Source organism: Streptomyces sp. NPDC094147, from assembly GCF_044764265.1.
In the GTDB taxonomy this organism is placed as follows: Bacteria; Actinomycetota; Actinomycetes; order Streptomycetales; family Streptomycetaceae; genus Streptomyces.
Window position 1 is genome coordinate 56,918 of sequence record NZ_JBIWHT010000016.1, and the last position, 55,127, is coordinate 112,044.

General features: G+C 72.3%; 50 protein-coding genes and 1 riboswitch (2 of these 51 running past the window's edge). Of the genes, 23 read left to right on the forward strand and 27 right to left on the reverse strand.

The features are described 5' to 3' along the window. Positions 1-1,450, reverse strand: the 5' portion of a protein-coding gene (gene metG / locus ACIQ8J_RS22870; protein WP_403272614.1) for a methionine--tRNA ligase. Its footprint begins 131 nt before the window's first position; the window shows 1,450 of its 1,581 coding nt (coding positions 1-1,450); the start codon lies at positions 1,448-1,450; the stop codon falls past the left edge of the window. Between the two features lie 147 nt (positions 1,451-1,597). Here metG and ACIQ8J_RS22875 point away from each other — a divergent pair, with 147 nt between their 5' ends. Then, on the forward strand, positions 1,598-2,251 hold the full coding sequence (locus ACIQ8J_RS22875; RefSeq protein ID WP_403272819.1) for a response regulator transcription factor: 654 nt from the start codon (positions 1,598-1,600) through the stop codon (positions 2,249-2,251). Between the two features lie 19 nt (positions 2,252-2,270). Next, complete coding sequence (locus ACIQ8J_RS22880; RefSeq protein WP_403272615.1) at positions 2,271-3,395, forward strand: sensor histidine kinase; 1,125 nt, start codon at positions 2,271-2,273, stop codon at positions 3,393-3,395. On the opposite strand, the gene ACIQ8J_RS22885 is transcribed toward ACIQ8J_RS22880, so the two are convergent. The 4 genes from ACIQ8J_RS22885 to ACIQ8J_RS22900 all read right to left on the reverse strand — a co-directional run bounded on the left by ACIQ8J_RS22885 (position 3,376) and on the right by ACIQ8J_RS22900 (position 8,454). After that, entirely contained in the window at positions 3,376-4,737 is a 1,362-nt protein-coding gene (locus ACIQ8J_RS22885; protein ID WP_403272616.1) for a VWA domain-containing protein, read from the reverse strand. The two genes, ACIQ8J_RS22880 and ACIQ8J_RS22885, sit on opposite strands and share 20 nt — an antisense overlap. A 168-nt stretch (positions 4,738-4,905) precedes the next feature. Beyond that, on the reverse strand, positions 4,906-5,874 hold the full coding sequence (locus ACIQ8J_RS22890; protein WP_403272617.1) for a hypothetical protein: 969 nt from the start codon (positions 5,872-5,874) through the stop codon (positions 4,906-4,908). 14 nt (positions 5,875-5,888) lie between these two features. Continuing rightward, positions 5,889-7,376 (reverse strand): APC family permease, encoded by a 1,488-nt coding sequence (locus ACIQ8J_RS22895; RefSeq protein WP_403272618.1) that lies wholly within the window; start codon positions 7,374-7,376, stop codon positions 5,889-5,891. A 133-nt stretch (positions 7,377-7,509) separates the two neighbouring features. After that, positions 7,510-8,454, reverse strand: a complete 945-nt coding sequence (locus ACIQ8J_RS22900) for a LysR family transcriptional regulator (RefSeq protein WP_403272619.1) — start codon at positions 8,452-8,454, stop codon at positions 7,510-7,512. A 204-nt stretch (positions 8,455-8,658) separates the two neighbouring features. On the opposite strand from ACIQ8J_RS22900, the gene snpA reads away from it, so the two are divergent. Next, positions 8,659-9,312: a snapalysin gene (snpA, locus tag ACIQ8J_RS22905; RefSeq protein WP_403272620.1), complete on the forward strand. Its 654-nt coding sequence runs from the start codon at positions 8,659-8,661 to the stop codon at positions 9,310-9,312. Positions 9,313-9,619: 307 nt separating this feature from the next. Here snpA and ACIQ8J_RS22910 read toward each other — a convergent pair whose 3' ends face one another. From ACIQ8J_RS22910 to ACIQ8J_RS22935, 6 genes are all read right to left on the reverse strand, one after another. Further along, a complete protein-coding gene (locus tag ACIQ8J_RS22910; protein WP_403272622.1) occupies positions 9,620-10,582 on the reverse strand; it encodes a hypothetical protein in 963 nt (320 codons plus the stop codon). 183 nt (positions 10,583-10,765) lie between these two features. Then, positions 10,766-11,128 (reverse strand): hypothetical protein, encoded by a 363-nt coding sequence (locus ACIQ8J_RS22915; RefSeq protein ID WP_403272623.1) that lies wholly within the window; start codon positions 11,126-11,128, stop codon positions 10,766-10,768. 81 nt (positions 11,129-11,209) lie between these two features. Beyond that, positions 11,210-13,168, reverse strand: a complete 1,959-nt coding sequence (locus tag ACIQ8J_RS22920; RefSeq protein ID WP_403272625.1) for an FUSC family protein — start codon at positions 13,166-13,168, stop codon at positions 11,210-11,212. Between the two features lie 200 nt (positions 13,169-13,368). Next, positions 13,369-14,316 (reverse strand): NADP-dependent oxidoreductase, encoded by a 948-nt coding sequence (locus ACIQ8J_RS22925; RefSeq protein ID WP_403272626.1) that lies wholly within the window; start codon positions 14,314-14,316, stop codon positions 13,369-13,371. 73 nt (positions 14,317-14,389) lie between these two features. Beyond that, positions 14,390-15,397 (reverse strand): endonuclease/exonuclease/phosphatase family protein, encoded by a 1,008-nt coding sequence (locus ACIQ8J_RS22930; protein WP_403272627.1) that lies wholly within the window; start codon positions 15,395-15,397, stop codon positions 14,390-14,392. A gap of 89 nt (positions 15,398-15,486) precedes the next feature. Next, the gene (locus ACIQ8J_RS22935; protein WP_403272629.1) at positions 15,487-16,266 is read right to left on the reverse strand and encodes an alpha/beta fold hydrolase; all 780 of its coding nucleotides are present in this window, start codon (positions 16,264-16,266) and stop codon (positions 15,487-15,489) included. Positions 16,267-16,325: 59 nt separating this feature from the next. Here ACIQ8J_RS22935 and ACIQ8J_RS22940 point away from each other — a divergent pair, with 59 nt between their 5' ends. After that, entirely contained in the window at positions 16,326-17,729 is a 1,404-nt protein-coding gene (locus ACIQ8J_RS22940; protein ID WP_403272630.1) for a PLP-dependent aminotransferase family protein, read from the forward strand. On the opposite strand, the gene ACIQ8J_RS22945 is transcribed toward ACIQ8J_RS22940, so the two are convergent. After that, positions 17,656-18,531 (reverse strand): hypothetical protein, encoded by an 876-nt coding sequence (locus ACIQ8J_RS22945; RefSeq protein WP_403272631.1) that lies wholly within the window; start codon positions 18,529-18,531, stop codon positions 17,656-17,658. The two genes, ACIQ8J_RS22940 and ACIQ8J_RS22945, sit on opposite strands and share 74 nt — an antisense overlap. A gap of 152 nt (positions 18,532-18,683) precedes the next feature. On the opposite strand from ACIQ8J_RS22945, the gene ACIQ8J_RS22950 reads away from it, so the two are divergent. Continuing rightward, entirely contained in the window at positions 18,684-19,040 is a 357-nt protein-coding gene (locus tag ACIQ8J_RS22950; protein ID WP_403272632.1) for a hypothetical protein, read from the forward strand. A 148-nt stretch (positions 19,041-19,188) separates the two neighbouring features. On the opposite strand, the gene ACIQ8J_RS22955 is transcribed toward ACIQ8J_RS22950, so the two are convergent. Further along, a complete protein-coding gene (locus tag ACIQ8J_RS22955; RefSeq protein ID WP_403272633.1) occupies positions 19,189-19,347 on the reverse strand; it encodes a hypothetical protein in 159 nt (52 codons plus the stop codon). After that, positions 19,347-19,580, reverse strand: a complete 234-nt coding sequence (locus tag ACIQ8J_RS22960; RefSeq protein WP_403272634.1) for a hypothetical protein — start codon at positions 19,578-19,580, stop codon at positions 19,347-19,349. The genes ACIQ8J_RS22955 and ACIQ8J_RS22960 overlap by 1 nt, the downstream gene beginning before the upstream one ends. Positions 19,581-19,652: 72 nt before the next feature. Between ACIQ8J_RS22960 and ACIQ8J_RS22965 the strand changes: the two genes are divergently transcribed. From ACIQ8J_RS22965 to trpS, 3 genes are all read left to right on the forward strand, one after another. After that, the gene (locus tag ACIQ8J_RS22965) at positions 19,653-20,297 is read left to right on the forward strand and encodes a TetR/AcrR family transcriptional regulator (protein ID WP_403272635.1); all 645 of its coding nucleotides are present in this window, start codon (positions 19,653-19,655) and stop codon (positions 20,295-20,297) included. Between the two features lie 112 nt (positions 20,298-20,409). Continuing rightward, the gene (locus ACIQ8J_RS22970) at positions 20,410-20,538 is read left to right on the forward strand and encodes a DUF6126 family protein (protein ID WP_399049052.1); all 129 of its coding nucleotides are present in this window, start codon (positions 20,410-20,412) and stop codon (positions 20,536-20,538) included. Positions 20,539-20,773: 235 nt separating this feature from the next. Continuing rightward, entirely contained in the window at positions 20,774-21,796 is a 1,023-nt protein-coding gene (gene trpS / locus ACIQ8J_RS22975) for a tryptophan--tRNA ligase (RefSeq protein WP_403272637.1), read from the forward strand. A gap of 37 nt (positions 21,797-21,833) precedes the next feature. On the opposite strand, the gene ACIQ8J_RS22980 is transcribed toward trpS, so the two are convergent. Further along, entirely contained in the window at positions 21,834-22,742 is a 909-nt protein-coding gene (locus ACIQ8J_RS22980) for a LysR family transcriptional regulator (protein ID WP_403272638.1), read from the reverse strand. 210 nt (positions 22,743-22,952) lie between these two features. On the opposite strand from ACIQ8J_RS22980, the gene ACIQ8J_RS22985 reads away from it, so the two are divergent. The 3 genes from ACIQ8J_RS22985 (at position 22,953) to ACIQ8J_RS22995 (ending at position 25,284) form a co-directional block, all read left to right on the forward strand. Continuing rightward, a complete protein-coding gene (locus ACIQ8J_RS22985; protein ID WP_403272640.1) occupies positions 22,953-23,390 on the forward strand; it encodes a nuclear transport factor 2 family protein in 438 nt (145 codons plus the stop codon). Between the two features lie 47 nt (positions 23,391-23,437). Beyond that, positions 23,438-24,376, forward strand: a complete 939-nt coding sequence (locus tag ACIQ8J_RS22990) for a zinc-binding dehydrogenase (RefSeq protein WP_403272642.1) — start codon at positions 23,438-23,440, stop codon at positions 24,374-24,376. A gap of 245 nt (positions 24,377-24,621) precedes the next feature. Then, positions 24,622-25,284, forward strand: a complete 663-nt coding sequence (locus ACIQ8J_RS22995) for a transglycosylase SLT domain-containing protein (protein ID WP_403272643.1) — start codon at positions 24,622-24,624, stop codon at positions 25,282-25,284. On the opposite strand, the gene ACIQ8J_RS23000 is transcribed toward ACIQ8J_RS22995, so the two are convergent. Both ACIQ8J_RS23000 and ACIQ8J_RS23005 read right to left on the reverse strand, forming a co-directional pair. Next, positions 25,281-26,024 (reverse strand): DUF2690 domain-containing protein, encoded by a 744-nt coding sequence (locus tag ACIQ8J_RS23000; RefSeq protein ID WP_403272644.1) that lies wholly within the window; start codon positions 26,022-26,024, stop codon positions 25,281-25,283. The genes ACIQ8J_RS22995 and ACIQ8J_RS23000 overlap by 4 nt on opposite strands. 131 nt (positions 26,025-26,155) lie before the next feature. Beyond that, complete coding sequence (locus tag ACIQ8J_RS23005; RefSeq protein ID WP_403272645.1) at positions 26,156-26,542, reverse strand: SH3 domain-containing protein; 387 nt, start codon at positions 26,540-26,542, stop codon at positions 26,156-26,158. Positions 26,543-26,796: 254 nt separating this feature from the next. On the opposite strand from ACIQ8J_RS23005, the gene ACIQ8J_RS23010 reads away from it, so the two are divergent. Further along, positions 26,797-28,413 (forward strand): MFS transporter, encoded by a 1,617-nt coding sequence (locus ACIQ8J_RS23010; protein WP_403272647.1) that lies wholly within the window; start codon positions 26,797-26,799, stop codon positions 28,411-28,413. A gap of 132 nt (positions 28,414-28,545) precedes the next feature. Then, positions 28,546-29,001 (forward strand): hypothetical protein, encoded by a 456-nt coding sequence (locus ACIQ8J_RS23015; protein WP_403272649.1) that lies wholly within the window; start codon positions 28,546-28,548, stop codon positions 28,999-29,001. On the opposite strand, the gene ACIQ8J_RS23020 is transcribed toward ACIQ8J_RS23015, so the two are convergent. Both ACIQ8J_RS23020 and ACIQ8J_RS23025 read right to left on the reverse strand, forming a co-directional pair. Further along, entirely contained in the window at positions 28,991-29,317 is a 327-nt protein-coding gene (locus ACIQ8J_RS23020; protein ID WP_403272651.1) for a DUF397 domain-containing protein, read from the reverse strand. The genes ACIQ8J_RS23015 and ACIQ8J_RS23020 overlap by 11 nt on opposite strands. After that, complete coding sequence (locus ACIQ8J_RS23025) at positions 29,314-30,144, reverse strand: Scr1 family TA system antitoxin-like transcriptional regulator (protein ID WP_403272652.1); 831 nt, start codon at positions 30,142-30,144, stop codon at positions 29,314-29,316. The genes ACIQ8J_RS23020 and ACIQ8J_RS23025 overlap by 4 nt, the downstream gene beginning before the upstream one ends. Positions 30,145-30,311: 167 nt before the next feature. On the opposite strand from ACIQ8J_RS23025, the gene ACIQ8J_RS23030 reads away from it, so the two are divergent. The 5 genes from ACIQ8J_RS23030 to ACIQ8J_RS23050 all read left to right on the forward strand — a co-directional run bounded on the left by ACIQ8J_RS23030 (position 30,312) and on the right by ACIQ8J_RS23050 (position 36,689). After that, entirely contained in the window at positions 30,312-32,252 is a 1,941-nt protein-coding gene (locus ACIQ8J_RS23030) for an APC family permease (RefSeq protein ID WP_403272653.1), read from the forward strand. Between the two features lie 242 nt (positions 32,253-32,494). Further along, positions 32,495-33,484 carry an alpha/beta hydrolase gene (locus tag ACIQ8J_RS23035; RefSeq protein WP_403272821.1) on the forward strand — a complete coding sequence of 330 codons (990 nt, stop codon included), beginning with the start codon at positions 32,495-32,497 and terminating at the stop codon, positions 33,482-33,484. Beyond that, positions 33,477-34,673, forward strand: coding sequence for an acyltransferase (locus ACIQ8J_RS23040; RefSeq protein ID WP_403272655.1), 1,197 nt, complete (start codon positions 33,477-33,479; stop codon positions 34,671-34,673). Before ACIQ8J_RS23035 ends, ACIQ8J_RS23040 begins: the two co-directional genes overlap by 8 nt. A gap of 10 nt (positions 34,674-34,683) precedes the next feature. After that, complete coding sequence (locus ACIQ8J_RS23045) at positions 34,684-36,018, forward strand: sensor histidine kinase (RefSeq protein ID WP_403272657.1); 1,335 nt, start codon at positions 34,684-34,686, stop codon at positions 36,016-36,018. Then, positions 36,015-36,689 carry a response regulator gene (locus ACIQ8J_RS23050; protein WP_403272659.1) on the forward strand — a complete coding sequence of 225 codons (675 nt, stop codon included), beginning with the start codon at positions 36,015-36,017 and terminating at the stop codon, positions 36,687-36,689. Before ACIQ8J_RS23045 ends, ACIQ8J_RS23050 begins: the two co-directional genes overlap by 4 nt. Before the next feature lie 479 nt (positions 36,690-37,168). Here the strand turns inward: ACIQ8J_RS23050 and mgtA are convergent, their stop codons facing one another. Then, positions 37,169-39,895: a magnesium-translocating P-type ATPase gene (mgtA, locus tag ACIQ8J_RS23055; protein WP_403272660.1), complete on the reverse strand. Its 2,727-nt coding sequence runs from the start codon at positions 39,893-39,895 to the stop codon at positions 37,169-37,171. 470 nt (positions 39,896-40,365) lie between these two features. On the opposite strand from mgtA, the gene ACIQ8J_RS23060 reads away from it, so the two are divergent. Beyond that, positions 40,366-41,010 (forward strand): trimeric intracellular cation channel family protein, encoded by a 645-nt coding sequence (locus tag ACIQ8J_RS23060; RefSeq protein ID WP_403272661.1) that lies wholly within the window; start codon positions 40,366-40,368, stop codon positions 41,008-41,010. A gap of 18 nt (positions 41,011-41,028) precedes the next feature. On the opposite strand, the gene ACIQ8J_RS23065 is transcribed toward ACIQ8J_RS23060, so the two are convergent. Both ACIQ8J_RS23065 and ACIQ8J_RS23070 read right to left on the reverse strand, forming a co-directional pair. Beyond that, the gene (locus ACIQ8J_RS23065) at positions 41,029-41,727 is read right to left on the reverse strand and encodes a sensor domain-containing protein (RefSeq protein WP_403272662.1); all 699 of its coding nucleotides are present in this window, start codon (positions 41,725-41,727) and stop codon (positions 41,029-41,031) included. A 99-nt stretch (positions 41,728-41,826) separates the two neighbouring features. After that, on the reverse strand, positions 41,827-42,690 hold the full coding sequence (locus ACIQ8J_RS23070) for a lytic polysaccharide monooxygenase (RefSeq protein WP_403272663.1): 864 nt from the start codon (positions 42,688-42,690) through the stop codon (positions 41,827-41,829). A 362-nt stretch (positions 42,691-43,052) separates the two neighbouring features. On the opposite strand from ACIQ8J_RS23070, the gene cbiE reads away from it, so the two are divergent. Both cbiE and cobM read left to right on the forward strand, forming a co-directional pair. Further along, positions 43,053-44,336, forward strand: a complete 1,284-nt coding sequence (gene cbiE / locus ACIQ8J_RS23075; RefSeq protein ID WP_403272665.1) for a precorrin-6y C5,15-methyltransferase (decarboxylating) subunit CbiE — start codon at positions 43,053-43,055, stop codon at positions 44,334-44,336. Beyond that, complete coding sequence (gene cobM, locus ACIQ8J_RS23080; RefSeq protein ID WP_403272666.1) at positions 44,333-45,076, forward strand: precorrin-4 C(11)-methyltransferase; 744 nt, start codon at positions 44,333-44,335, stop codon at positions 45,074-45,076. The genes cbiE and cobM overlap by 4 nt, the downstream gene beginning before the upstream one ends. A gap of 85 nt (positions 45,077-45,161) precedes the next feature. On the opposite strand, the gene ACIQ8J_RS23085 is transcribed toward cobM, so the two are convergent. Then, positions 45,162-46,277 (reverse strand): cobalt-precorrin-5B (C(1))-methyltransferase, encoded by a 1,116-nt coding sequence (locus ACIQ8J_RS23085; protein WP_403272668.1) that lies wholly within the window; start codon positions 46,275-46,277, stop codon positions 45,162-45,164. Positions 46,278-46,313: 36 nt separating this feature from the next. On the opposite strand from ACIQ8J_RS23085, the gene ACIQ8J_RS23090 reads away from it, so the two are divergent. Further along, complete coding sequence (locus tag ACIQ8J_RS23090) at positions 46,314-47,069, forward strand: cobalt-precorrin-6A reductase (protein WP_403272670.1); 756 nt, start codon at positions 46,314-46,316, stop codon at positions 47,067-47,069. On the opposite strand, the gene ACIQ8J_RS23095 is transcribed toward ACIQ8J_RS23090, so the two are convergent. The 3 genes from ACIQ8J_RS23095 to ACIQ8J_RS23105 form a co-directional block, all read right to left on the reverse strand. Further along, positions 47,045-48,559: a precorrin-2 C(20)-methyltransferase gene (locus tag ACIQ8J_RS23095; protein WP_403272671.1), complete on the reverse strand. Its 1,515-nt coding sequence runs from the start codon at positions 48,557-48,559 to the stop codon at positions 47,045-47,047. The two genes, ACIQ8J_RS23090 and ACIQ8J_RS23095, sit on opposite strands and share 25 nt — an antisense overlap. Next, positions 48,556-49,197, reverse strand: coding sequence for a precorrin-8X methylmutase (locus tag ACIQ8J_RS23100; protein WP_403272672.1), 642 nt, complete (start codon positions 49,195-49,197; stop codon positions 48,556-48,558). Before ACIQ8J_RS23100 ends, ACIQ8J_RS23095 begins: the two co-directional genes overlap by 4 nt. A gap of 178 nt (positions 49,198-49,375) precedes the next feature. Beyond that, positions 49,376-50,803, reverse strand: coding sequence for a cobalamin biosynthesis protein CobG (locus tag ACIQ8J_RS23105; protein ID WP_403272822.1), 1,428 nt, complete (start codon positions 50,801-50,803; stop codon positions 49,376-49,378). 117 nt (positions 50,804-50,920) lie between these two features. Then, positions 50,921-51,009, forward strand: a riboswitch (cobalamin riboswitch). A gap of 91 nt (positions 51,010-51,100) precedes the next feature. Here ACIQ8J_RS23105 and cobN point away from each other — a divergent pair. Next, positions 51,101-54,736 carry a cobaltochelatase subunit CobN gene (gene cobN, locus ACIQ8J_RS23110; RefSeq protein WP_403272674.1) on the forward strand — a complete coding sequence of 1,212 codons (3,636 nt, stop codon included), beginning with the start codon at positions 51,101-51,103 and terminating at the stop codon, positions 54,734-54,736. Between the two features lie 74 nt (positions 54,737-54,810). On the opposite strand, the gene ACIQ8J_RS23115 is transcribed toward cobN, so the two are convergent. After that, positions 54,811-55,127, reverse strand: the end of a protein-coding gene (locus ACIQ8J_RS23115) for a sigma-70 family RNA polymerase sigma factor (RefSeq protein WP_403272675.1). The gene runs 1,330 nt beyond the window's last position; the window shows 317 of its 1,647 coding nt (coding positions 1,331-1,647); its start codon lies beyond the right edge, outside the window; the stop codon is at positions 54,811-54,813.

The following is a 55,127-nucleotide window of genomic DNA, read 5'->3' on the forward strand; positions in this document are numbered from 1 at the left end:
CGCCCAGCGAGTCCCACAGCTGGTGCGAGGTGTCCGGCATCACCGCGTTGAGCAGCACCGCGACCCCGCGCAGCGACTCGGCCGCCGTGTACAGGATCGTCGCCAGCCGGGCCCGGCCCTCGGCGGATTCGTCCTTGGCGACCTTCCACGGCTCCTGCTCCGTCAGATAGCCGTTGACCTGCTTCACGAACTCGAAGACCGCCAGGATGCCGCCCTGGAAGTCGAGTTCGTCACCGATGCGCCGGTCGGCCTCGGCGGCCGCCTTCGCCAGACCGTCCTGAACGGCCTTCTCGGCGTCGCCGTCGTCCGTCGCGGCGGGCAGCTCGCCGCCGAAGTACTTGCCGACCATCGCCGCGAGGCGGGACGCCAAGTTGCCGTAGTCGTTGGCGAGTTCGGAGGTGTACCGGGCGGTGAAGTCCTCCCAGGAGAACGAGCCGTCCTGGCCGAAGGCGATCGCGCGCAGGAAGTACCAGCGGTAGGCGTCCACGCCGAAGTGCGAGGTGAGGTCCTGCGGCTTGATGCCGGTCAGATTGGACTTCGACATCTTCTCGCCGCCGACCATCAGCCAGCCGTTGGCGGCCACCTTCCCCGGCACCGGCAGCCCGTTGGCCATCAGCATCGCGGGCCAGATGATCGCGTGGAAGCGCAGGATGTCCTTGCCGACGAGGTGCACATCGGCGGGGAAGACCTCGTCGAACCGGGCCTGGTCGGCGCCGTACCCGACGGCCGTCGCGTAGTTGAGCAGCGCGTCCACCCACACGTAGATGACGTGCTGGGGGTCCCACGGCACCGGCACGCCCCAGTCGAACGTCGACCGCGAGATCGACAGGTCCTGAAGCCCCTGCCGCACGAAGTTCAGCACCTCGTTGCGGGCCGACTCGGGCTGGATGAACCCGGGGTTCGCCTCGTAGAACTCAAGGAGCCTCGGACCGTACTCGCTCAGCTTGAAGAAGTAGTTCTCCTCCTTGAGGAGTTCCACCGGCTTCTTGTGGATGGCGCACAGCTCGGTGCCGTCCTCGGCCCTGATGAGGTCGCCGGGGAGCTTGTACTCCTCGCAGCCCACGCAGTACGGGCCCTCGTAGCCGCCCTTGTAGATCTCGCCCTTGTCGTACAGGTCCTGCACGAACTCCTGCACCCGGTCGGTGTGCCGCTTCTCGGTGGTGCGGATGAAGTCGTCGTTGGCGATGCCCAGGTGCTCCCAGAGCGGCTGCCACGCCTCGCCCACCAGCTTGTCGCACCACTCCTGCGGGGTGACGCCGTTCGCCTCGGCCGTACGCATGATCTTCTGGCCGTGCTCGTCGGTGCCCGTGAGGTACCACACCTTCTCGCCGCGCTGCCGGTGCCAGCGCGTGAGCACATCACCGGCGACGGTGGTGTAGGCGTGGCCCAGGTGCGGGGCGTCGTTGACGTAGTAGATGGGCGTCGAAACGTAGTACGTCGGCGAAGGCATGCGCGGAATCCTATCGGCCGACGGGGGCCCGGCCGCCCGGGATGTCCGGATGGTGGGCGGCGGCGGAGAGGTTTGCGAAACACCCGTTGCCGTAGCAAGGACGCATCCTGGGAGAGAAGGGGGCACGTGCACACGAAGGACGAAACGATGCGGGTACTGGTCGCCGAGGACGAGGAGGTCCTCGCGGAGCTGGTCGCCACCGGCCTGCGCCGGGCCGGCTTCGCCGTGGACACCGTCTACAGCGGGGACGCCGCCCTCGCCTACCTGGGGCTGCACGACTACGACGTGGTGGTGCTCGACCGCGACCTGCCCCGCGTGCACGGCGACGAGGTGGCCCGCCGCCTGGTCGCCGACGCCTCCCGCACCCGCATCCTCATGCTGACCGCCTCCGCGTCCATGGAGGACCGCGTCCAGGGCCTCGACCTGGGCGCCGACGACTACCTGGGCAAGCCCTTCGAGTTCCCCGAACTGGTCTCGCGGGTCCGCGCCCTGCGCCGCCGCAGCGCCCGCCCGGTGCCGCCGGTCCTGGAACGGCACGGGCTGCGCCTGGACACCGTGCGGCGCACCGCGCACCGCGACCACCAGGAGCTCGACCTCTCGCCGAAGGAGTTCGCGGTGCTCCAGATCCTCCTGGAGGCCGACGGCGCGACCGTCTCGGCCGAGGAGCTCCTGGAGCGCGCCTGGGACGCCAACGCCGACCCCTTCACGGGTGCCGTACGCGTCGCCATGAGCAAGCTGCGCGCCAAACTCGGCGAGCCCGCGCTGATCCGCACCGTCCAGGGCGTGGGGTACGCGCTGTGAACCCGAAGGGGCACGGCAGGTGATCCGGACCCGCATCGCGCTGGTCTTCGGCGGCGTCTTCCTGGTGCTCGGCGCGGTGCTGCTCGCCGTGGTGAACCTGCTGTCCCGCGCGGGCACCCAGGAGCAGGCCACCGCGATCGCGACCCGCGCGACGACCCTGCGGGAGGTCTCCGGCGTCCCGGCGCTCAAGGGCCAGACCGTGACGATGGAACCGCTCACCGTCTACCGGCTCAGCGAGGACGTCAGCAGGGCCGCGTCCAGCCAGACCGCCCTGTGGTCCTGGCTGGCGCTGCTCACGATCGCGCTGCTCGCGGTGGTGGTCGGCTGGTGGACGGCGGGCCGGATGCTCCGCCCGGTCCACGTCATGACGGCCCGCGCCCGCAAACTGACCGCGAGCAGCCTGCACGAGAGGATCGGTGCCGAGGGGCCCGACGACGAACTCAAAGAGCTCGGCGACACCATCGACGACCTGCTCGCCCGCCTGGAGGCCGCCTTCGACAGCCAGCGCCGCTTCATCGCCAACGCCTCGCACGAGCTGCGCACCCCGCTCGCCACCCAGCGCGCCGCGATCCAGGTGGGCCTGGACGACGATCCGAGCCCGGCCGATCTGGAGCGCACCCGCAGGACGCTGCTCGCCAACAACCGGCGCAGCGAGCAGCTCATCGAGGGCCTGCTGACGCTGGCCCGCAGCGAGCGGGGCCTGGAGCAGCGCGAGGACGTGGACCTCGCGGAGGTCGTACGGGAGGAGGCGGCCCGCTACGACACGGTGAAAATCGACGCGGCGCCCGCCGTGGTGCGGGGCAACCGGACGCTGCTCGCCCGGCTCACCGCGAACCTCCTCGCCAACGCGGTGACGTACAACGAACCCGGCGGGGCGGTGGAGGTGACGGTGTACGGCGGCCGGCTCGTGGTCGTCAACAACGCCGGGCCGGTGATCGCCGAGGACGACATCCCGGCCCTGTTCGAACCGTTCCGGCGGGGCGAGGGCCGTGACCGGATGGGTTCGGGGGCGGGCCTGGGCCTGTCCATCGTGCGCTCCATCGCCCTCGCGCACGGCGGTACGGTCACGGCGTCGCCCGGCGCGGAAGGCGGGCTCGCCGTGACCGTCTCACTTCCGAAGGCCCCTAGGGGCGGAACGAGTTGAGCAGCCCGGCGTAGACCTCGGCGTCGCTCAGTTCGCGCGGCGCGGGGCCCGCGTGGAAGAACCCGATGTGCCCGGCGTCGGCCTCCGCGGTGCGCAGGAAGTCGAAGGCCTTCGAGTCGTCCTCGCCGAACGCCACGAACTGCCAGTACAGCGGCTTGTCGGCGACATCGGCGAGCGCCTGGCGGGCGGGCAGCTTGGCGTCGGGGGCGCCGTCGGTCTGGAACACGACGAGCACCGGCCCCTCGTGCCCCGCCTTCTCGACGTGCTCGACGACCTCCTCGACGGCCCGGTGGTAGCTGGTCCGCCCGAGGCGCCCGAGCCCGGCGTGCGTCTCGTCCACGACACCGTCGTACGCGTCGAGGGTGAGGTCCACCGTCCCGTCGATGTCGGTCGAGAAGAACACGGTGTGCACGGTGGCCTCCTCGTCCAGGTGCGCCGCCAGCGCGAGCACCTGCTCGGCGAGACCCTGCGCGCTGCCGTCCTTGTAGTACGGCCGCATCGACCCGGACCGGTCGAGCACGAGGTACACCTTGGCCCGTGCCCCGCCGAGCCCCGCCTTCTTGAGCGCGACCCCGGCGGCCTTGTACGCCCCGACGAGCCCGGACGCCCGCGACTTCACCCGCGCGGGCGAGAGGGCGGGCTTGGGCTTGTCGGCCACGAGGGGCTCGGGCTCGGGCTCGCCTTCCACGACGGGCTCGGACTCGCGGTCCGCTTGCGCCGGTACGGGGGTGGGCTCGACCACGGGCGCGGGCTCGGCCTCTGCCTGGACCGGCGCGGGCTCGGCCTCCGCCTGAGCGGGCTCGGGCTCGGGCTCTGCTTCGGCCTCCGCCGCGACGGGCTCCGGGTCCGGGGCCGGAGCCACGGGTTCGGGCTCGGCGACGGGCTCGGGGGCCGCAGCCTCCGGCTCCTCAACCGGCTCCGGCTCAGCCACGGCCACCGGCTCGGCGACCTGCACCGGCTCGGCCACCGGTTCCGGCTCGGCCTCCGACCGGGGCTGGGGCACGTCCGCGATCGGTTCCGCGGCCGGTTCCGGGGTCGGTTCGGCGGACGCCGGTTCCGGCTCAGCCGCGGCCTCCTCCGGGGCGGACGGTTCCGCCGGGGGGGACGGGGACGGGACCGGCGCGCGCGGTCCGTCGAACGCGGCGGCGACGAGTTCCTCCGCCGGGGACAGGTCGCGCCGGCCCGGCGCCGGAATCGTGGGCGCCGACGCCTCGGCGGCGGCCGGTGCCGAGGAAGGCTCGGCCGTGCGTTCCGTCTGGGGCGGTACGGAAGCCGCCGCCGTCTCGGCACGCTCCGCGCGATCGCGTCCGAACACCTTGCGCAGCAAGCTCCGAATGCCCATGGGCGAGGCCTTTCGCATGAGTTGGGTGCGATACGTACCGCACTGCGCCACAGCTCCGGGATTCGAGCCCCGGGATCCCTGGCCAGCGCGGACACGTAAGGTTAGCGACCCTCCCGGGCGATTCCGGGAAGGGGCCGGGTCCCGCCCCGGGTGCGTCTCGGCGGGGCGCTACTTCCCGCCCTGTTCGCGCCAGCGGGCAATCTGCTGGGCCGGGTCGCCGGTGTACGCCCAGGGCACCTTGGCGACCCGCTCCCCGAGCAGGGCGACCAGGGCCGCGCCCTCGCGGGTGAGGCCCGCACAACAGGCCGCGTGCGCGAGGTAGTTGAGCTCGGCGGCCTCCTCGGGGCGGACCGGGCCGGGGGGCCGGCCGCCGAGCCAGCGGTCGTAGGTTCGGCGGAGCTCGGTCACCGCGAGCTCGTGGTTCCAGTGCTGGCCGAAGCCCCGGACCGGCGCGCCCTTGGCGGCGTCCGCCACATAGCGGTACTCCTCCACCCGGGCGACCTGCGCCAGGACGGGCAGCGGCGACCCGGCCGGGGCGGCGCCCGCCGCGTCGCGCGCGAAGTCGTACATCGAGCCGTGCGTGCCGTGCCAGCGCGCGGAGAAGTAGCGCAGCATCTGGACGTGGCCTTCGAGGTGGTAAGGGTCGCGGCGGCGCAATTCGTCCCACCAGGAGCGCAGTTCACGCCGGGCCACCCCGCCGTCGTACAGCCGCACCACGGTGAGCAGCGAGGCCCAGGGCATCGGGTCGGCGGGGTGGGCGTCGGCCGCGCCGAGGCAGGCCATCACGGCCACGTCGATGCGGTCGCGGTCGTTTCCGGCGCCGCGCCCGGCCGCGATGGCGCCGTTGAACGCCCGGGTGACCTCGGTCGCGGCCCGCAGCACCGCCGCGTCCGGGCTGTCCGGTTCGGCGGCCCGCCACGCCTCGACGACGGACGAGCCGGCGGCGGCGTTCGCGAGCAGCCGGATCCGGTGGGTGCGCAGCGGCCAGTCGTCGCCGGTGGCCCGCAGCAGATCGCGTACGCCCTGCCAGCGGCCGATGACGATGTCGTGCCGGGCCTCGGTGAGCGGCCGGTCGCCCAGGTCGGGGTCGAAGCGCACGGCCGCTTTCCGGTCGGAGCGGCGGCGCAGTGCGGCCATCCGCGTACCGCCTCTCAGAAGTCGGTGGGCAGGCCCGCGCCCGCGTAACCCGGCGTCGGCGTACGGGAGTCGGGGTATCGGCCGTCGGCGGTGACGGCCCGGGTCGCGTCGAGGAGGGCGGGACGGTAGTACGCGCTGCCCCGGCGCCAGTACCAGAGCATCGGGACGAGTCCGACGAGCAGGCTGCCGAGGCCGATCGTGACGGCCGCGCCGCCGAGCCGGGTCAGCGAGGCGCCGAACACGCAGAACATGAAGACCGAGCCGAGCAGCGGCCAGGCCCCGCCGAGCAGGAAGGAGCTGATGGATTCGGTGAGGGTGCGGCGGTAGGCGACGACGGCGGCGAGGCCCGCGAGGCCGTAGTACAGGGTGGTCTGGAGGCCGATCGCGGCGAGCGCGTCCTCCATGATGTCCTCGACGGAGCCGAGCGCGTTGGCGGCGACGAACAGCACGAGCGCGACCGCGCCGACGACGACGATCGCCACCCAGGGGGTGTTCCACCGGCGGTGCACGGTGCCGAGCGCGCCCGGCATCGTACGGTCGCGGCCCATCGCGAACAGGGAGCGGGTCACCTGGATGAGGGTGGTCTCCAGGGTGGCGATGGTGGAGAGGACCACGGCGAGCACCATGAGCCTGCCGCCGGCGCCGGGCCAGATCCGCTCGCCGAGCACGGCGAGCACGTTGGACTCGTGGGCCCGGATCTCGCCGCCGGTGAGCAGGACGTTCACGGCGACGGTGAAGGCGACGAACAGGGCGAAGACGAGTCCGACGCCGATCAGCGCGGCGAACCCCGCGGTGCGGCGGCTGTCGCGGGTCTCCTCGCTGAGGTTGCTGGTGACGTCCCAGCCCCAGTAGTAGAACGCGGCGATGAGGGTGCCGGCGGCGAAGCCGGAGACGCCGTCGAAGTGGCCGAACCCGAGCCAGCCCCAGTCGAAGGCGACCACACCGCCGCCCTCCCCGATGCGGATCAGTGCCCCGGCGCCGAACCCGACCAGAATCACCAACTCGACTCCGGATACGAGGAGTTGGGCCCGTGCCGAGAGCCGGGCGCCGCCGAGCACCACCCCCAGCATGAGCAGGAACCAGCCCGCTCCGGTGGCGGTGGCCAGGGCGGTGTTCTGGGCGAGCGCGGGGTCGAACAGGCCCAGCGTCATCTGCCCGGCGGGCAGCGATCCGGCCACCATGAAGATGGTCGCGGCGACGACGAGCGCCCAGCCGCTGAGGAAGCCGAGGCAGGGGTGCAGGGTGCGGCCGACCCAGGAGTAGGCGGCCCCCGCGTTGACGTCGATCCGGCCGAGCCGTCCGAAGGCGAGCACGATGCCGAGCATGGGTATCACGCAGTACAGCAGCGCGGCGGGACTGGCGAGCCCCACGGCGCCCACGAGCACGGCGCTGGTGGCGGCCATCGAATAGGCGGGCGCGCTGCCCGCCACCGCCATGACAACGGTGTCGAACGGGGAGAGAACGTTGGGCCGAAGCCCTCTGCCGCTGGTGCTGCTGCTCATGGCCCGAACATCCTTTGACGGCTAGACATATGGCGGTATGTCAGAAACCAGGATTCCGCTGTGCTCGGCACACCGAAAGCCGACCGCATCGTAGTCGGCCGGGGCGCCTCGCACCCCGCCGTCCGGACACGCCCTAGGACCGCCCCCGCTCCTCCAGCCACTCCCGGTAGGCGGGCGCGGCCGACGCCGCCTCCCAGTACGCCGACTCCAAGTCGGCGCCGACCCCGGCCAGTTCACCCCCGTACGCCCCGCTCCGCACCGCGAGCAGCAGCCGCACGCCCAGCGGGTCGCCCCGCAGCGGGCGGATGGCGAGGTCGGGGCGGGGGCGGGAGGTGGGCTGGCAGAAGGTGACGATCTCGCCGGTGGCGACCAGGCCCGCCGCCGTCAGGTAATCGCCGTGCAGGACACGGGGGTTGAGGCCCGCAGCGGCGAGGACCCGGCGCAGCCCCTCCCACTCGCCGTCCACGCTGGGGTCGATCATCCACTGGTCGGCGGCGAGGTCGGCCAGGTCCACGACGGGCCGGTGGGCCGCCGGATGGTCGACGGCCAGGCACACGAACTGCGGCTCGCGTTCCACCAGGGTGTGGATGTCCAGACCCGGCGGCACCGGCAGCGGGCAGCCCTCCACCTCGTGGACGAAGGCCACGTCGAGCTCGCCCGCCGCCACCTGCCGCAGCAGCGCGGTGGCCGAAACCGCCACCTGGAGTTCCGTCCCGGTGCGCGGCAGCCGTTCGCGCAGCCGGCGCAGCCAGCCGGGGATGGCGCGGCTCGCGGTGGAGCCGATGCGCAGCCGGTTGCCGTCGGCGGCGCGGGCCGCGGCGGCCCGGGTGTCGGTGACCAGCGCGGTCAGCCCGGCGAGCAGCGGCCGGGCCCGGCCGACCACGCCCCGGCCGAGCGCGGTGGGCACACAGCCGGTCCGCTCGCGCGAGAACAGTCGCCCGCCCAACGTGGTCTCGATGCGCCGCAGTTGGGTGGTCAGGGCGGGCTGGCTCGTGCCGAGCGTCCGCGCCGCGGCGTGCAGACTGCCGGCGTCGGCGATGGCGCACAGCACCCGCAGATGTCTCACCTCCAGCTCCATGGGGCTGAGGTTAGGGCACGCTAAGTCGTCGCACCAGATGTCCAAAACACCTCTGATACGCGGGAGTTATCGCAGATCGGCATCATTCCCGTGCGTCGCTGTGGCCTCCACAATCACCGGAACGACGACGCACCGGTCGTCGCACCCCACCCGTGCCCGGCCCACCCAGCCGTGCGCGGATCCCCGAACGATTGGCAACCCCCCATGAGACACCCCCGCACCCTCGTCGTGACCGCCGCGCTGGGCATGGCCCTCGCGGGTCTCGGCGCGATCCCCGCCACCGCCGCCACCCCGGCCGCCGCCCCCACCGCGGCGGCCGCGCACTACACCGCCGCGGGCAAGCACACCGCGGCGGGCGACCGGGCGTTCTACGACGCCGTCATGAAGTCGGTCGCCAAGAGGAGCGCCGCCAACCCGCTGTCGGCCTCCGTGACCGTCACCTACAGCACCGCCAACGCCCCCAGCTTCCGCTCGCAGATAGCGCAGGCGGCGCAGATCTGGAACTCCTCCGTCCAGAACGTCCGCCTCGCGGAGAGCAGTTCGGGCGCCGACTTCGACTACTACGAGGGCAACGACCCGCAGAACGGTTCGTACGCCTCCACCGACGGGCACGGCAGCGGCTACATCTTCCTCGACTACGGCCAGAACCAGCAGTACTACTCGGTCCGCGTGGTCGCCCACGAGACCGGGCACGTGCTCGGCCTTCCCGACCACTACTCGGGTCCGTGCAGTGAGCTCATGTCGGGCGGCGGGCCGGGCACGTCGTGCCGCAACGCGTACCCGAACGGCGCGGAGAAGTCCCGGGTGAACAGCCTGTGGCAGAACGGTCTGGCCTCGGCCTTCAAGCCGGCCGCCTGACATAGGACACCCCCTGCCCCTCTGGCAGCATGGGGGGATGCCGAGCGTCTCTCCCCGCCGTCCCTGCCCGTCCTGCGGCCGTGCTGTTGCCGTGGTGGCGGGCAGGTACGTGCGCCACGATCCCCGTACCCGGGAGGGTGGTGAGCTGACGCTCTGTCCCGGGTCCAAGCGCCGGGCCCCCGCGGACGCCTCCCAGCGGACCCTGGACGGCTTCGAACTCCCTCCGTTTCCCGGCCAGTTGCCGCTTTTCTGACGCTGAGGCGGCGTCGTCGTCAGCGGCGCACCGGCCCGGCGGAGCGGTCAGCGGTCAGTGGTGTTGGCCGCGGCGGCTCTTGAGCATCAGGGCATCGGAGAACGTCTCGACGCTCGTGGTGCGGTTCGAAGGCAGGGCCTCGGCCAGCAGGGCGGGGTAGGCGTCGGGCCGGAACTCGGCGAGGGGGAGGTAGCCGCCGCGGACGTAGCTGGTGGCGGCGCCGTGTCCCTTGCCGTCCGTTCCGTCGACGCGGCCCGCGTACTGGTGCGGGCCCTTGGTCATCACCTCGGTGAACGTGTTCGCGAGCGGGGTCATCATGGCCGGGGTGATGCCGTACCGGCCGGTCAGGTACAGCTGGTGGAGGCCCGCGCAGTCCAGGCTGCCGTGGTTTGAGTCCTCGCCGCCCGCCTGCGAGGGGGAGTAGCCCCAGTTGTAGGCAGGATTGCCCTGGGGGTCGGTGTACTTGTGGGCGGCGGAGAAGAACCAGTCCACGCTGGTCCTGACCAGCCGGTCGTAGCGGGCGACGCGCTGGGCGTCGTCGCCCAGGATCTGGTGCGCGGTCGCCAGGTTCGAGAAGCCGTAGTCGAACATCATCTGCTGGTTCCACGGCACCGGCTTGCCGCCCATGTAGGGCGAATCCTTCGCGAAGTACTGGCGATCGCCCTGGGAGACGTCAAGCAGTCGCGCCAGGATGTGCCGGTCGACTGCGGCGTCCGCCTCCGCGACGAACTTCTTCGCCCGGTCGAGGTAGGTGGCGCCGTATCCGTGCGGGTCGCCGATCGCCACCCGGTTGTGCCAGATCGCGGGTGTCTGGAGGATCTCCCGGGCGCAGTTGCCGAGGTGGCCGACCGGGTCGCCCTGCTCGCCGCCGGTGCCGACGGGCTGAGCGGTGACGTTGTTCGGCCAGGCGGGGTCGGTCCTGCCGGTCCAGAGCGGGTGTCCGCCGACCGGGCCGGGGGCGAGGTCGTCGCGCTCGGAGAGCACCGCGTCGCAGAAGCCGGTCATCCGGTCGAGCACCGCCGTGTCGTGGGAGACCTAGGGGGTGTCCGGTGGGTCATGGCCGGGGTCGCGGCGGCTGGCACGGCACCTCGCCGCGTTGCCGAAACGTCCCGATAGCTCCGCTATCGAAACGCTCCGACGCCTTGCGATGCACCGCACCAGCCGCCGCGCCCTATCCGACCCTGACCCACCGGACACCCCCTAGTAGACCCTCCCCATGGCCTTGACCGCCTGCCCGCTGCCGCCCTGGGCCCAGTTGTTGCCGATGTTGTCCTTGGCCGGGGCGAGGCTCTGGACGTACGCCTTGAGCGACGTGATCTCGTTCGGGGTCACCGGGCCGTCCGGGCCGTCGATGCGCAGCACCGGGCCTTTGGCGGACGGCTTGTCGGACGAGGGGTCGTCGTTCGGCTGCCCCTCGGCCGGACCGCTGTCCGCCGACGCGTGCGCGGCGGGCTTCGTGCCGTCGTCCGATCCCGTCAGCAGACTGCCGAGTGCGATCGCGGTGCCGAGTACGCAGACGAGCGCCACACACCCCAGGACTATCTTGACCGGATTGGTTCTCACGCTTCGGTTGAGGGCGTCCGGGCGCCGCCGGTTCCCCGGGGCAGGGGAACTCGTGTCAGGGGGCCGTGAATTCGCCCGCGCTCAGGCGCCCGGCGAAGCGATCGCGCGGGCCGCCCGCACCTCCTGCCGCAACGGCGCGAGCACCCCCTCCTCGTCTCCCACCAGGTCCGCCCGCACCTCCACCAGCGTCACGCTCTCCCGCAGCCCCTGGGCCAGTTCGCGCAGTTCCACCGCGATCTCCGCGACCTCGCCCGGCGCGGGCGGCGGGGCGCCGTGGTTGACGCGGACCCGCGCCGCCGTGGTCGCGTCGACGATCCGCTTGACCGCCACGACGAGCGGCCACCAGGCCGCGGCCCTCGGCCCGGTGGGCGGCGGCTCCGTCAACGCCCGCTGGAATTCGCTGCGTACGGTCGACAGATCGCGGTACAGGCGGCGCCGGTGGCGCACCCGCTCCGCCCGGTCGTCCTCGGAGCCGAAGGCGTACTCCACGTAGTCCGCGGTCGCCGCCACCGCGTCCGCGAGCCGTGTGCCGATCCGGGTGTGCCAGCTCTCGGGCCACAGCAGATAGCCCGCGACGAGTGCGATCGCGCAGCCGATGAGGCTGTCCCACAGGCGGGGCAGGACCAGGTTGAAGCCCTGGTGGTTCAGTACGTCCGAGAGCAGCAGGATCACCGGGGTGATCGCCGCGGTCTGGAAGGCGTAGCCCTTCGCCGAGAACGCCGGGATCAGCGCCGCGAGCACCATCATCACCGGCACGTCCCACCAGCCGCGCGGCACCTCGGCGAGCACGGCGGCGGCGATGACGAGGCCGCCCGCGGTGCCGATCGCCCGCGTCAGGGCGCGCGCGAAGACCGAACCGAAGTCGGGCTTGAGGACGAAGACGATGGTCAGCGCGACCCAGTACGAGCGCTCGACCGGGACCACGGACACCAGCGCCTGCGCGAGGCCCATGCACAGGGCGAGCCGGAGCCCGTAGCGCCAGGACGCGCCGGACAGCAGCACGTTGCGGGCCGCGCGGCGCACCCGGATGCGCAGCGCCGCGGGCCGGCCGAGGCGGTCGTCGACGTTGGACTGGTCGGGGTCGGGCTTGTGCACCACGGCCGAGGCGTGCCGCAGCGCGGTGTCCATGGCCCGCTCGGCGGGGGTCGCGGGTACGGGCAGATCCAGCGCGGGGGCGTCGGTCCGGCCCTGGTCCACCGAGTCCGCCAACTGCCGTACGGCCGCCGGGATCGCGGCGTCCACGCCCCAGCCGCGCAGGTGCACGGCGGGGGCGGCCTCCACGAGCGGGATCACCACGTTGAGCTGGGCGAGCAGCCGCACCAGTTCCCCGCGCCGGCCGTGTTCGCGGGCGCGGCGGCCGAGGATCAGGTCGTAGGTGGTGTTCAGGGACTGGGTGACGGCCTGGCGTTTGGTGTCGTACGCGTCGCTCGCGGCGGCTTCGATGGCTTCGGCGACCGCGCGGTAGGTCCCGGCGACGGCGGCCCGTTCGGGTTCCGTGCGCCGCAGCGGCCAGCCGAGCAGGCTCAGGAGCAGCACGAACAGCCCGCCGAGGCTGAGCAGCAGCGGCGCCTTCCACCAGGGGCCGGGCATCGGCAGGCCCGCGCCGACCACGGCGTTCAGGAGGAGCAGCAGTCCGGAGACGGAGGCGACCGCCCCGATCGAGGAGATCATCCCGGAGACCAGCGCGACCAGGGTCAGCGCGCCGACCGCGAGCCAGCCGTGCCCGAACACGAGGCTGCCGACGGTCACGCCGAGCGCGCCGAAGAGCTGCGGCACGGCGATGTTGAAGATCCGCATCCGGTACGCGTCGGCGGTGTCGCCGATGACCGCGCTGAGCGCGCCCATGGAGGCGAGCGCCCCGTACGCGCTCTGCCCGGTCGCCATCCCCACGGCCAGCGGCGCGGCCAGGGCGACCGCGGCCCGTGCGACGGCGGGCCAGGGAATGGGGGTGGGGGCTGGGCGCAGCCCGCCGATGAGCCATTCCGGCGGCGCGAGCCGCCCTTGCCGTGCGCCGTCCCCCGCCCGTTTCTGATCAGCCATGACCACACGACACCGTAAAAAGATCACTTGGTGCAAACGGGGCGCCCAACGGAACCGTAAATGTTGTCCACAGCCTGTGGATAATTTTTACGGTTCCGCGCACGGGGTCTGCGTTCGCGCCCGCCGGCCTCGCGCGGCCACCCATCCGTTCAACGGCTCCGCGGGGTCCGCGGCACCGCCGTTTTTGGATCATTTCCGAATCACACGGCGAAGACCGTCTTGCCGCGCGCGCCGCCCGAGCGGTTCTGCGCGAGGGCCTGCGGGGCTTTCTCCAGGGGGAGTTCGGCGTCGACCGGCACTTTCAGATCGCCCGTGGCGGCCGCCGCGGCGAGCGTGTCGAGCAGCGCCGCCGTGGCCTTGAGCCCGAAGTTCACCGCGTCGACCCCCACCGGGACGAGCGCCGGGTCGGCGACGTAGCGGGTGGTCAGGGCGGTCCCGCCGGGGCGGACGAGGCGGGCGTGCGCGGCGAAGGCGTCCGGGGTGTCCGACACCAGGTCGACCACGGCATCGACCCCATCCGGGCACTCCTCGCGCACCCGGGACTCCAGCGGCTCCTCCGTCGTGTCCACGGTGAACGCGGCGCCGAGCGCGGCCATCCGCTCCCGCTCGGCCCCCCGCACCGCCGCGATCACCCGCACCCCGCGGGCACGCGCGAGCTGGGTCAGTACGCTGCCGACGCCGCCCGCCGCGCCCACCACCAGCAGGGTCTCGCCGGGCCGCAGCACCGCCCCGCTCTGCAGGATCTGGGCGGCGGTCATGCCCGAGGTGGGCAGCGTGGCCGCGGTCCGCAGATCCAGGGTCTCGGGCACCTCGGTCAGCGCGGAGTCCTGCGGCACGGTCACGTACTCCGCGTACGTCCCGGCGCCCACCGGCGGCCGCGAGACCTGCCCGAACACCCGGTCGCCCACCACGAAGCGGTGCTCGCCGGGTCCGACCACGTGGACCCGCCCCGAGAAGTCCACGCCCATGACCAGCGGGAACACATGCGGGGCCTGCCCGTCGAGCAGGCCGTCGGCGACCTGCCAGTCGTACGGGTTGAGCGCGGCGAACTCGACCTTCACCAGGATCTCGCCCGCGCCCGGCTCGGGCTTGGGCACGTGGACGAGCGCGGGCTCGGCCTTGAAGGCCGCGACGGCGACAGCGCGCATACGGGTACGCCTCCTGCTCGCCCCCCTGGGTCCTACGATCCTGACCCGCCGGGCCCGGCCCCGCACGTCGGCGCTATCCGTACAGGCCCAGCCGCACGAGCAGCGCGCGGTGGTCGGTGCCGCGCAGTTTCAGGAAGCGCGCGGAGGTCGCCTTGAAGTCGCCGCTCACCAGGACGTGGTCGATCTGGGTGCGCAGCGGGGTGGTGCGGTCGGCGGGCCAGGAGTAGGCGCGCGACTGACCGGTGAGCCGCGCGCTGTCGTGCAGGGCGCCCGCGTCGAGCACGGACCGGAACAGGGCGTGGTCCTGGGTGGCGTTGAAGTCCCCGGCGAGGATGACGGTCTGCCCCTTCGCCGATTTCGCGAACTCCCGTACTCTGCCCAGCTCTTGATGCCATTTTCCCTCGTCGCCGGGCAGCGGCGGCGAGGGGTGCGCGAGCTGGAGCCGCACGTCCCGCCCGCCGATGGTGGCCACCGCGCCCGGCATGGCCATCACGGACGGGATGGGCTCGGTGGCCCGCAGCGGAAACCGGCTGAGGACGGCCGACCCCGAGGACCCGTCCTCGCGTACGACATCGCGGTACGGATAGTCGGTCTTCGGCAGTTCGGCGGCGAGCGCGTCGGAGCACCGGAAGCTGCACTCCTCCACGAACACGAGGTCGGGCTTCTCGCGCCTGACGGTGGCGATCAGATCGTCCGTCGCCCACCCGAACTCGGTGTTGGACGTGAGGACTTTGAGCTCCGCGAGGATGGCGCCCTTGGGCTTGGTGGTCTCGGCACCGTACGGCTGGGTGTACCACCCGGTGACCGCGAGCACCGCGACGCCCCACACCATGCCGGTGCGCCACCGTCCGAGCGCGGTGAGCGCGAGCCCCGCGCCGGCGGGTACGAGCAGCCAGGGCAGGAAGGCGAGGGCCTGCGGCACGGGAGTGACCCCGTCCGAATCGGCGGCCCGGCACCCCATCACCACGCTGACCCCGGCAAGGAGCAGCCCTCCGAGCAGCCCGGACACCCACCGCCACGGATGCCGCCGGACCTCCCCGGCCGCCCGTTCCGGCCCGGTCCCGGTGTCCAAGGTGTCCAAGGCGTACCCCCAACTCGGCCGGACGGCGGGACGCCCGAATCCTCCCTCAAAGACGGCGGGGGGTGCGGGACGGTTGCCCGTCCTTTGCCCTAGGAGGCGACCCCCTGGCCCGCCACCCGGGCGAGGAGTTCGGCGAGGGCGGTGTTGAAGGCGCCCGGCCGTTCCAGGTTGGGCATGTGGGCCGCCGATTCGACGACGGTCAGGGTCGAGCCGGGGATCGCCTCGTGCATCGCCTCCGCGTCCGCGACCGGGGTGTAGGTGTCGTCGCGGCCGACCACCACCAGGGTGGGGACGGTGATGGTGCTCAACAGCCCCTGGTAGTCCGGGCGTTCGGCGCGTCCGCGCAGGGCCGCCGCCGCGCCCTCGGGGGGCGTGGACGTCATCATGCGGTGGACGTGGGTCCGCACCGACTCGTCGGCGTACGGGGCGACCATCTTGTCCAGGACCTCGTCGGCGTAGCCCTTCATGCCCTCGCGGAGCAGCCGGTCGGCCATCGCGTTGCGGGCCGCCTTGCCCTCGGCGCTCTCCGCGGCCGGGAAGGTGTCGGCGAGGACGAGGCCGCTGATCCGCTCCGGGAAGAGCCGGTAGCACTCCATGACGATCTGGCCGCCCATGGAGAGCCCGCCCAGCGTGAAGCGCTCGATGCCGAGCGCGTCCGCGAGCGCCCGCACGTCCTCGGCGAAGACGCCGAGCGGGGTGGTGCCGGGGACCACGGGCGCGCTGCCGTAGCCGCGCAGATCGGGGGCGACCACGCGGTGCGTACGGGAGAACTCCGCGATCTGCGGGGCCCACATGGTGCGGTCGAAGGGGTGGCCGTGGACCAGGAGCAGGGCGTCGCCCGTGCCCTCGTCTGTGTAGGTGCGGGACATGGGAAGGAGGCTAGGCGTGGGCAACTCCTCGGTGCAATAGGATCTTTGCTCTCGGTGCAATGGAGGAGAAGGGACGGGCCATGGACTACCGCGGCGTCGCCGACGAGGTCGCGGGGGACATCGCGTCCGGGGCGCTCAGGCCCGGCGAGCGGCTCCCCACCCAGCGGGCCTTCGCGCGCCGCCGCCGCATCGCGGTCTCCACCGCGATCCGGGTGTACGGGGAGCTGGGCCGCCGGGGTCTGGTGGTGGGCGAGGTCGGGCGCGGCACTTTCGTCCGGGCGGCCCCGCCGCACCCCGGTTCGGTCCTCGCCGAGGACAGTGGCCGTACGCCCGTCAATCTGGAGCTCAACTACCCAGTGACAGAAGGGCAGTCGGAGCTCATGGCGCGCTCGCTGGGCGCGCTGCTGCGGCCCGATGTCCTCACCGACGCCACCCGGCCCGCCGCCGCCGACGGCACCCCCGAGGCGCGCGAGGCCGCGGCGGAACTGCTCGCCCGGCCGGGCTGGCGGCCCGACCCCGCGCGGATCCTGTTCGCCGGGAACGGCCGCCAGGCCATCGCCGCCGCGCTGTCCTCACTGGTCCGCCCCGGCGGCCGCCTCGGCGTCGAAGAGCTGACGTACCCGCTGGTCAAGGCGGTCGCCGAACGCCTCGGCATCGACCTGGTCCCCATCGCAATGGACGACCAGGGCCTACGCCCCGACGCCCTGACGGCCGCCCACCGCCGCACCCCGCTGAGCGCCGTGTACGTACAGCCGACCCTCCACAATCCGCTCACGCTGACGACGGGGGAGGGGAGAAGGTCCGAACTGGCGGAAATGATGGGGGAGTTGAAGCTATGGGCGATCGAGGACACGACGTGGGCGTTCCTGGCACCGCCGGAGGAGTCCGGGGTGCGGTACGACACCGCGCTCGCGGACGGCACGCCGCCGCCCCGCACCCCGCCACCCCTCGCCGCGTACGCCCCCGACCGCACGATCCTCGTCGACAGCCTCTCCAAGCGGCTCGCCCCCGGGCTCACCACCGGGTTCCTGGTGGCGCCCGCCGGCCACGCGGACGCGCTCGCCCGCGCCCTGCGCTCCGGGGCCTGGACGGCGGGGCGGTTCAATCTGGAGGCGGCCGTGCGGTGGGCCGGGGACGGGACGGTGGCGGCGGTCACCGCTGCCAAACGGGCCGATGCGGCCGCCCGGCACGAGCTGGTGCGCGAGCACCTGACCGGCTTCCGCATCCGGACCGACCCGGCCGCGTACTACTGCTGGTGGGAGCTGCCCGCGCCCTGGCGGGCCGAGACCTTCGCGGCGGCCGCCGCCGGGCGGCTCGGGGTCGCGGTGACGCCGGGTACGGCGTTCGCGGTGGGCGGCAGGGTGCCCGACGCGGTCAGGATCGGCCTTGCTACCCCTCCGGTGCCGGTCCTGGCCGGGGCCCTTCGTCGTCTTGCCGCCCTCGCCGCCACGGCCGGCCCGTGAGCCACGCCCCGAGCGCGAGCAGCAGCCCGAACGCGAGCACGGCCCACGCCGCCGTGCTGAGGAAATCCGTCAGGGCGTCGTAGACCGCGCCCGCCGCCGACGGATCGGTGTCCGCGGGCAGCCCGTCAAGGGTGAGCGACCTGCCGATGGCGACCAGGACGTGCAGGATCACCGCGCCCACGGCGAGCCCGATGCCCACCCCGACGAGGGCGCGGCGGCGGCGCACCGCCGCGAGCACCGCACCGGCCGCCGCGGCCAGAGCGGCGACCGCGCCCCAGACGCCGATGTGCTGGAGCCAGCGGAAGACGGTGCGGGCCGGGCCGAGCTTGGTCGACTCGACGACGGTGAGGTCGGTGTGTTCCACGGGAATCCTGTTCGCGAACGGCACGCCCTGTGCCTCCAGTTCGTATGTGATCTGCTGGATCGCGGGGGCCAGGTCGATGCGTACGTCGTTGCCGCCGGCGTTCTGGGTGAAGGCGGACTCGACGCTCGCGTGGGCGGCCCGGTTCGCGGTGTCCCACACGCTCTGGAAAGCGGCGGTGGTGGTGAACGACCGCACGGCCACGCCGATGAGCGAGGCCACCGAGGCCTGGAGCGGCCCCACGTCGATGCTCTTCGTGATCGCGTCGGTGACCCGGGTGGCCACCGCGGTGCGCACGGCGTCGTTGTCGGCGAGCGGGGCCATGGTGGAGACGTACCGGCCGCGGTCGCCGATCTCCGTCTTCGCCCAGGCGGCGACCGCGCCCCGCGGGACCAGGACGGCCGCCAGGACGATCAGCACCGCCGACAGGAAGCTGCGCACCCGTCCACGAAATCCCGGGTTGCCGGTCGGCGCGCGCGGGTGTGGGCTGTATGGGGGACGGGCACGCGACGCGCCCCCCGGCAAGCGGAAGGAGTGCCGCCATGGCCGCACACGCTTCGACACACGTCAGGAGTCACCGCCCCGGTCCTCCCATGGCCCACCAACTGAGCAGGGCCGTCCTTGCGATCCCGGTCGTCCTGGGCGTGGTGTACGGCTTCTACGCCGCGTACATCCAGCGCGGCGGCGGCGCGATCACCGGCGGCCAGATCGTCCTGGGCGTCGTGTCGGGCCTCCTGATGATCATCCTGGGCGCCGGCCTCCTGAGCATCCAGTCCGCCCTGCCCCGAGAGCTGCGCGCGGGCGCGTACGCGACGCTGTTCGGCGCCGGAATCGGCTTCCTGCACAGCCTGACCGGCGAGAGCGTCGTAAGGGCCTCGGGCATGGGCCTGGTCTTCGCGGGGGTGATGTTCGCGGCGTCGTTCTACTGGTTCTACACGCATGAGGACTGACCCGACGAAACGGAGTCACCTCGGACGGAAGCCCGCTCATCGCCACCGACGGCCAGATGAGCGGGCGCTGCTCCCTGGCTCAGTCCTCCGCCGAGTTGCAAGAAGCGAGACACAGCCAATAGCTGTGGACCGGTCGAGTGCCATCGCCTCAGTCAGGCCGCTTCTTTGCCCGTCCGGCCCTTCGCCAGATCACCGTCATTCCGAGCGCCAGGACGCCCAGGGCCACGACCACGATGACGACCTTGATCGCACGGTCCAGCAACAGGTGGTGAAGGAGTTCCGACGACTCCGCTCCGAGGCTGGTCATCAGCGGCCATCCTGTCGCCGCGACCGGGACGACCCGTTCTTCCCGCCCTCAAGCCGTCGGGCGGCGGCGCGCAGCCCGGCTCTCACCGCGGGGTCCGCATACCGACGCATCTCGTCGAGCCTGCCCCTGCGCTTGAGAGCCAGGGCGATGGCGAAGACCAGCAGCGCCAGCACCACGAGACCGCCCACTATCAGGCCGAACCTGATGAGCATGAGATTGAGGTACGTCTCCACGAAGAAGCCTCCAGACCGTTTTATCACGCCTGTGATAGACCCGTTGTATCACGACCGTGATAGAAAGGCTTCATGCCTAAGCACGTAGACCCGGATGCTCGTCGTCGCCACGTCGTAGACGCGTTGTTCCGAGTCGTCGTCCGTGAAGGTCTGCATCGCACCTCGCTTCGAGCCGTCGCCGACGAGGCCCAGCTCAACATCGGTTCCCTGCGCCACTACTTCGCCAGCCAGCAGGACCTGATGCGGTTTGCGATGCAGTCGATGCTCGACCGGGTCGAAAGTCGACTGCTCGAACACGTTGAGCGGATCGGAGACCTGGGCAGCCGCCCCCGCCCCGAACAGCTCCAGCTCGCAGCCGGGTTCCTGGCCGAGCTTCTGCCACTGGACGAGCACCGCCGTGCCGAGGTCACCGTCTTCCTGGACTTCAACACCGCTGCCCGCACCAACCCTGCCTTCGGCGACCTGTCGCGCCAGGCCGCCGAAGGCACGAGAAAGCTGGTGCGCCGCGCGCTCGTCCGGCTCGACGCGGCAGGCGCCCTGCGGCCCGGCCTCGGCCTCGACATCGAGACCGAGCGGCTGACGGCGCTCCTGGACGGACTCAGCCTCAGGGCCGTCCTGCATCCCGAGATCCTGAACCCGCGGGCATGTGCCGATGTGCTGCTCACGCATCTGGGCGATCTGTCACTGCCTGCTGGGACTCCGGACTCGGCGCACTGACCGCAGCGCCCGCTGACACTGGCCTGGGACGTGGCGCCTCAGACGGATCTACGGGCGGCACCGCCCCCGGCGAACCCCCCCCCGTACCCTGGAACGGACCCAGGAGGTGGCCGTGGCCGACAGTGAGAAGAGTCAGGAGCGCAGCATCGCCCTGCGTGCGGGCTTCTATATCTTCGGCACCCACGTCTTCGCCGGATTCGTGTGGCTCCTCTTCTACGTGGGGAGCCACGCCCACAAGTAGTGGACCTTCGACACTGGAGGCCCGGCACCCCGCCCGGCTACAGTGGACCCATGTCGTCCGCGTCGCAGTCCTCCCGCCTCTGCTGGTGGCGCTCCTCCTAGGAGCGGCCGCCACACACGCACGACGCCATCAGCGGGCCGTTCTCACATGGACGGCCCCTTTTTGTTGCCCTCGCTGGTTCCGCAGTGGGCGCCGTCCAGGCCCGCCCACCCCGCTGCCCCACGAGGAGCCCACCATGAACACCGCCACAGCCGCCGCTACCACCCCCGACCGCATCCTCACCGGCGACCGCCCCACCGGCCCCCTCCACGTCGGCCACTACTTCGGCAGCCTCCAGAACCGGGTCCGGCTCCAGAACGAGGGTGTCGAGCTCTTCCTCGTCATCCCCGACTACCAGGTGCTCACCGACCGGGACGTCGCAGACCGGCTGTCCGAGCACGTGGAGGGCCTCGTCCTCGACTACCTCGCCGCCGGTGTCGACCCCGACCGCGCGACGATCTTCACGCACAGCGCGGTCCCCGCCCTCAACCAGCTGCTCCTGCCCTTCCTGAGCCTGGTCTCGGTCGCCGAGCTCGGCCGCAACCCCACCGTCAAGGACGAGATCGCCCACTCCCGCCAGGCGGCAGTCTCCGGCCTGATGTACACGTATCCCGCGCACCAGGCCGCCGACATCCTCTTCTGCAAGGCGAACCTGGTCCCGGTCGGCAAGGACCAGCTCCCGCACCTGGAGCTGACCCGCACGATCGCCCGCCGTTTCAACGAGCGGTACGCCCCCGTCTTCCCCGAGCCGCAGGCGCTGCTGTCCGACGCGCCCCTGCTGCTCGGCACGGACGGCGGCAAGATGAGCAAGAGCCGGGCCAACTCCATTGCCTTGAAGGCGAGTTCGGAGGAGACCGCGCGCCTGATCCGTGGCGCGAAGACCGACGCGACGCGCCGCATCACCTTCGACCCCGACAACCGCCCCGAGGTCAGCAACCTCGTTCTGCTCGCCGCGCTCTGTCAGGGCGGCCGAGATCCGCACGCCGTCGCGGCCGAGATCGGCGACGGCGGGTCGGCCGCGCTCAAGGCGACGGTCACCGAAGCCGTCAACGACCACTTCGCCCCCCACCGCGCCCGCCGCGCCGAATACGCCCAAGATCTCGCGTACGTACGAGAGTTGATCCGTAAGGGCAATGAGCGGGCCAACCAGATCGCCGAGACCACCCTCGAAGAGGTGAGGGAGGCAATGGGCACGTTCCGGGCGGCGGCGTTCCGTTAGGGGCGCGGCCAGCCACGCACGGTCCGCAGCCGAAGGCTCACGTCGGCGAGTGGAGCCAGCCCTCCGTGCGGGCCGTTTCGGAGGCGGTGCGCAGGAGGTGGGCGACGGCGGGGCGGCGGGCCGGCCCGCGCGTCAGGAGGTGGAGTTCGATGGCCGCCGCCGGGCGCAGCGGCCGCCACGTCAGGGTGCCCGGAAGCCCGTCGACCGCCGACTCCCCGATGACGGAGACGGCCTCGCCCCGCACCACGGGAGTGTGCGCGGCGTCGAACGACAGCTGGCGCAGCAGGAGTTGGGGCGAGAGCCCGGCCCGCGTGAAGATCGCGACGATCGCGTCGTAGTGCCCGGGGTTGGCCTCGCGCGGATGCACGAGAAGCCGCTCGCCCGCGAGCGAGGCCACCTCGACGGACTCCTGCGCCGCCAGCGGATGGGAGGTGGGCAGCAGCACGCCCTGGGGTTCGAGGCGTACGAGGGTGCGGACGAGTTCCGGGGCCGGGGGCGGGCAGCGGACCAGGCCCGCGTCCAGGGTGCCGTCGGCCACCCCGGCGACGATGTCGGCGGTGGTGAGCAGCCGGGTGGTGACGGCGAGGTCCGGGTGGCGTTCGGCGAGCGCCGCGAGCAGGCCGGGCGCGGTTCCGTACCCGGTGCTGGTGCTGTACCCGAGGGTCAGCGCGTCCCGCTCCGACTCGGCGAAGCCGCGTACGTCGCGCCAGAGCCGGTCGGCCTCCGCGCACAGCTCGGCGCCGCGCTCCATCAACAGCCGCCCGGCCTCGGTGGGTTCGACGGAGTGCGTGGTGCGGTCCAGGAGCCGCACCCCGAGTTCCTGTTCCAGCTGCCGGATCTGGCGGCTGAGCGCGGGCTGGGCTATGTGCAGACGTTCGGCGGCGCGCGTGAAGTTCCGCTCGTCGGCGACGGCGAGGAAGTAGCGCAGACGGCGGAGTTCAGACATGCCGAGCAGCATACGACCGGGCTTGAGCAGCGGTTATGCCGGTACGGCATGGGGCGGTCCCGAACAGGTCTTTCCCTTGGCCGGGCCCCCGTTCCTAGGGTTCAGGTGTCGGAAAGAGACACCGCGAAAACAACCGCGAAAACAGCCGCTGAAGCATTCGCGAGAACAACCGCGAAGCAACCGCGCAACGACCCGAGGGATCAGACAGACATGAGCATCGACACCGCCGCAGCCACCGCCCCCGCGAACGTCACCGAGGCCAGCCGGGCCGTGGTGCTCGCCTACATGGACACCCTCGTCACCGGCGACTTCGACGCCCTGCGCGACTTCTTCGCACCGGACGTGACCTGGACGCTCGCCGGTGACCTGCCGCTGTCGCGGACCTGGAACGGGCCCGGCGAGATCCTGGATGAGTTCATTCCGTCGATGATGTCGCGGCTCGTGCCGGAGTCGATGGAGTTCGAGTTCGAGGGTGCCATCGCCGACGGCGAGCGGGTCTTCGCCGAGTGGAACACCCGGGGCCTCGCCAAGTCGGGCCTGCGCTACGACCAGCACTGCCTGGCCGTGTTCACCATCCGGGACGGGCGGATCGCCGAGGTGCGCGAGTACTTCGACACGCTGCACGCCAAGAACGTCGTCTTCGTCTGAATCCCACCGCGTCCGAAACCCGCCGCCACCCCTGAGAGGCAGCCGTCATGAAGGCAGTACTGCCGGGATCCCCCGACGACGCGGGCAAGCCCGTCATCCTGGGCGAGGCGCCCGAACCAGCCACCAACGACGGCGAGTTGGTGGTCGCGGTCGAGGCGTACTCGGTCAACCGGGGCGAGACCTTCCAGCTCGACGGGCAGCTCGACCGTACGTGGCCGGGCTGGCGGCCCGGCAAGGACGTGGCGGGGACGGTCGTACGCCCCGCCGCCGACGGGAGCGGGCCCGCCGCCGGCACCCGGGTGGTGGCCCACCCGCCGGCGTTCGGCTGGGCCGAGCGCGTCGCGGTGCCGAGCACGAGCGTCGCCGAACTCCCCGACAGTGTCGACGCGTTGACCGCCGCCGCCCTGCCGCTCGCCGGGATCACCGCGCTGCGGCTGCTGCGCGCGGCCGGTCCTGTCGCCGGGCGCCGCATCCTGCTCACCGGCGCGAGCGGCGGAGTCGGCCATTACGTCACCGAACTCGCCGCGTCGTCCGGCGCGGCGGTCACGGCGGTGGCCGCGACACCCGAACGAGGCTCCCGCCTGGTCGATTTGGGCGCGACCGAGCTGGTCACATCCGTCGCCGACGCCTCGGGTCCGTACGACATCGTGCTCGAATCGGTCGGCGGCGATGCGCTGCCCGCCGCCCTCGCCCGCCTCGCGCCGGGCGGCCTGCTCGTGTGGTTCGGCCAGGCCAGTCGCACCCCCGTGACCCTCGACTTCTTCGACTTCTTCAAGGGCCCGAAGCAGGCCCGGCTGGCCCACTTCGACTACACCGCCTCCGACACGTCGTACGGAGCCGACCTGGCCACGCTGGTCCGCCTGGTGGCCACCGGGCGGCTGCACCCGGAGATCGGCTCGGTACGGGACTGGTCGCGCACGGCCGAGGTCATCGCCGATCTGCGGGCCCGCAAGGTGCGGGGAAACGCGGTACTTACCGTGTCCTGAAAGGGAGTTGGGCTGGTTCCTCACGCGCGGCGGTCCCTCACGCGGCGCTGCCTCCCCCGCGCGGGGGAGGCGGATGGTTCGCGCGGGGGATGGAACGGGCCGCGCGGTCCGCGAACCTTGAGGGGTACGGGGGAAGCGGACGGGGGAGTGGCGGCGACAGTGGCCCGACAGGGCCCTGTCCGCCGCCACGGCAGAAGTCCTCGCCTTCGTGGCGGCGGCGAGCGGAGGCGTGTTTAGCTGAGGGGATGGTGAAGGCTGAGGGCAAGCGGGGCGTACGGATGCGGTGGCTGGTGCTGCCGGTTGCCGCGTTCATCGCGTGGGGGTGTGTGCGGGGTGGCGGCACGCCGCAGTCGGGGGGCCCGAAGCAAACGCCCTCCGCCTCGGCCGGCCCGTCCTCGTCCGCCGCGCCGAAGCCGGGCGGCACGTACGACCCCGCCGACTACGCCCCGCAGGTGCGGACGTACGCGAAGAAGGCGAGGGTGAGCGCGCAGCTGCTGATGGCGATCCTCTACAACGAGGACTACAAGCCGCACGACGCGGCCTTCGAGCGGAGCTGGCAGAAGTACAAGCCGGATGCGGCCTTCGGCATCGCGAACATGCACCGGGCCGCGTTCGACGAGACGAAGCGGGGGCGGGACTTCGCGTCCCGCAAGTGGGAGGAGCTGCCGGACGACCGGGGGCTCGCGGTGGAGGCGGCGGCCTGGTACCTCCACGACATGTCCGAGCAGCTGCCCTCGCACTGGGCGGGGCCGTACACGCGCGACGAGTTGATGGCGCTCGGCTACAACGCGGGCGGCGGCAACATGGCGGCGTTCGCGCGCGGTGTGAAGCCGGGGAGCCAGGCGTCGGACTACCTGTCGCGGCTGCGCGGCAACTGGGACAAAGCCGGTTCGGCGGTCGCGGGCTAGGGCGTGTCCGGCGGCACGTCGCCCGTGCACAGCATTTTGTGGGCGACCTCGGCGCACGCCTCGGCCTCCTGCGGGTCGGGGGCGACCAGCATCGGGCTCTCGGTGTCGGTGCCGGTCGAGCTGTTGCGCACCTCGGACCAGATGGTGTCGCAGGACGGGCTGTAGCGGAGCTTCACCGCGTACGAGGCCGTCGTCAGCGCGCTCTGCGTGCGGGCGTCGGTGCGGCAGGGGGAGACGGCGGGGTCGGCGCCCTGGCAGCTCGTACCCCGGCAGGCGGGCGACGCGGCCGGCGTGGGGCTCGCGGTGGGGCTGTGCGGGACGGCGGCCCAGGCGGCGCTCCCGACCAGGGCGAGGGCCGCGGCGACGGTCACCGTCCGGCGGCGCGGCCGGCGGGACGGCGGTGCGGACAGTGCGGACGGCACCTCGGGTGCCTCGGCCGCGTGGGGTTCCTCCGGTTGCGGCGGGGCCACGGGCTCCGGGGGTCGCACCGCCCGGTCCCAGAGGTCGAGGACGCGGCCGTGGTGGTCGGGGCCGCCGAGGGCCCCGAAGGCGTCCACCGCGCTGCGGGGCGGAAGGTTGTCCCCGTTCAGATAGCGGTGCCAGGCCGATTTGCTGTACGCAGTGCGGGTGGCCAGACCGGCCAGGCTCAGGCCCAGGGTCTGCTTGAGGTGCCTCAACTCCTCGATCAGCAGCCTCATTTCGGGCCGGGTCGACTCGGGCAACTCTCGCCACTGGGTCACGCGGTCCCTCCAAAAAGTCCACAACATCCCGTTCAAGGGGCATCTGTACCCCTGAGGGGCCGGAGCCAAGCTCCGGCCCCTGGGGCGAACGGGCGAAGTTGTGGGGGATCAGCTTCCGGCCGTCCCGCTGGTCAGCACCACGGCACGGCGGGCGTGGCCGGAACGCGGACGTAGCGGGCGGAGACATAGCGGACGTGCTGTCCGGCCAGGCGGTACCAGACGCGGTTGCCGCGCACGGACGCCCCGTACGTCTTGCAGACCACCGTCACCTTGCGCCCCGAGCGCATGGTGGCGGTGGTCCGGTAGGTGAGGCCCGCGCCGGTGCGGACGTGCAGCCGATGACCGCGCGGGGTGACCACGACGCCCCGTACGTGCATCTTGTGGTGGTGGTGATGGGTGTGGGCGACGGCCGCGGTTGCCGGCGCGGCCGTGGGGGCGGCCGCCATGGCGGTGGTCGGGAACAGGGCGAGGGCGGCGACGACGGCGACGACGCTGTTGCGCACGGTGCTTCGGTTCATGTGTGTCTTCTCCAAGGTGCGGGGTCCCCGAGTAAGTGACCCTGTGTCAGCAACTGTGTCCGGAGGGCGACGCGAAGATTCGTCCCATTCGTTCCTGGGACGAAACGGGACGGGGTGGTGGGGCGCAGGCCGTCCCTGGAGCCGCGTGCGATCGCTCGCGGCCACGGGGCGTTCACTCGCGTGGCGGAACGCCGGAGCCTCACTTAGCGTGAGGAAGGGGCCGTCACCGAGGAGACAACCGAGGAGAACGGCACATGGGCCGTCACACCAAGGACGCCGTCGAGGAAGGACGCGCGGAGCGGATAGCTGCCGCGTCGGAGCAATTGGGGACATCGGATCGGCCACCCGCGCTGCCCACCCCGCCACCGGTCGCCGCGTACGCCGGTGAAGGCGCGGCCCCGCCCCGGGCGCCGCACACCGGCGCCAGGCACGAGCACCGCTGGCTCGTGCTCGGTGTCATCGCGCTCGCCCAGCTCATGGTCGTGCTCGACGCGACCATCGTGAACATCGCGCTGCCCTCCGCGCAGCGCGACCTCGGCTTCACCGACGGAAACCGCCAGTGGATCGTCACGGCGTACGCGCTCGCCTTCGGCTCGCTGCTGCTGCTCGGCGGACGCATCGCCGACCTCGTCGGGCGCAAGGTCGTCTTCCTCACCGGACTCGTCGGCTTCGCGCTCGCCTCCGCGATCGGCGGCGCCGCCCCCAACTTCGACGTACTGGTCACCGCCCGCGCGCTGCAAGGCGTGTTCGGCGCGCTGCTCGCGCCCGCCGCGCTCTCGCTCCTCACCACCACGTTCACCGACCCGAAGGAACGCGCCAAGGCCTTCGGGATCTACGGTGCGGTCGCCGGTACCGGCGGCGCGGTGGGGCTGCTGCTCGGCGGGCTGCTCACCGAGTATCTCGACTGGCGCTGGTGCCTGTACGTCAACCTCGTCTTCGCCGCGCTCGCCTTCCTCGGCGCGCTGCGGCTGCTGTACCCGGGGGCCCCGCCCGACCGGCCCCGGCTCGACATCCCGGGCACCCTGCTCGTCTCGGCCGGACTGTTCTGCATCGTGTACGGGTTCTCCAACGCGCAGACCCATGCCTGGAGCTCGGTGCAGACCTGGGGATTCCTCGCGGTCGGCGGGGTGCTCCTGGCCGCGTTCGCCGCGTGGCAGACCAGGGCGGCCCACCCTCTGCTGCCGCTCCGGGTCGTCCTCGACCGGGACCGGGGCGCCTCGTACCTCGCCATGTTCATCTCCGGCGCGGGCATGTTCGGCGTCTTCCTCTTCCTGACGTACTACCTCCAGCAGATCCTGCGGTACTCCCCGGTACAGACCGGGCTCGCCTTCCTGCCGATGGTCTTCGCGATGATCGTCAGCTCGGTGACCGCGCAGAACAAGCTCGTGCCCAAGCTCGGGGCGAAGCCGATCGTGCCGCTGGGGATGGGGCTCGGCGCGGCCGGGCTCGCGTGGATGACGGCGCTCGACGCCACGAGTGGGTACGCCACCCATGTGCTGCCCCCACTGCTCGTCATGGGTGTCGGCATGGGCCTGATCTTCGCGCCCGCGATGAGCGTGGCGACGGCGGGAGTGGCCGCGCACGACGCGGGCGTCGCCTCCGCGATGGTCAACACCAGCCAGCAGGTGGGCGGTTCGATCGGTACGGCGCTGCTGAACACCCTCGCCACGAGTGCGGCGGCGAACTATCTGGTGGGCAAGCAGCCCACGCCCGCAGTGCGGGTCTCCGCGCAGTTGCAGAGTTACTCGACGGCGTACTGGTGGTCGGCGTCGTTCTTCGCACTGGGTCTGCTGGTGTCGGTCACCCTGTACCGCAAGGGGCCGCCGCGACCGCACCTCTCCGAGGGGGCGCCAGGACCGGCCCACATGTGAACCCGGCGGGAGGCAATGACATTTGTCCTCCCGCTCTCAGGACGGTTCACTCTGCCGCCCACCCCCGCCCGGACGGGAGGATCAGTGATGTCGGCAAGGGCCGGTCACTGAGGCAAGCGGGAGGGGCACACCATGAGCGCCACGGTCACGATGGAGAAGCCGGTTCAGGTCGAGGTTCGGGCCGAGGCCGAGGGGGCCGCCCCTCTCAAGGGCCTGCCCAACTGGTACTTCCCGCTGGTCGGCATCTTCGCCGGGATCTTCGACATCGCCCGCGCCTACCCGGTGCTCTACGCCCTGATCCCCGTCGTCGCCATCGTCCAGATCGTGCTCGCCTTCACCGTCCTGAAGGCCCGCATCCGCTCCATGAAGAAGCTCTGGAAGAACAAGCGCACCCGCCTCCTCGCCGTCGGCCTCGTCGCGGTGCGCTTCGCCATCCGCTACGGGCTCGGCCTCGCCGGCCTCGCCCTCGGCGCGGCGGCGGGCCAGCTCACCCTCGGCATCGTGATGGCGGTCATCGGTACGGCGATGGCCTGGGGCGACCAGTGGCTGATCCTGCGCACCCTGAAGCGCGCCGGAGTCACCGCCTGACCGCCTCCACGAACCGCGTCCACGCGGCAGCCCCAACTACCAGCACAGGCCCCTCCGGGGCCTTTTTGCTGTCCCGTACCGGGACGACGCTCTCGTAGCCGTCGGCCACCTCGACGCAGCTCCCGCCGTCAGCATTGCTGTACGAAGACTTGCGCCAAGCGCCGTCGGCCACCTCGACGCAGTTCCCGCCCTCAGCATTGCTGTACGAGGATCTGCGCCATGCGCCCTCCGCCACTTCCAGGCAGTCGCCGCCTTCCTCGTTGCTGTACGAGGACTTCCGCCAGCGGGCAGTGGCCAGGGAGCGCGATATGTTCATGGTGCGTAGTCCTCCATCGCCGCCTGGATCATGGCCAGGGACGCCGTCGGCGACAATGCGACGGCCCTGGCGAGATCGTAGGCTTTGATGTAGCTCGCCACCAGGGCCGGTGTGTCCAACAGCTGGCCAGAATGGGCCGCTTCGAGGTAGATGACCGGTGGTGCGTCGGCGAACGTCATCACCTTGACCGACGCGTGCATGAGAGGCAGCGGCCCCGCGTCGAACGGCAGCAGCTGAACAGCCACAGCCCCTGTACTCGCCAACTTGCAGATGTGGCCAAGCTGTTCGTACATCACCTCGGCGCCGCCCACCGGGATCCGCAGCGCGGCCTCGTGCAGAATGCACCACAATTCCGGGGCCGTTGGGCCATCGAGCAGCTTGGCCCGTTCCATGCGCGTCGAGACGTTGAGCTCGACGTCCTCCTCGGAGGCGAACGGTCGGCCCGCGCGGGTCAGGGCGCGGGTGTAGGCCGCAGTCTGTAGCAGGCCCGGCACCACCATGGGCGTCCAGTGGAAGATCGCGGAGGCCATGGCCTCCAGCTCCGCAGCCAGGCGGAAGTACTCCGCATGCTGCGAGGCCTGCTCCATCGCCTCGCACATGCGGGTCAGGATCCCGTCCGTGTGGAGCGCGGCGTCGAGGCGCTTGGCCATGTCCTTGGGCGGGCGCCGGGTCGCGGACTCCATTTGGCCGATGTACGCGCCGGAGCAGAAGACGAGCGCGCCCAGGTCTTCCTGGGAGAGCCCGGCGGCCTCGCGTTTGCGGCGCAGCTCGCTGCCGTAGAAGGCGCGGGGCGAGTCCCACGGGTTGAGGTCCTTGGGTCGCGTCATGGGCAACTCCCTTGTGCAGCAGGGTGGTTGTGGGGACCGGACGTACTGCCCAGAGAGAATAGCTCCGCAGGGTCACCGTTCGCACACGGAACGTGAAATCACCCGTATGGCGTCACCCGGTGCGGCAAACCATTAGATATGCGGCATTCCAGCTAGTTTCCTCAGTTATGGGAGTTTCGAGTTCCGCGAAGCGGATGCTGGTCGGACGGCCGCTGGACACCAGCCGCCTCGGGGAGACGCTGCTGCCCAAGCGGCTCGCGCTGCCCATCTTCTGCAGCGACCCGCTCTCGTCGGTCGCGTACGCCACTGAAGAGATCCTGCTGATCCTCGCCCTGGGCGGAGCCACGCTGCTTCATCTGACCTGGTACGCCGCCGCGGCCATCGTCTTCCTGCTGGTGGTCGTGGTCGCCTCGTACCGGCAGACCTGTTACGCCTATCCGGGCGGCGGCGGCGCCTACATCGTCAGTTCCGAGAACCTCGGGCCGACGGCCGCGCTCACCGCGGCCAGTGCGCTGCTGGTCGACTACGTACTGACCGTCGCCGTGTCCGTCGTCTCCGGAGTCGCCGCCATCACCTCCGCGATTCCCGCCCTGAACAGTCATCAAGTCGCCCTGTCCGTAGGGTTCGTGGTGATTCTCACCGTGATGAATCTGCGGGGGGTGCGCGAGTCCGGGCGGGTCTTCGCGATTCCCACGTACGGCTTCGTGTTCGTGATCTACGTGATGTTCGCGTTCGCCGCCGTGCGCATCGCCACCGGCACCACCATCCGCGCCGAGTCGGCCCATCTGCCGATCCAGGCGGCCGGGAGCTACGCCGGGATCGCCGTGGTGCTGCTCGCGATGCGCGCCTTCGCCTCCGGGTGTACGGCGCTGACGGGTGTGGAGGCGATCAGCAACGGCGTACCCGCGTTCCAGAAGCCGAAGAGCCGCAACGCCGCCAACACCCTTGCCGCGATGGGGGTGTTGTCGGTCACCATGTTCGCCGGGATCACCGCGCTCGCCATGGTGTACAAGGTCCATGTGGCCGCCGATCCAACGGAGTTGGGGCTGCCGCCCGGCACCGCCACCTCCACCGCGCTCGCACAGATCGCCCGCGCCACGTTCGGGCACGTGGACATCCTGTTCTACCTGGTGCAGGCGTTCACCGCGGGCGTGCTGATCCTCGCCGCGAACACCGCGTTCAACGGCTTCCCGATGCTCGCCTCGATCCTCGCCCGGGACCGGTACGCGCCGCGCCAGCTCTACAACCGGGGCGACCGGCTCGTCTTCTCCAACGGCGTCGTGCTGCTCGCGCTCGCCGCGATCGGCCTGATCGTGATGTTCAACGCCGAGCTGTCCCGGCTCATCCAGCTGTACATCATCGGAGTCTTCGTCTCCTTCACGCTCTCGCAGGCCGGGATGGTCAAGCACTGGCGCAAGGAGCTCGCGACGCCGAAGGGGCAGGAGAACCGGCGGCACATCCACCGCTCGCTCGCCATCAACACGGTCGGCGCGACCATGACCGCGATCGTCCTCGTCATCGTGCTGATCACCAAGTTCACGCACGGCGCCTGGCTGGTGATCATCGCGATGCCGCTGCTGTTCTTCGGGATGAAGGGCGTACGGAACCACTACGACCAGGTGGCCGAGGAGGTCGCCGTCGAGCCGGACGCCAAGCCCCGCAGGCCCTCCCGCCACCACGCGTTCGTGCTGGTCTCGGCCGTGCACGCGCCCACGCTCAAGGCGATCGGCTTCGCCCAGGCGCTGCGGCCCGACACGCTCACCGCGCTGACGGCCGCCGCCGACGACGACGCGGTGCGGCTGCGCGAGAAGTGGGCGGCGTACGACCTGGGCGTACCGCTGACCATCATCGACTCCCCGTACCGGGAGGTCGTCGGGCCGGTCCTCGCCCATGTGAAGGCGACGGCCGACGCGGATCCGGGGGCGATGGTGTCGGTGATCATCCCCGAGTACGTCGTGGGCCACTGGTGGGAGCAGCCGCTGCACAACCAGAGCGCGCTGCGGCTCAAGGCCCGGCTGCTGTTCATGCCCGGGGTGACCGTCATCGACGTGCCCTACCGGGCCCGGTCCGCCCGCGAGGAGGAACCCGTCAAGCCGCTGAAGGGATGACCGCGGGGGTGCACCCACGGTAGGGGGTGGGTCCTGCCCGTAGTACTCGGGAGGCACCCCCTAGGTCTACGGAGCTACCCGGCAAGTGTGGTCTCCAGTGCGACGCCGACGACATGGCCCGATCCATAGCTTCGGTACCGGCAGAAAAACTCCGGTACGGAAGGCTCATCATGGCGTCGCGCCCGCTCGGCAAGCACCCGCACGGCCCGCGTCCCGACGGCTCGCAGCAGCGCAACAGCCGTATGGGCAACGGCCGTTCGCGTATCGGCCGTTCGCGCGGTGGCCGTCTGCGTATCGGCCGTCTGCGCCGCACCCTGATCGCCGTGTTCGTCGCCGCTTCGGTGGCCGTGCCGGTCTCGGGTGCGGCCCGGCCGGCCGCGGTCCCGGCGCCCGCCCCCGCCGCCCTCGCCCCGCTCTCGGTCTCCGGTCTCGACACCCGGTACGCGGCCAACCGCGCCGGCATCCTGGCCGCCGAGAAGATGGCCGAGGACCACGGGGACCGGCGCAGGGCCCGCGCGCTGGACGCGATGGCGGACCCGGACCGGCGCTTCCTCTCCTTCGACGGACGCGACGGCGGACGCACCGCCGAGGTCTTCGGCGACCTGGCGCACGCCGAGAAGATCGCCGTCTTCGTCCCCGGCTCGGACACCAACCTCGACATGTACGGGCGGCTGCGCAGCGGCGCCGAGGCCCTGGCCGCCGAGCTCGGCCCGAAGGCCGCCGTCATCGGCTGGATGGGGTACGCGACCCCGGGCACGGTGAGCACGGAGATCCTCACCCCGGACCGCGCCGATGACGCGGCCCCTCAACTCACCGCATTCATGAGGGAGTTGAAGACGGTCAAGCCGGCGGCCCGCAGCTCCCTCGTCTGCCACTCCTACGGCTCGGTCGTCTGCGCGAAGGCCGCCTCCGGCGTCGAGGTCTCCGACATCGTCCTGTACGGCAGCCCCGGCACCGGCTTCGACACCGCCGCCGCAATGCACACCTACGCCACCGTCTGGGCGGGCCGGGGCGCCGACGACTGGATCGCCGACGTACCGCACTCCAGCCTCGACCTCGGCTTCGTGACCATCGGGTTCGGCGCCGACCCCGTGTCCCGGCACTTCGGGGCCCGCTCCTTCGACGCGGGGTCCGGCGGCCACAGCGACTACCTGAAGCCCGGCTCCGTACCGCTCAAGAACATCGCCCGGATCGTCGACGGACAGACCCCGCTGGAGGGCCGCCATGCGTGAACTAGTCGAGCGGATCGAGGCCGCGACCCCGGCCGACCGCGACCGTGCCGTGGACGCGCTGCGCGCCTTCGCGATCCTCGGGGTGGTGATGGGGCACTGGCTGGTCACCGCGCTGGTCTCCGACAGCGGCACCGTGCACGCCGCGAGCCCGCTCCAGCACATGCCCCAACTCGCCCCCATATCCTGGGTGTTCCAGACCCTGGCCGTGTTCTTCCTGGTGGGCGGGCAGGTCGCGACGAAGAGCTACGAGTCCGCCCGCGCCCGGGGCACGACGTACGGGCAGTGGCTGCGGGCCAGGCTCGGGCGGCTGTTCAGGCCGGTCGCGGCCGTACTCGTGGTGTGGTCGGTCGCGGCGGGCGCCATGCTCGCCTCGGGCGTGGGCCTGGACACCGTGCACACCCTGGTCAAACTCGTGCTGTCCCCGCTGTGGTTCCTGCTGGTGTTCGCGGCGCTGACCGCGGCGACCCCGCTCGTCTCCAAGCTGCACCCGCTGTGGCCGCTCGCGGTCGTCCTGTACGTCGACATCTACCGCTTCGGATTCGACGGGGCGTCCTGGACCGGCTGGATCAATCTGCCCGCGGGCTGGCTGGTGCCGTACTGCCTGGGCGCGCTGTGGGCGCGGCGCGGCGCGGGCACCTCGCTGCGGACGGCCGGGTGGGTACTGCTGATCGGCGGCGCCGCCGGGACCGCGCTGCTGGTGCTGTTCGCGGGCTATCCCGCCTCGATGGTCGGGGTGCCGGGGGCGGCGATCTCCAACCTGAACCCGCCGACGCTGGCCGCCGTCACCTTCGGACTCGCCCAGTGCGGTGCGGCCCTGCTGCTGCTCGGGCCGCTGCGCAGGGTGCTGCGGCGGCCCGCGCTGTGGGCGGCGGTGGCGCTGGTCAACCTGTCCGCGATGACGATCTTCCTGTGGCACCAGACCTCGATGATGGCCGTCACCTGTCTCGGCCTGCTCGCGGGCGACGCGCTGCCGGGACTGCACACCGTGCCCGACAGCGGCGGCTGGGTGCTCGCCCGGCTCGCCTGGCTGCCGGTGTTCGCGCTGATGCTGACGGTGTGCTGGCTGACGTTCCGTACGTACGAGCAGCCCAGGCGGGGTGCGGGAGCGCGTGCGGCTGCGGGTGCGGCTGCGAGCAAGGTGGTGCGCCAAGGGCGTCCTGCCCGGGTGCGGGCGGTGCGGGGTGCCTAAGGTGAGCGTCATGAAGCCGGGGGACACTGAACGGGAGCGGGGTGTGCGGCCGCGGGTGGCCCAACAGGGCCTGAAGCAGTGGCTCGTGGCGGCCCTGCGGGCGGCGCCGGGCACCCTGCGCGAGGACCTCCTGGCGACGACGCCCGAACCGCTGCCGCACCGGAACGAGCCGGGCTGGCTGGCGTGGCGGCCGGCCATCGCGGTACCGCTGGCGATCGCCGCGCTGATCATCATGGTCGCGGGCACCCTTCAGTACGCCCGCAGCTACCAGCTGGGCGCGGGGGTGGGCCTGGTGCTCGCGGGGATCCAGTCGGGCGCGCTGGTCGCCGCCCTGTACCGGCCGCTGCCCGCCTGGTGGGCCACGACGGGCGTCATGTTCGCGGCCGCGGTGATCGCCGAGTCCCAGGTCGACCCGGGCGCGATGTACCCGTGGACCGGACCGGGGATCCCGCTGCAGGCGGGCGTCCTGTTCCTGCTCGCGCTCAGGCACCGGCCCCGGGTCGCGGTCGAGACGCTGCTGATCAGCCTGGGGGCGGGCGCGCTCTGCGCGGCCCTCCACAGCCGGCCGCACACCTCGCCCAGCGCGGGGCTCGCGTTCGTGTTCTTCACGATCGCCGTGGTGGTCGGGGCGGCGCTGCGCGGCCGCCGGGTGGCCCGTACGCAGCTCGTCGCGCAGGAGGAGATCACCGCCGAGGAGCGGGCCCGGCGCACCCTCCTGGAGGAGCGCAACCGGATCGCCCGCGAGCTGCACGACGTGGTGGCCCACCACATGTCGGTCATCTCCATCCAGGCGCAGGTCGCCCCGCACCTCGTGGAGAACCCGTCCGACGAGCTGAAGGAGAACCTCGCGGGCATCCGGCAGAACGCGGTCGAGGCGCTGACCGAACTGCGCCGGGTGCTGGGGGTGCTCCGCTCGGAGGACCCGGCGGCGGACGGCGTACGGCACGCGCCGCAGCCCTCGCTGGACCGGCTGGACGAGCTGGTGGCCAATGTGCGGGGTGCGGGCCTTGAGGTGACGGCCGAAATCCTGGGCGCGGCCCGGCCCCTGTCGCCCGGGGTGGAGCTGTCGGCGTTCCGGGTGGTGCAGGAGGCGCTCAGCAACGCGATGCGGCACGCGCCGGGGGCGGCGGTGCGGGTGGTGGTCGCGCACCATAGCGCGGAACTCGTGGTGCGGATCACCAACACCGCGCCTGACCGGCCCGTCGCGCCGTCGCCCGGCGCCGGGCACGGGCTGCTCGGCATGCGCGAACGCACTGCCATGCTGGGCGGCGAACTCGCCGTGGGTCCGACCTCCGACGGCGGTTACGAAGTCACCGCCACGCTTCCGCTGAAGGGCACCCCATGACCATCCGCGTCCTGATCGCCGACGACCAGATGCTGGTCCGCCAGGGATTCACGGTTCTGCTCAACGCGGAGCCGGACATCGAGGTGGTCGGCCAGGCGGTCGACGGGCTCGACGCGGTGGCCAAGGTCGCCGAACTCGCCCCCGACGTCGTCCTGATGGACATCCGGATGCCGGAACTCGGCGGCATCGAGGCGACCCGGCGCATCACGGGGCCGGACGGTGCGGCGGTGCCGGTCAAGGTGCTCGTCCTGACCACCTTCGACCTGGACGAGTACGTGTACGAGGCGCTGCGCGCGGGGGCGTCGGGGTTCTTGCTGAAGGACGCCTCAGCGGCTGAACTCGCCCAGGCGGTAAGGGTGGTGGCCTCGGGGGAGGCGCTCTTGGCGCCCAACATCACCAAGCGGCTCATCGCGGAGTTCTCCCGGATGACGCAGGTGCCGCGGGCTCCGCTGAAGGAGCGGGTGGGCGATCTGACGGAGCGTGAGACGGAGGTCCTGACGCTGATCGCCCAGGGCCTGTCCAACGCGGAGATCGCGGCGCGGCTGGTGGTGGCCGAGCAGACCGTGAAAACCCACGTGAGCCGCATCCTGATCAAGCTCGGCCTGCGGGACCGTACGCAGGGGGCGGTGTTCGCGTACGAATGCGGGTTGGTGCGGCCGGGGGGTGCGTGAGGGGACCCCGGGGCTCCGCCCCAAACCCCGCCGGGGGCTTCGCCCCCGGACCCCCCGGGGGTTGCCCTCCCGCCCGCCCGTGCGGCGGGTTGAAAGGCTGAGCCCTGGGGCGGTGCCCGAGACCCCGGCGGGGGCTTCGCCCCTTGCACCCCTGGCTGGTTGCCAACCCGCCTGCCAGTGACGGGCGTTGGGAAGGCCGGCCCCCTGGGGCTGCGCCCCAGACCCGCTCGGGGGCTCCGCCCCCGGACCCCCGGGGGTTGCCCACCCGCCCGCCCGTGCGGCGGGTTAAAAGGCTGAGCCCTGGGGCTGTGCCAGACCCCGGCGGGGGCTTTGCCCCGCGCCCTGCCTCCTCGCGGGGGCGCCGCGCTCGTCGGGGTGGTGGGCCCTCGCGGCCGCAGTCGCCGATGGTGCTCGGCCGACCACTGGTGCCTAGCCTTTTCAACCCTGCCGAACGGGTGGGCGGGGTGGGCAAAAGGCCCCTACAGCCAAGCCCCCTCGCGGCGGATGTACCACGTCTTCACCAGCTGCGTCAGTGTGCAGTAGGCCAGCAGGACCCCCACCAGCCACGGGAAGTAGCTCATCGGGACCGGGACGAAGCCGATTGTCGCGGCCAGGGGGGAGAAGGGGAGGAACAGGCCGGTCGCCACCGCCAGGATCGTCATCGTCATCACCGGCCACGTCGCCCGGGACTGGATGAACGGGATCCTGCGGGTGCGGATCATGTGGACGATCAGGGTCTGCGACAGCAGGCCCTCGATGAACCAACCCGACTGGAACAGCGCCTGGTTCGACTCGCTGTTCGCGCCGAACACGTTCCACATGATGACGAACATCGCGATGTCGAAGATCGAACTGATGGGCCCGATCGTCACCATGAAGCGCCCGATCCCCTTGGCGTCCCAGTTGCGCGGCTTGCGCAGGTAGTCCTCGTCCATCCGGTCCCACGGCGTGGCCAGCTGGGCGATGTCGTACACCAGGTTCTGCACGAGCAGCATGATCGCCAGCATCGGCTGGAACGGGATGAACGCCGAGGCGACCAGGACCGAGAAGACGTTGCCGAAGTTCGAGGACGCCGTCATCTTGATGTACTTGATGGTGTTGCCGAAGGTGGTCCGGCCCTGGACCACGCCCTGCTCCAGGACGGTCAGGTCCTTCTCCAGCAGGATGATGTCCGCCGACTCCTTCGCGATGTCCACCGCCGTGTCCACCGAGATGCCGACGTCCGCGTCCCGTAGCGCCGCCGCGTCGTTGATGCCGTCGCCGAGGAAGCCCACCGTGTGCCCCTCGGCCTGGAGTGCCCGTACGATACGGGCCTTCTGCACCGGGTTGACCTTCGCGAACACCGTTGTAGTGGCCGCCAGTCGGCGCAGCGCCGTGTCGTCCAGCGCGTCCACGTCCGGGCCCGTCACGACCGTACCGACGTCGATGCCGACGTCCGCGCAGACGCGTGCGGCGACCAGTTCGTTGTCGCCGGTGACGACCTTGACCGCGATGCCCTTGTCGGCGAGCCCGCGCAGCGCCGCGGCCGCGTCCGCCTTCGGCGGGTCGAGGAAGGCGAGGAAGCCGACGAGGGTCAGGCCGGACTCGTCCGCGACGGTGTAGGTGTCCCGCGGGGACCGCATCGTCCGTGTGGCGACGGCCAGGACCCTGAGGCCCTCGCGGTTGTTGTCCTCGGCGGTACGGGTGACGTGCCACCGGAGCTGGTCGGTGAGCTCGCTTCGCTCGCCCTGGTCCATCAGGTGCGTGCACAGGCCGAGGACCTCCTCCACCGCACCCTTGGTGATCAGTACGTGTTCGGGCCGCCCCGCCCTGCCCACCAGGCTGTTGCGGCTGAGGACCACGGACATGCGGCGCCGGGCGAAGTCGAAGGGGATCTCGTCGACCATCGTGAACCGTGCGTCGACGACAACCTCCTCGGCCTCGTTGACGCGGTCGATGACCGCCTGGTCCATGAGGTTGCGCAGGCCCGTCTGGAAGTGCGCGTTCAGGTACCCGTACTCCAGGACCTCGTTGTCCTGCCTGCCGTGCACGTCCAGGTACCGGTCGAGGACGATGCGGTCCTCGGTGAGCGTGCCCGTCTTGTCGGTGCACAGGACGTCCATCGCGCCCAGGTTCTGGATCGCGTTGAGCCGCTTGACGACGACCTTCTTCTTCGACATCGCGACCGCGCCGCGCGCCAGGTTCGCGGAGACCACCATCGGCAGCATCTCGGGGGTGAGCCCGACCGCGACGGCGATGGCGAAGAGGAACGCCTCGTTCCAGTCACCCTTCGTCAGCCCGTTGATCGCGAACACGACGGGGACCATCACCAGCATGAAGCGGATGAGCAGGAAGCTGACCTTGCGCACCCCGTTGTCGAAGTTGGTCTGCGGACGCTCGCCGACGAGCGAGCCCGCCATGGACCCGAAGTAGGTGTCCGCGCCGGTGGCGACCACAACTCCCGTTGCGGTACCGGAGGTTACCGAAGTGCCCATCAAGCACAGGTTGTCCGCCTCGACGGGGTCGCCGCACGTGTTCCGGTTGTCCTCGCCGGCCCGTACGTCGGCCTTGGCGACCGGCAGCGACTCGCCGGACAGGGCGGCCTGAGAGACCATCAGGTCCTTGGCGCCGATCAGCCGGAGGTCCGCCGGGATCAGGTCGCCGGCGCCCAGCTTGACCACGTCACCCGGGACCACCTGGTCCATCGGCACCTCGACGGTGGTCGACAGCGCGCCGCGCCCAGCCCGGCGCTGCACGGCGGTGGTCGTGGTGACGAGCTTCTTCAGCGCGTCGGCGGCCCGCCCCGAGCGGAACTCCTGCCAGAAGCGCAGCAGTCCGCTGATGGCGACCATCGTGGACAGGATGACGACGCCGGGGTCCGCCGGGTCCTGCCAGTACATGACGGCGGCGAGCAGGACGAGTACGGCGATGAAGGGGTTCGCGTACGCCCTGGCGAGCTGTGCGTACCAGCGCGGGGCCCGCTCGTGGGCGACCACGTTGAGGCCGTGCCGCTCCTGGCGGTCGAGCGCCTCGGCCTGGCAGAGCCCGTCGCGGTCGACGCCGTACTCCTTGAGCACCTGTGCGGTGGGCTGCGCGGCGATCTCGGTGAGGCGGTCGCCGACGGTCCGGGTGCGGGCCGCCGGCTCGGCGGCCCTGCGCTCACGGCGGCCGCGGCCGCCCGGCGGCGCGAGCTTCTCGGGCGTGGGGGTAGGGGTGAGCATGGTCATGGTGAATCTCCCTGGGGGCCTCGATGCGGGCAGGGGGGTGGGCATGGGGGTATGGCAACGGCGTGCGCGAAGGCGCACGCCGCGAAGGAAGGGAAAGGGCCGGTCGGTCAGCCGACGGGCACGGCGCGGCGAGGACTTCGGTCGGGACTCATCCCGAACACCTCCTCGCTGCGGGCACGGCGACAGTGACGGCCGTGCGGGTATTTGCGTCGATTCGAAAGTAACATACTTGCGTCGATGCGAAAGTAGGCTGACGGCGGCCGGTCCCGAGATCGTGCTTTCGGCCGGGCGGGGCCTGGCCCAACGGCCGATCCGCGGCGTCCGCGCCGCCCGGCACCATCGGGGAATGTCGCCGTGGCCGTCCCGGTCGCCGTCGCCGTCGCCGCCTCCGCGGCCGGGCTGCTGATCGCCCGCCGCCCGCGGTGACCCACGCCGTCCTGCCGCTACCGCTCCACCCCGGGGGTGTCCTCATGCTGCACGTGCTCTACCTGATCGGTGTCGCCGCGTTCGCGGCCAGTGGGGTGCTGGCCGCGCACCGGGCGAACATGGACCCCTTCGGCGGGCTCGTCCTCGGCTTCGCCGCGTCCGTGTCCGGCGGGACCCTGCGCGATCTGATCCTCGGCCGGCACCCGCTGTACTGGACGCACGACTGGGTGCTGCTCACCGTCATCGCCTGTGCGGCCGTCGGCACCATGCTGTATCTGCGCAGGTGGACGCTGCCGCAGCGGTCGCTGATGGTGGTGGACGCGGTCGGTCTCGCCGTGGTCACCGTCATGGGCGCCCGCGCCGCCGTGGACGCCCATGTCACCCCGGCCGCGGTGGTGATCCTCGCCGTGCTGACCGGCGTCACCGGCGAGGTCGTACGCGATGTGCTGTGCGGGCAGTTCCCGCCGCTGCTGCTCCGCGAGGAGGTGTACGCGACCGCCGCGCTGGCCGGCGCCGTCTGCTACCAGCTCCTGCACTGGCTGGAGGCGGGCTCCGCCGTCACGACGGTCGCCGCCGCCGGCACCGTCCTGGCCCTGCGCCTGACCGCCGTCTTCCGCGATCTGCATCTGCCGCGACTGCAGCCGACAGCCCGGCAGGCGCACAACTCGCCTACCGGGCCGGGTGGTTGATGACATCGGGGGTTCGGCTCAACGGCTCAGCATCCCCCGCACCGCCGCGCGGTCGACGTTGGTCAGGGCCCGGACGAGCTTCGGGGTCAGGAAGACGATCGCGAAGCCGATCAGGGAGACCGCGGCTATCTGGAGCGGGGACTCGATGTAGTACTCGTGGTGCACCCCGCCGGACGTGAAGTCCACGATGCGGTAGCCGGGCCAGCCGACGTAGTGCGGGAAGACCCAGGAGTACGCCGGGAGCAGGGCGACCACCCAGCCCGTGACCAGGAACGTCACGGTGAGCACGAAGGACGTCACGCGCCAGGGGAACATCACCACCTGGAAGAGCAGGGCCTTCCAGCCCGCCGCGTCCTTCAGCCGCGCCTCCATGGCGGCCCAACGGCCCTCCCGGCGCGGGGCCGGAACACCCTGCGGCTGCGGGGCGTCGAGGCCGAGGAGGGACAGCGCCCGGCGGCGTTCCATCCCGCCGAGTCCGCGTGCTCCCGCCGGCATCGCCGCGAGCACCGGCAGGCCGAGCATCGTCACGACCAGGCTCGCGCCGAGTGCGAACATCGACACCGCGAAGGCGAACCCGGCGACGGCCAGCGGCAGCGAGGTCAGCGTGTAGCCGACCTCGCGGTACGTGGCGGCGGCGAACGGTGCGCGCCAGAAACCGGTCGCGGCGGGAGCGGGGGCGGCCGGGGCGGCGGCGTACGGGGCAGTGGTCGAGGTCATGGCTCAACCCTGCCGTTTCCGCGCGCCCGGCGGGATGGGGCGGCCCCGCCGGTCGGGGGTGGTGCTGGCCCCCTACCGACGGTGGACGCCCCCAGCCGGTCAGCCGCGCCGGCGCCGCAGGAGGAGGAAGCCGCCTGCCGCCACTCCGGCGGTCGAGACGACGGCGAGCGCCTGGGGTGCGACAGCGCTGCCCGACGAAGGCGCGGGGGCCGCGGCCGGGGCGGGCGCCGGTGCCGGGTCGCCGCCGTGGCCGTGGTGGCTCACCGTCGAACGGGCCGCGCCCGCCGCGATGTTCTGCTCGGTGGGCGCGGCCGCCTTGGCCGCCGAGGCCCCGTACACCACGTCCGAGCAGCCGTAGAACGCCTCGGGGCTGTCGTCGCGCTGCCAGACCTTGTAGATGATGTGGCGTCCGGTGCGGGCGGGCAGCGTGCCGCTGAAGTCGTAGTAGCCGTCCGTCGCCGTCCGGGACGTCCGGTAGGTGGCGACGGGCGCGGGGTCCAGGTCGGACCACTTCAGCGGCTGGGTCGGGTCGAAGCCCTCCTTGGTGATGTACAGCGTCATCGTGCCCGAATGTGCCGCGGTCACCCGGAACTTGAAGTCGAAGGCGCCCGCCGACACGTTGGTGGCCGGCCAGTCGGTGCGGGCCCAGTCGAGCGCCCGGTACTTGTCCCGGTTGGCCGAACACAACTTGCCGTCGGGGATGAGCTGTTGGGACTGGCCGTTGGCGTTGGCGATGTTCACCTCGTTCCAGTCGTACAGCGGCTGGGTCCCGGAGTCCGCGACCAGGTCCTTGCACACCTGCGACACCGGGTGCTCGGGGCCCTCGGCGTAGCAGGCGGCGACCCGGCTGACCGGGTTGAACAGGGACCCGTGCGCGGAGGCGGGCGCGGGGGCGAGGGCGAGGAACGTCAGGGAGGCCGCCCCGAGGACACCCAGGGACGCTGCGGTACGCCGAGCGGACATGCGAGTGCTCCTTGATCGTGGGGGAGAACGTCTGGCGGTGACCGGCTGTGGCTGCTTGCGACTGCTTGGGGATGCGCCAAGTCGGCCTGTTGTGGCGGTACTTGAGAGCCTGGCATTGGTCTGGACCAAGCCGCAAGAGGTCTACGCCGACCGGTGAGATCGGTCCGCCCGGCGAGATCGGTCCGCGCGGTCCGCCAGGGGCGCGGGGAACTGTGCGATGAGTTACGCATGGTCCGCAGTCGAAGCACTCTCCCCCGGAGGGTCTCGGGAAGGGGCGGGGTGGGGACTGACCCGGGACGGGAGGATCGGTCGGGCGGACAGTAGAGTGCGGCTCCAGCCCCCGCACGCACCCCGAGGTATCCGTGAAACCCCACCCCCCTGCTCGTCTCCCGGACGTCACCGTCGTCGGGATCGGGGCCGACGGGTGGGCCGGGCTCGCCCCCGGGGGCCGGGACCTGCTCACCGGCGCCGACGTGATCATCGGTGGGGCGCGGCAGCTGGCTCTGCTGCCCGGCGACTGCGCGGGGCGGCGGATCGCCTGGCCCTCGCCGCTGCGGCCCGCCGTGTCCGGGCTGCTCACCGGCCACGCCGGGCGCCGCATCGCCGTACTGGCCAGCGGTGACCCCATGTTCTACGGCATCGGCCGCACCCTCACCGAAGTCCTCGGCGCCCCGCCGCACATCCTGCCGCACCCCTCGTCCGTCTCGTACGCCTGCGCCCGGCTCGGCTGGCCCGTCGAGGAGACCGAGGTCGTCACGCTCGTCGGGCGGCCCGCCGCCAGGCTCGCCGCCGCCCTGCACGACGGGCGACGCCTCCTCGTGCTCAGCGCCGGCGCCGGCACCCCCGCCGAAGTCGCCGCCCTGCTCCGCGACCGCGGCTTCGGGCCCAGTCGGATGCGGGTGCTCGAACGGCTCGGGTCCGAGGACGAACACTGCGTGGACGGGACCGCCGATGGGTGGGACCTGCCGCACGGCGACCCGCTCAACGTCATCGCCGTCGACTGCCGGCGCGCGCCCGACGCCCTCCGGCTCGGTGCCGTACCGGGGCTGCCCGACGCGGCGTACGAACACGACGGCCAGCTCACCAAGCGGCACATCCGCGCCGCCACCCTCGGCGCGCTCGCGCCCGCGCCCGGCGAACTGCTCTGGGACATCGGCGGCGGCTCCGGCTCCATCGCGGTCGAATGGATGCGTACGCACCCGTCCTGCCGGGCCCTCACCGTCGAGCGGGACCCGGTACGGGCCGAACGCATCGCCCGCAACGCCGACCGGCTCGGCGTGCCCGCGCTGCGCGTCGTCACCGGCGCCGCCCCCGCCGCCCTGGCCCAACTCCCCACCCCCGACGCCGTGTTCATCGGCGGCGGCCTCACCGCACCCGGGCTGCTCGCGGCCTGCTGGGACGCGCTGCCCCTGGGCGGGCGGCTCGTCGCCAACACCGTCACCCTGGAGTCCGAGGCGCTGCTCGCCGACTGGTACCGGCGCCGCGGCGGCGAACTCGTACGGCTCGCGGTCGCGCACGCGGTGCCGGTCGGCGGGTTCACCGGGTGGCGGCAGGCGATGCCGGTCACGCAGTGGGCCGTCGTCAAGAACGACCCCGGGCCACCCGAACCCGGCCCCGTCAACACCCCTTCAGGAGCAGACAGATGACCGTGTACTTCATCGGCGCAGGGCCCGGCGCCGCCGACCTGATCACGGTGCGCGGCGCCCGTACGCTCGCCTCCTGCCAGGTCTGCCTGTACGCCGGCAGCCTCGTGCCGCGCGAACTCCTCGCCGAATGCCCCGAGGGCGCGCGGCTCGTGGACACCGCCCAGCTCAACCTGGATGAGATCACCGGTGAGTTGGTACGCGCCCACGAGGCCGGGCAGGACGTGGCCCGGCTGCACTCCGGCGATCCCTCCGTGTTCAGCGCCGTCGCCGAGCAGATGCGGCGGCTGGATGCGGCGGGGGTGCCCTACGAGGTCGTGCCGGGGGTGCCCGCCTTCGCGGCGGCGGCCGCCGCGCTCAAGCGGGAGCTCACGGTGCCGACGGTCGGGCAGACCGTCATCCTGACCCGCGTCGCGCAGCGCGCCACGGCCATGCCGGAGGGCGAGGACCTCGCGACGCTGGGGCGCAGTGGGGCGCTGCTGGTGCTGCACCTGGCAGCGGGATATGTGGACCGGGTGGTCGAGGAGCTCCTTCCGCATTACGGTGCGGATTGTCCGGCGGCGGTTGTGGCCTTTGCCTCGCGGCCCGAGGAGCTGATTCTGCGGGGGACGCTGTCCGGGATTGCGGGGCAGGTGAAGGAAGCGGGGGTTGTCCGGACGGCTGTCATCCTGGTCGGGCGGACGCTGGGGGCTGCGGAGTTCCGGGACTCGCATCTCTACTCCGCTGAGCGGCATCGCTGCTAGTGCCCCGGGGTCCGCGGGGCTCTGCCCCGCACCCCGCTCCTCAAACTCCCCCAAGGGGCTGGGTTTTGCCGGCCAGCGCCGCTGGTCAGCGCGGTGTGCTTCGACCCACCACGTTGCCCGCCCTGTCGATGCAGATCACGTCCACCACCACCGGCGCGCCCCGCAGAACGACCAGCGCTTCTTCGCGGGCCCGCGCTGCCACCAGGTCGCCCAGGGGGACCCCGGCCGCTGTGCACAACTGGAGTGCCGCCAAGCCTGTGTTGGCCTCTCTCACCTGTTCCGCGAGGGACTCGTCCGCGCCGCCCTCCTGGGCCAGGGCTGCCAGGAAGGGCTTGTTCACCTGGGAGCGGGCCGAGTGGAGGTCCAGGTGGCCCGCGGCGAGCTTGGACAGTTTGGCGAAGCCGCCGCAGATGGTCAGGCGGTCCACCGGGTGGCGGCGTACGTACTTCAGGACCGCGCCCGCGAAGTCGCCCATGTCCAGGAGGGCGTCCTGAGGCAACGCGTACTCCGCCACCACCGTCTTCTCCGATGTTGAGCCCGTGCAGCCCGCCACGTGCCTGCGGCCTGCCGCCCTCGCCACGTCCACTCCGCGCCGGATCGAGTCGATCCACGCCGAGCACGAGTACGGGACGACGATGCCCGTCGTGCCCAGGATCGACAGGCCGCCCAGGATGCCCAGGCGGGGGTTCCAGGTGGAGCGGGCGATCTCCTCGCCGTGGTCGACGGAGATGGTGATCTCCACGTCGGCGGGGGCGCCGTGCCGCGCGGCGACGAGGGAGACGTGCTCGGTCATCATTTTGCGCGGGACCGGGTTGATCGCCGGTTCGCCCACGGCGAGGGGGAGTCCGGGGAGGGTGATGGTCCCCACGCCCTCGCCCGCGCGGAAGACGACGCCCGAGCCGGGCGGAAGCCGTCGTACCGTCGAGCGGATCAGCGCGCCGTGCGTCACGTCCGGGTCGTCGCCCGCGTCCTTCACCACGGCCGCCATCGCGTGCCCGGCGGCCAGCTCCTCGGCGGCCAGCGCGAACGCGGGTGTCTGCCCCCTCGGCAGGGTGATCGTCACCGGGTCGGGGAAGTCGCCGGTCAGCAGCGCGGTGTACGCGGCCGTGGTGGCGGCCGTCGCGCAGGCGCCGGTGGTCCAGCCGGGGCGCAGACCGGTGTGCTTGAGTTGGGCGCTGCGCCCGCCCTTGGCCTCACTCATGGCTCCTGGCCTCACTCATGAACGGAATCGATTCCTGTGCACGTCTTGATATTGGGGGGTACGGGTGAGGCCCGGCGGCTGGCTGACCTGCTGCACGGCGGACAGCCCGGCGCGCCGCGCGTGACGAGTTCCCTCGCGGGGCGGGTCGCCGCGCCCCGGCTTCCGGTCGGCGAGGTCCGCATCGGCGGCTTCGGGGGCGCCGAGGGGCTTGCCCAGTGGCTGCGTACGCACCGGGTGGACGTGCTCATCGACGCCACCCACCCTTTCGCCGGGACGATCAGTTTCAACGCGGCGGCGGCCGCCGCCGAGACCCATGTTCCCCTGTTGGCGCTGCGCAGGCCCGGCTGGGTCCCGGGCGAAGCGGACGACTGGCGTCCGGTGGGCTCGCTCGACGAGGCGGCCGCGCTGCTGCCGGCGCTGGGCCGCCGGGTCTTCCTCACCACCGGACGCATGGGCCTGGCCGCCTTCGCCGCCCTCGACGGGCTGTGGTTCCTCGTACGGTCGGTGGACGCGCCCGAGCCGCCCGGTCCGGCCCGCATGGAGGTGCTGCTCGACCGGGGGCCCTTCACCCTCGAAGGGGAGCGCGAGGTGCTGCGTACGAACCGGATCGACGTGGTGGTCACCAAGGACAGCGGGGGCGCCGCCACCGCGCCCAAGCTGGCCGCCGCCCGCGAGGCGGGGATCCCGGTGGTCGTGGTGCGCCGGCCGCCCGTGCCCGAGGGGGTGGCGGTGGCGGCCACCCCCGAGGAGGCGGCCGCCTGGGTGCGTCAGTTCTCCGCGTTCTCCGGGTAGCGCCGCGGGGTCCAGACGATCTCCTCGCCGTCCCCCCGGCGTACCGCGCGGGTCTGCGAGGAGCCGACGATCAGGATGGTGCGCATGTCGACCTCGGCCGGGTCGAGCTCGGCAAGGCGCACGACGCGGACCCGCTCGGTGGGCCCGCCCACGTCCCGGCCGATGACGACCGGGGTGTCCGGCGCCCGGTGTTCCAGGAGCAGCTCGCGGGCCTTGGCGACCTGCCAAGTGCGGCTCGCGGAGCCGGGGTTGTAGAGGGCGAGCACCAGATCGGCGGCGGCCGCCGCGTGCAGGCGCTCGGCGATGACCTCCCAGGGCTTGAGCCGGTCGGACAGCGAGATGGTGGCGTAGTCGTGGCCGAGCGGGGCGCCCGCGCGGGCGGCGGCCGCGTTGGCGGCGGTCACCCCCGGCAGGACCCGCACGGGGACGTCCGCGTACTCGGGCTGCGAGGCGACCTCAAGCACCGCCGTGGCCATCGCGAAGATGCCCGGGTCGCCCCCGGACACCACCGCAACCCGCCTGCCCCGCATGGCCAGTTGGAGGGCGAACTCGGCGCGCTCGGACTCCACCTTGTTGTCCGAGCCGTGCCGCCGCTGCCCGGGGCGCTCCGGCACCCGGTCCAGATAGGTGGTGTAGCCGACGACGTCGTCGGCGGCGGCGAGCGCGCCGCGCGTCTCGGGGGTCAGCCACAGGGGACCTGCGGGACCGGTGCCGACGACCACGACCTCGCCGCGCTCGCGCACGGGGGGTGTGGCGTCGATGCGGCTGGGGAGCACCGCGACCGAGAAGTACGGCACCGACTCCGGGTCGATGTCGGTCAGTTGACCGGTGCGCTCGCCCGCCATGGTGGCGCGCTCCACATAGCGCGCCTCGTCCAGGCGGCCCGAACGCTCCAGCGCGCGGCGCACCTTGGTGAACGTGCGGCCCAGCTTCATCACCACCGCCGAGTCGGTCGCGGCGAGCCGGGCCGTCAGCTCCTCCTCGGGCAGCGTGCCGGGCAGGATCGTCAGGACCTCCTCGGCCTCCACCAAAGGCTCCCCGAGCCGGGCGGCGGCCGCGCTGACCGAGGTCACCCCGGGGATCACCTCGGTGGGATAGCGGTGCGCGAGCCGCTTGTGCATGTGCTGGTACGAGCCGTAGAACAGCGGGTCGCCCTCGGCGAGCACGGCGACCGTGCGGCCCGCGTCGAGGTGCTCGGCGAGCCGCGCCGAGGCCTCCTCGTAGAAGTCGTTCAGCGCGCCCCGGTAGCCGCCGGGGTGGTCGGTGGTCTCCACGGTGAGCGGGTAGACCAGCTTCTCCTCGATGTGGTCGGCACGGATGTGCTTCGCCGCGATCGAGCGCGCTATCGACCGGCCGTGCCGCGCCGAGTGGTACGCCACCACATCCGCCTCGGCGATGGCCTCCACGGCCCGCACCGTCATCAGGGACGGGTCGCCGGGCCCGAGGCCGACCCCGTAAAGACGGCCCATCGTGTTGCTGTTCTCGTTCATTCCGTCTCACTCGCGATCGCGTTGAGTGCCGCGGCGGCGATCGCGCTGCCGCCGCGCCGGCCCCGTACCACCAGGTGTTCCAGGCCCGAAGGGTGCGCGGCGAGCGCGTCCTTGGACTCGGCGGCGCCGATGAAGCCGACCGGCACGCCGATGACGGCGGCCGGGCGCGGCGCGCCCTCCTCGATCATTTCGAGCAGCCGGAACAGCGCGGTGGGCGCGTTGCCGACGGCGACGACCGCGCCGTCGAGGCGGTCGCGCCACAGCTCCAGGGCGGCGGCGCTGCGCGTCGTGCCCATCGCGGCGGCGAGCTCGGGCACCGACGGGTCGGCCAGCGTGCAGATGACCTCGTTGTCGGCGGGCAGCCGCTTGCGGGTCACGCCGCTGGCGACCATCCGCGCGTCGCACAGGATGGGCGCGCCCGCGCGCAGCGCCTCGCGGGCGCGGGCCACGACGCCGGGCGTCCAGCCGAGGTCGCGGGTGAGGTCCGTCATGCCGCAGGCGTGGATCATGCGGACCGCGACCTGGCTGACGTCGGCGGGCAGCCCGGCGAGGTCCGCCTCGGCGCGGATCGTGGCAAAGGACTGGCGGTAGATCTCCGCGCCGTCCTTCTCGTAGTCGAACACTGTGCTCTCGCTCATCTCGTGGTTGTCCCGTCGCCTGCGTCCGGTCGGGTACCGCCCGGTCCCGTTCGGTCCTGTTGTCGCCGTCTCGCGTCCGCCCCGTGCGGTGGTGGCGGAGTTCGCCAACTCGCCTCTGTGTGAGCGGACTTGGCGCTCTGTGACATCTCGTCCGCGGTCGCGCCGACCCGTGCCGCCGTCATGCCTCTCGGCTCCGTGCGCGGGCGACGGCCGCCGCCAACTCGCCTTCCGCCACCGGCACTTCGTGTGCCCGCGCGCCCCGCACGGCGACCGTGTACCGGCCGTCGGCGGTCGCGGTCACGTCCACCCAGTCGCCGTGCGGATGCCCGCAGCGGCGTTCGCACCCGGACCAGTAGACCGGCAGCCCGCCCGGCCCCGGCAGGGCGTCCCGGCGTACGTCCGCCAGCGCCTTGGCGCAGCCGGGCCGCCCGGTGCACGCCCCGACCCCGGTCCACGGCGAGTCGGGCTCGGTGACGAACCCGGCGTCACCGAGCTCCCGCAGCCGCTCCCGCGCCGCGCGCTCGCCGAATCCGGGCACGACGAATCCGCGCCAGGGGGTGACCCTGACCTCGCCCGCGGGACCGGCGAGCGCCCGCAGCTGCCGGGCGCTGACCCGGCCGAGGACGGGCGCGACGAGCAGGGCGTACGTGGTGTCGGGGCCGGTCACGATGCCGGGGGCGGGGGGCTGCCCGTCCGGTACGGGGATCGGCTCGGCCGGGGTGCCGGCGGCGGCCTCCCCGTACGGCACCGGCACCGGCATCGACACCGGCATTGGCGCAGGCCCCGGCTCCGGCGCCGACACCGGTTCCGCCGGGATGCCCGCCTCCCCCAGCGCTTCCGCGAGGTCCACCGCACACCCCGGGGGGAGTTCGCGGACCCGCCAGGCGCCGTTGCCCGCGGCGGACGCGGTGTCGAGGAAGGCGCGCGCGGCCGCCAGCGCCGCGAGGCAGGCGTCGGCCGCCGCCACCCGCAGCGCCTGCGCGCCGACGCGTACGACCGCCGTGTCCCCGGCCGGTTGTGCGAGCAAGGTCACATCGCCGCCGAGGCCCGCGACATCGCCGCGGCCGTCGTCCAGGACGAACAGGAAGCGGCCCGAGAGCGCGGTCGTCCAGTCCCGGCCGCACAGCAGGGCGTCCAGTTCGCGCAGCCAGGGGCGGAGGTCGCCGTGGCCGAGGCCGTCGAGTCCGGCCAGCGGCGAGGCGACGATGTTGCGGATCCGCTCATGCCGCTCGGAGGGCAACAGGCCTTCTTGGCGCAGGAGGTCGGCGAGCTGGGCCCCGCAGCTCTCGCCGAGTCCGCGCAACTCGGCGTTGCCGCGCGAGGTGATGCCGAGGTGACCGTCCCCGTACCGCTCGGCCGCCGTCGCCAGCGCCTCGACCTGATGGTTCGTCAAGATGCCGCCGGGCAGCCGGAGTCGGGCCAGCCGCCCGTCGTCGGCGGAGTGCAGCCGCAGGGCGCCGGGGCAGGCGTCGCCGCGGTCCCGCACGACGGGTTCCGGGCGGCCCGGCGAAGGCGCCTCGTGCGCGACATCTCCCGAGGTGCCCGGTATTCGACTTTCGCCCTGGTTGAAGGGTGTTGAGGAGGGGGGCGGCATGGCGGCGAGCATACCCACGCCCGCGCCGGGGGCCACCCCGCCCGAGCGCCCCCGGTCCGCACTGGACGAGGTCGCTACTATGCAAGCGACGGGTCTCTCGGCCCGTCATCGCCGGCGACGGCGACAGGGGAGGAAGCCCGGTGCGATTCCGGCGCGGTCCCGCCACTGTGAGCCCGGTCCCGGGCCCGTAAGGGTCTCGCCGGGTGAGTCAGGAACTCCCTTCCCCGCACTTCCGGCTCCGGCCGGGCAGGGGAGATCCATTCCGACACCACCCGGGGCGCGGACACCCCGAGGAAGGCCTGACGCCGCATGCTGCATTCGTCCGGGGAGCCCGCTGCGGATCCCCGCCACATCCTGCTCCTGTCGACGTCCGACACCGACCTGCTGAGCGCCCGCGCGGCGGACGGTCCGGTGGCCTACCGGTTCGCCAACCCGTCCCGGCTCGCCCTGGACGAACTCCCCGCGCTCCTCGACGGCGCGGGCCTCGTGGTCGTACGCCTCCTCGGCGGCGTGCGCGCCTGGCAGGACGGGCTCGACCGGCTCACCGCGAGCGGCCTGCCCGTCGTCGTACTGAGCGGTGAACAGGCCCCGGACGCCCAGCTGATGGCGGCCTCCACCGTCCCGGTCGGCATCGCCGCCGAGGCGCACGCCTACCTCGCGCACGGCGGCCCGGCCAACCTCGACCAGCTCGCCCGCTTCCTGTCCGACACCGTGCTGCTGACCGGCCACGGTTTCGAGCCGCCCGCGCCCGCCCCGTCCTGGGGCCCGCTGGAGCGCACGGCCGGGGCCACCGAGGGCCCCACCGTCGCGGTGCTCTACTACCGCGCCCACCACATGAGCGGCAACACCGCCTTCGTGGACACCCTGTGCGGCGCGATCGAGGACGCGGGAGGCCGCGCGCTCCCGCTGTACGTGTCCTCGCTGCGGGCCCCCGAGCCCGCGCTCATCGAGGAACTGCGCGCCGCCGACGCCATCGTGACCACCGTCCTCGCGGCCGGCGGCACCAAGCCCGCGACCGCCTCGGCGGGCGGCGACGACGAGTCGTGGGACGCGGGCGCGCTCAGCGGCCTGGACGTGCCGATCCTCCAGGCGCTCTGCCTCACCGGCTCGCGCAGCGCCTGGGAGGAGAACGACGAGGGCGTCTCGCCGCTGGACGCGGCCAGCCAGATCGCGGTCCCCGAGTTCGACGGCCGCCTGATCACCGTGCCGTTCTCCTTCAAGGAGATCGACGAGGACGGGCTCCCGTCGTACGTCGCCGACGCCGAGCGGTCCGCACGCGTCGCCGGGATCGCGGTACGCCACGCGAAGCTGGGGCACATCCCGGCCGCCGACAAGCGCGTCGCCCTGGTGCTCTCCGCGTACCCGACCAAGCACTCCCGGATCGGCAACGCGGTGGGCCTGGACACCCCGGCCAGCGCGGTCGCGCTGCTTCGCCGACTGCGCGCCGAGGGTTACGACTTCGGGCCCGAGGCGGAGATCCCGGGCCTGGTCTCCGGCGACGGCGACGAGCTGATCCGCGCGCTCATCGACGCGGGCGGCCACGACCAGGACTGGCTCACCGAGGAGCAGCTGGCCGCCAACCCGGTCCGCATCCCGGCCGCCGACTACAAGCGCTGGTACGCGACGCTGCCCGAGGAGCTGCGCTCGGGCGTCGAGGAGCACTGGGGGCCGCCGCCCGGCGAGATGTTCCTGGACCGCTCGCGCAATCCGGAGGGCGACATCGTCCTCGCGGCCCTGCGGCGCGGCAACCTGCTGATCCTCATCCAGCCGCCGCGCGGTTTCGGCGAGAACCCGATCGCGATCTACCACGACCCCGATCTGCCGCCCTCGCACCACTACTTGGCGGCGTACCGCTGGATCGCGGCCTCGGCCGACGACGGCGGGTTCGGCGCGGACGCGATGATCCACCTGGGCAAGCACGGCAACCTGGAGTGGCTGCCCGGCAAGAACGCGGGCCTGTCCGCCGCCTGCGGCCCGGACGCGGCCCTCGGCGACATCCCGCTGGTCTACCCGTTCCTGGTCAACGACCCGGGCGAGGGCACCCAGGCCAAGCGCCGCGTGCACGCCACGCTCATCGACCACCTCGTGCCGCCGATGGCCCGCGCCGACTCCTACGGCGACATCGCGCGCCTGGAGCAACTCCTGGACGAGCACGCCCAGATCGCCTCCATGGACCCGGCGAAGCTCCCCGCGATCCGCGCGCAGATCTGGACGCTGATCCAGGCCGCGAAGCTCGACCACGACCTGGGGCTCGAAGACCGCCCCGAGGACGAGGGCTTCGACGACTTCATCATGCATCTCGACGGCTGGCTCTGCGAGATCAAGGACGTCCAGATCCGCGACGGCCTGCACGTCCTGGGCAACGCCCCGGCCGGCGCCGACCGGGTCAACCTCGTCCTCGCGATTCTGAGGGCCCGTCAGATCTGGGGCGGCACCACCGCCCTGCCCGGTCTGCGCGAGGCGCTCGGCCTGGACGAGTCCGCGGCCACCCGCACCACCGCCGACGAGGCCGAGGACAAGGCCCGCGCCCTGGTCCAGGCGATGGACGACGCGGGCTGGGACCTGGCGGCGATCCCCGCCGACCAGGGTGAACAGGTCGCGGCCATCCTGGAGTTCGCGGCCCGCGAGGTCGTGCCGCGCCTGGCGGCGACCACCGCCGAGCTCGACCACACCGTGCACGCCCTGAACGGCGGCTTCGTCCCGGCGGGCCCCTCCGGCTCGCCGCTGCGCGGCCTGGTCAACGTCCTGCCGACCGGCCGCAACTTCTACTCCGTCGACCCCAAGGCCGTCCCCTCCCGGCTCGCCTGGGAGACCGGCCAGGCCCTCGCCGATTCCCTGGCGAACCGCTACCGCACCGACAACGGCGACTGGCCGACCTCGGTCGGCCTCTCGCTGTGGGGTACCAGCGCGATGCGCACCGCGGGCGACGACGTGGCCGAGGCGATGGCGCTGCTCGGTGTCCGCCCCGTCTGGGACGACGCCTCGCGCCGCGTCACCGGCCTGGAGCCGATCCCGCTCGCGGAGCTCGGCCGCCCCCGCATCGACGTGACGCTGCGCATCTCGGGCTTCTTCCGCGACGCGTTCCCGCACACCATCGGCCTGCTCGACGACGCGGTGCGCCTGGCGGCCTCGCTGGACGAACCCGCCGAGGAGAACTTCGTACGCGCCCACACCCAGGCCGACCTGGCCGAGCACGGCGACGAACGCCGGGCCACCACCCGCATCTTCGGATCGCGCCCCGGCACGTACGGCGCGGGCCTGCTCCAGCTCATCGACTCCCGCGACTGGCGCACCGATGCCGACCTCGCCGAGGTCTACACGGTGTGGGGCGGCTACGCCTACGGCCGCGAACTGGACGGCCGCCCGGCCCGGGACGAGATGGAGACGGCGTACAAGCGGATCGCGGTGGCCGCCAAGAACACCGACACCCGCGAGCACGACATCGCCGACTCGGACGACTACTTCCAGTACCACGGCGGCATGGTGGCCACCGTCCGCGCCCTGCGCGGCACCGCCCCCGAGGCGTACATCGGCGACTCCACGCGCCCCGAGACGGTCCGCACCCGCACCCTGGTCGAGGAGACCTCGCGGGTCTTCAGGGCCCGCGTGGTGAACCCCAAGTGGATCGAGGCGATGCGCCGCCACGGCTACAAGGGCGCCTTCGAACTCGCCGCCACCGTGGACTACTTGTTCGGCTACGACGCCACGACGGGCGTGGTCGCCGACTGGATGTACGACAAGTTGACCGAGACGTACGTCCTGGACCCGGCCAACCGCGAGTTCCTCCAGAACGCCAACCCCTGGGCGCTGCACGGCATCGCGGAGCGCCTGTTGGAGGCCGAGTCGCGCGGCATGTGGGCCAAGCCCGACCCGGCGGTCCTCGAAGCGCTGCGGCAGGTGTACCTGGAGACCGAGGGCGACCTGGAGGACGGCACCCAGGACTGACCCGCTCGCGCCAAGTGGGCCCGGATCACCGATCCGGGCCCACTGTCGTGTCCGGGTGCGTCAGCTCCGGGCCCTCAGCTCTTGGTGCCGAAGTCCTGGGTCCACCACGGGCCGCCGGAGCCGTAGTGCACGCCCACGCCGATCTCCTTGAACGCGCAGTTCAGGATGTTGGCGCGGTGGCCGGGGCTGTGCATCCAGGAGTCCATCACCGCGGCCGCGTCCTGCTGGCCGCGCGCGATGTTCTCGCCGTACGTGCTCCACTGATACCCGGCGGCGGTGATGCGCTCGCCGGGGCCGGCGCCGCTGGGGTCGGTGTGGTCGAAGAAGTTCTGCGCGGCCATCGCCTCGGAGTGCTTGAGTGCCGCCGAGTACAGCTTGGGGTTGCTGGTCA

Bases quoted from the DNA above. Each gene is read 5' to 3' on its own strand.
- cobN (WP_403272674.1), top strand. From the start codon at position 51,101: ATGCTGCATTCGTCCGGGGAGCCCGCTGCGGATCCCCGCCACATCCTG.
- ACIQ8J_RS22885 (WP_403272616.1), bottom strand. From the start codon at position 4,737: ATGGGCATTCGGAGCTTGCTGCGCAAGGTGTTCGGACGCGATCGCGCG.
- ACIQ8J_RS23040 (WP_403272655.1), top strand. From the start codon at position 33,477: ATGCGTGAACTAGTCGAGCGGATCGAGGCCGCGACCCCGGCCGACCGC.
- ACIQ8J_RS23025 (WP_403272652.1), bottom strand. From the start codon at position 30,144: ATGACGCGACCCAAGGACCTCAACCCGTGGGACTCGCCCCGCGCCTTC.
- ACIQ8J_RS23105 (WP_403272822.1), bottom strand. From the start codon at position 50,803: ATGCTCGCCGCCATGCCGCCCCCCTCCTCAACACCCTTCAACCAGGGC.
- ACIQ8J_RS22895 (WP_403272618.1), bottom strand. From the start codon at position 7,376: ATGAGCAGCAGCACCAGCGGCAGAGGGCTTCGGCCCAACGTTCTCTCC.
- ACIQ8J_RS22980 (WP_403272638.1), bottom strand. From the start codon at position 22,742: ATGTCTGAACTCCGCCGTCTGCGCTACTTCCTCGCCGTCGCCGACGAG.
- ACIQ8J_RS22920 (WP_403272625.1), bottom strand. From the start codon at position 13,168: ATGGCTGATCAGAAACGGGCGGGGGACGGCGCACGGCAAGGGCGGCTC.
- ACIQ8J_RS23010 (WP_403272647.1), top strand. From the start codon at position 26,797: ATGGGCCGTCACACCAAGGACGCCGTCGAGGAAGGACGCGCGGAGCGG.
- cobM (WP_403272666.1), top strand. From the start codon at position 44,333: ATGACCGTGTACTTCATCGGCGCAGGGCCCGGCGCCGCCGACCTGATC.
- snpA (WP_403272620.1), top strand. From the start codon at position 8,659: ATGAGACACCCCCGCACCCTCGTCGTGACCGCCGCGCTGGGCATGGCC.
- ACIQ8J_RS23060 (WP_403272661.1), top strand. From the start codon at position 40,366: ATGCTGCACGTGCTCTACCTGATCGGTGTCGCCGCGTTCGCGGCCAGT.
- ACIQ8J_RS22925 (WP_403272626.1), bottom strand. From the start codon at position 14,316: ATGCGCGCTGTCGCCGTCGCGGCCTTCAAGGCCGAGCCCGCGCTCGTC.
- ACIQ8J_RS22950 (WP_403272632.1), top strand. From the start codon at position 18,684: ATGGCCCACCAACTGAGCAGGGCCGTCCTTGCGATCCCGGTCGTCCTG.
- ACIQ8J_RS23070 (WP_403272663.1), bottom strand. From the start codon at position 42,690: ATGTCCGCTCGGCGTACCGCAGCGTCCCTGGGTGTCCTCGGGGCGGCC.
- ACIQ8J_RS23020 (WP_403272651.1), bottom strand. From the start codon at position 29,317: ATGAACATATCGCGCTCCCTGGCCACTGCCCGCTGGCGGAAGTCCTCG.
- ACIQ8J_RS22875 (WP_403272819.1), top strand. From the start codon at position 1,598: ATGCGGGTACTGGTCGCCGAGGACGAGGAGGTCCTCGCGGAGCTGGTC.
- ACIQ8J_RS22935 (WP_403272629.1), bottom strand. From the start codon at position 16,266: ATGTCCCGCACCTACACAGACGAGGGCACGGGCGACGCCCTGCTCCTG.
- ACIQ8J_RS23030 (WP_403272653.1), top strand. From the start codon at position 30,312: ATGGGAGTTTCGAGTTCCGCGAAGCGGATGCTGGTCGGACGGCCGCTG.
- ACIQ8J_RS23015 (WP_403272649.1), top strand. From the start codon at position 28,546: ATGAGCGCCACGGTCACGATGGAGAAGCCGGTTCAGGTCGAGGTTCGG.
- ACIQ8J_RS22940 (WP_403272630.1), top strand. From the start codon at position 16,326: ATGGAGGAGAAGGGACGGGCCATGGACTACCGCGGCGTCGCCGACGAG.
- trpS (WP_403272637.1), top strand. From the start codon at position 20,774: ATGAACACCGCCACAGCCGCCGCTACCACCCCCGACCGCATCCTCACC.
- ACIQ8J_RS22995 (WP_403272643.1), top strand. From the start codon at position 24,622: ATGGTGAAGGCTGAGGGCAAGCGGGGCGTACGGATGCGGTGGCTGGTG.
- ACIQ8J_RS23100 (WP_403272672.1), bottom strand. From the start codon at position 49,197: ATGAGCGAGAGCACAGTGTTCGACTACGAGAAGGACGGCGCGGAGATC.
- ACIQ8J_RS22990 (WP_403272642.1), top strand. From the start codon at position 23,438: ATGAAGGCAGTACTGCCGGGATCCCCCGACGACGCGGGCAAGCCCGTC.
- ACIQ8J_RS23045 (WP_403272657.1), top strand. From the start codon at position 34,684: ATGAAGCCGGGGGACACTGAACGGGAGCGGGGTGTGCGGCCGCGGGTG.
- ACIQ8J_RS23035 (WP_403272821.1), top strand. From the start codon at position 32,495: ATGGGCAACGGCCGTTCGCGTATCGGCCGTTCGCGCGGTGGCCGTCTG.
- ACIQ8J_RS22890 (WP_403272617.1), bottom strand. From the start codon at position 5,874: ATGGCCGCACTGCGCCGCCGCTCCGACCGGAAAGCGGCCGTGCGCTTC.
- ACIQ8J_RS23065 (WP_403272662.1), bottom strand. From the start codon at position 41,727: ATGACCTCGACCACTGCCCCGTACGCCGCCGCCCCGGCCGCCCCCGCT.
- ACIQ8J_RS23085 (WP_403272668.1), bottom strand. From the start codon at position 46,277: ATGAGTGAGGCCAAGGGCGGGCGCAGCGCCCAACTCAAGCACACCGGT.
- ACIQ8J_RS23005 (WP_403272645.1), bottom strand. From the start codon at position 26,542: ATGAACCGAAGCACCGTGCGCAACAGCGTCGTCGCCGTCGTCGCCGCC.
- ACIQ8J_RS23095 (WP_403272671.1), bottom strand. From the start codon at position 48,559: ATGAACGAGAACAGCAACACGATGGGCCGTCTTTACGGGGTCGGCCTC.
- ACIQ8J_RS23050 (WP_403272659.1), top strand. From the start codon at position 36,015: ATGACCATCCGCGTCCTGATCGCCGACGACCAGATGCTGGTCCGCCAG.
- ACIQ8J_RS22965 (WP_403272635.1), top strand. From the start codon at position 19,653: ATGCCTAAGCACGTAGACCCGGATGCTCGTCGTCGCCACGTCGTAGAC.
- ACIQ8J_RS22985 (WP_403272640.1), top strand. From the start codon at position 22,953: ATGAGCATCGACACCGCCGCAGCCACCGCCCCCGCGAACGTCACCGAG.
- ACIQ8J_RS22955 (WP_403272633.1), bottom strand. From the start codon at position 19,347: ATGACCAGCCTCGGAGCGGAGTCGTCGGAACTCCTTCACCACCTGTTG.
- ACIQ8J_RS22900 (WP_403272619.1), bottom strand. From the start codon at position 8,454: ATGGAGCTGGAGGTGAGACATCTGCGGGTGCTGTGCGCCATCGCCGAC.
- mgtA (WP_403272660.1), bottom strand. From the start codon at position 39,895: ATGACCATGCTCACCCCTACCCCCACGCCCGAGAAGCTCGCGCCGCCG.